Genomic DNA, 55,019 nt, shown 5'->3' with positions numbered 1-55,019 from the left:
CGCCACCCGTGCCGTAGTTCATCTTCGGCGCGTTGGCCTTGAGGTAGGCGACGAACTCCTTGAAGTCCTTGACCGGAAGATCCTTCTTGGCCACGACCAGCATGGGTGTCGAGGCCGAGTTCATGATCGGCTCGAAGTCGGTGCGCGGATCATAAGCGAGCTTCGGATAGAGCCCGACGCTCGCCGCCTGCGTGCCGAGATTGCCCATCAGGATGGTGTAGCCGTCCGGTGCCGCCCTGGAGACCCGGGTGACGCCCAGGGTGCCGCCGGCCCCGGTGACGTTCTCCACCACGAGCTGCTGCCCCACGGTCCGGCTCATGTGCTCGGCCATCAGGCGCGCCACGATGTCGGTCGTGCCGCCGGCCGAGAACGGCACCACCACGGTGATCGGCCGTGACGGATACGCGTCTTGTGCCCGTGCATCCGGCGCGATGACGCCGAGAACCGTAGCGAGTGCGAGCAGAATGCGTTTCATCAGCGTTCCCTTCCCGGAATGGCCCCGATTGGCGAAGCAGGCGCGCCACCGTCACGGCAGGCTCCGCCCGGCAAAACTACACGGCCGGGCTCCGTCCGGCTCGCAGAATCGCGGCCCTTCGCCGAAGTGATGAGGCCGGGTTTCCCAAGAGATCGGCGACCTGGATCGGCGGCCTGGATCGGCGGCCTGGATCGGCGGCCTGCCGGTGCGGGCCTGCGGCGGGGGAGGGCGATGATCCGCCCCGGTTCGTCGCCGCCCGCCGGAACCGTTCGACCGCGCGGATCATTCCCCGGACCGGAGGAGGAGCGCCCGCCATGACGTCGATGATCCGCCACTCGTGTCTCGTGCTCGGCATGATGGGCGCCGTGCTGCTGGCGCAGGCCGTCGACACCCCGCAGAAGAGCCGCGAACAGGCACCCAACATCCCGGCCCCGGACCAGACCGTGCCCGAGCGCCTGCGCACGCGCGATCCCGGCGCCACCGGCACGACCACGCCCCACACCCACGAGGACGAGCGCACGGCCCCGAGCAATGCGGGGGCGCAGCGGTCGTAGGGCGCGGCGTTGACGCCCGATTCACCCTGAATACGGCCCGCCCGCGCGGAAACAACCTCCGGACCGGGCCGAAACCCTCGGTTAAGCGAGGCCGGCCGACACTTTCGGTGCCCCCCGCACGAGACGGCACCATCCGAATGACTCTGTCAGCGATCGCCGCCGCCGCAGTGATCTGGGCGGCTCTGATGCTCGTCGCGCATCGCCGCAATCGTCTCACGGCCCGCTGCCGCAGGATCCTGCGGCCGCATGCGGAGCGCTACGTCATCGAGAAGCGCTGGCTCGAACGCTGGTCGCGGTCGCCGGGCGAGTTCGAGACGCAGTGGCGCCACCGGCTGCGTCGGCACTACCGCAGCCACGTGCCATGGCGCGACCGCGCCCTCGTCACCCCGGGCGACTTCGAGCGCGCGCTCAACGCCGAATTCGCCGGGCTCCTGAACCGCGAGATCGACTCGTGGACCTTCATCGACCGCGCCAGCGACTCCCCGGCGGCCTTCGCGCGGCTGGTCGCGCGATCCCTCGAACAGCTCGGCTGGACGGTCCGGCTCCCGGCGGAGGACCGGCGGCAGGGCGCCCACCTGATCCTGGAGGACGGCCGGAACCGGGTGGCCGCCCATCTCCACCATGCGGCGACCGAGATCGAATGCCGGGCCGTGCAGGAGGTGGTTGCGGCAGCGCGGCGCGACGCGTGCAACCTCGCCTGCATCGTCACGAACGGGCGCATCGGCGGTGCGGTGCAGACCCTCGCCGCGGCGTTCGAGGTCAGGCTCCTGCACTGCTCGCAGCTCGACCAGATCGGCGGCGTCCCCGCGGCGACCGAGGCGGATCTGCGGCTGGCGGCGTGACGCGCGGGGCCGCAAGCGGTCGCCGCACAACCGATCCTCTTCAACAGACCACCCTCGCTTGCATCGATCTCAGTTAACATACTTGAAATACATCTGCCCAAATTTTTGCCGTCTTCCCGACGCGATACTTGCAATGTTGCGAGTAACTGGCGCCAGCAAGGGAGCCGACGGCGATGGGTGACAGGCGGATTGCTGCAGTCAGAGCGGCCTCGGATGCGCCGGGAACGATCGATATCGGCCACGCGCCGTTGATCTATTTCGAGGATGCCTGCGCGGCCGGGGGGTCCGGCGGCGTCGGACGCATCCTGCTGACCGCCGCGCTCCAGGAGCTCGACGAGACCGGGCAAGTGGTGGTGCGCCGCGCGACCGTGGCGCATCTGCGCGGCAACCTCGACGCGATCGTCTCGCTGCGCGACCTGCTCACCAAGCTGGAACAGGCGATGACCCCGCGCCGTGCGGAGGACCAGATCAACTGATCGGGGCGGCTCAGTAGAGGGGATCGAGGCGCAGGTTCGGGATCGCGAAGGGGCCGACGGCCACCCGCCCGCCGACGAGGCGCACCGGCGGGAGCGGCTTCAGCGTGCCCTCGGATCCCGGGCCCGGCGCGGGCTCGCGCCGCCGGCCGCCGCCGAGGAATTGGCCGACGAGATTGCCGATCAGCGCCGCGCCGTCGCCGCCGATCCGCCCGCCGAGCTGCTCGGTGATCAGCGGCGCGATCACCGCGTCGAGGCCGGCGGTGCGCACGTCGAGGTCGCCCGCAAGCCGGTGGGCCTCGTCGAGGCGGAGGCTGCCCTGCACCTGCAGCCGGCTCTTGCCCTTCTCGGCGTTAAGCCGGGTGAGGTCGACGCTGCCGCCGGCCACCCGCCAGCGCTCCAGCTCCTCGGCCAGCGGCCGCGTGCGCACGCCCGCCGCCCGGTTCACCGTGGCGTCGAGGGCGAGATCGGCCGGCTCCGGGCCGCCGAGCAGGGGATCGAGCAGCGGCAGCGTGGCCTTGGCCACCCGCGCGCTCAGGTCCACCGCCCCGTCCGTGTCGAAACGGCCGGGGGTCGGGCGCGCATGCACCTCCAGATGGCCGGCCGTGAAGGCGATCGGCTGCGGCTCCACGCCCGCGACCTGCCCCTTGAGCCCGTCGACCACCAGGGAGACGCGCTGGAACCCGCCCTGGGTGAGGTGGGCCGAGCCTTCGAGGAGCCGCCACTCGACGTCGCCGACCTTGCCGTCCTGCTCGACGTGGAACGGTCCGGTCGCCTCGACGATCACGTGGCGCGGCTGGTAGACCTGCGCCACCGCCACCACCGGCCCCACCGTGAAGCGCACGTCGGAGCGCGCGAAGCGCAACGCCGTGCAGCGCAGTTCGAGCCGGAACGGATAGCCCCCGACCGAGCGGTCGGCGCAGGTCCAGCTGCGGCCCGCCTGGGCCTCGCGCGCGAACCACCCGTCGATCTCCTCGGCGGCCCGGCCCCGCACCCAGACCCAGCCGGCCGACCACAGCGCCACGACGAGGAGGAGCAGCCCGAAGGGCAGGAACAGGCCGATGCGCCCCCGCCGCACGCGGGCGGGCCTGGGATCCGTCGTCTCCGGCGCCTGCGTCATCGGCCACCTCTCCCGCTGGTCCGGCGGCGCGCGCCGGGTTGCCCTTGAACCGGGGCTTCCCTAGCTGCTACCGGCCGCCGCCTGCAAGGGAAGCCGGAGGAGGGGATGGAGACGCACACGGCGCCCACCGACCTGTGGGTGTTCGGCTACGGGTCGCTGATGTGGCGCCCGGGCTTTCCGGTTGTCGAGCGCCGCCATGCGCGGCTGCGGGGCTACCACCGGGCGCTCTGCGTGCTCTCCCACGTCCATCGCGGCACGCCGGAGCGGCCCGGCCTCGTGCTGGGCCTCGACCGCGGCGGGAGCTGCCGGGGCGTCGCCTTCCGGGTGGCGGGGCCTGAGGCGCCCGCCACGCTGGCCTACCTGCGCGAGCGCGAACAGGTGACGGCGGTCTACGTCGAGCGGGTGCTCGGGGTGAGCCTCGACGACGGGCGGCGGGTGAGCGCCGTGACCTACCTGGTGGACCGCACCCATCCGCAATATGCCGGGCGCCTGCCCGAGCCGGAGCTGCTGCGCCTCGTGCGCCAGGGGCTCGGCCGTTCGGGCGCCAACCCCGACTACGTGCGCAACACCCACCAGCACCTCGTGGCGATGGGCGTGGCCGACCCGCTGCTCGCCCGCATCGCCGCGGCCTGCGCGGTGCCGAGCCCCTGACGCGGCAAGGCCGACGCGGAACCGGCACCGGTGCGGGCGCCGCGACGAAACGGCCCCGCTCGCACATCCTTTTCGCCGCACGCGCGTTGATGCCCACCGGCCGGCAACGGCCCGCACGAGGATCATCGCGTCGATGCAGGCCACCTCCCATCTCGCGCTCATCAACCTCTTCGTCGGCGACATCCAGGGCGGGCTCGGCCCCTTCCTCGGCACATGGCTGGCGCAGGCGGCGCAGTGGAGCCCGAGCCAGGTCGGCCTCGTCACCACCCTGGTCGGCCTCGCCACGCTGGCGCTGAGCGGGCCGCTCGGCGCCCTCGTCGACCGCGTCGGGCGTCCGCGCCTGCTGATCGCGGCGGCCTGCGGGGCGATTCTCGCCGGCACGCTCCTGCTGATGGGGGCCCGCTCCTTCCCGGCGGTCCTGGCCGCGCAGTTCGTCGCCGCGCTCGGCGGCACGCTCGTGGTGCCGGCGGTCACGGCGCTGACCCTCGGGATCGTCGGCAAGCAGGCCTTTCCCCGACAGCAGGGGCGCAACCAGGCCTGGAACCACGTCGGCATCCTGGGCGCCGCCCTGGTGATCGGCTTCGGCACGCCGTATGTCGGGCCGGTCGTGGCCTTCTGGGTCTTGGGTCTGCTCGCCGCGGCCGCGATCGTCGCCGCGCTGATGACCCCAAAGACGAGCTGGAACGCCCGCCGGGCCGTCGGCTGGAAGGAGGACGATCCGGAGGACAGGCCGGAGCGGTCGGCGATCCTCAGGGTGCTGGCCGACCGGCGGCTGCTGCTCCTGTCGGCGGCGCTCGCCCTGTTCAACCTCTCCAACGGCTCGATGCTGAGCCTGCTCGGCCAGAAGCTCGTGGCGGCGGGGCAGGACGGCACCGGATGGACCGCCCGCTACGTGATGGTGGCGCAGCTCGTGATGATCCCGGTGGCGCTGCTCGCCGGCTCGCTGGCCGACCGGCGCGGGCGACGCCAGCTCCTGCTCGTCGCCTGCGCGGTGCTGCCGGTGCGCGCGCTGCTCTCCGCCTTCCTCGACGACCCGGCCTGGCTGATCCTCGCGCAGGTGCTCGACGGCGTGGCCTCCGGCGTGATCGGCGTCGCGGTTCCGGTGGTGGTGGCCGACCTCACCTGGGGGTCCGGGCGGACCCAGACCGCGCTCGGGACGGTGGCGGCGGTCCAGGGCGTCGGCGGCGCGCTCTCGGGCTGGGTCGGCGGTCTCCTCGCCATCCATCTCGGATGGACCTGGGCCTTCGTGGCGCTGGCGCTGCCGGCGGCGGCGGCGCTCGGCCTCGCGCTGTGGCTGGAGGAGACCTGCGCGCCGGGCGGACGCGACGGGGCGGGGGCGCCCTGCAGCGCGGCGGAGCCGCCGGTCCAGGCGCCCGGTCAAAAGGCTGGTCAGGAGCCCGCCTTCTCGCGCTGATCGCTCCCGGAACCACCCCGTTCCCCGTCAAAAGCCGCGGCTGCGGCCCGGCGGGAGCACCGTAACGGCAGCTTCCCGGCCTCAATCGAACGGATGAGGCGTCATCCGCCCCGGAAAGGGCGGCGCCGGTTGACTCAGGCCCTGGCGCCATGCTGTGAGGCCATACCAAGGGCGCATAGGCGCAATCGAGGAAACGCAGGGGTGATGCATCGCGATGGCTCAACCCACCGTCCACGCTGAGCCCCCCCGGCAGGGCGGCTCCCCGCAGGACATCGTCCTGTCGACCGAGGGCCTGACGATGGAGTTCAAGGGCTTCCGGGCCGTGAACGACGTCGCGCTGCGGGTGGCGCGCGGCACCATCCACGCCCTGATCGGGCCGAACGGGGCCGGCAAGACCACCTGCTTCAACCTGCTCACCAAGTTCCTCACGCCCACGGCCGGCACGATCCGCTACAACGGGCGCGACATCACCAAGATGCGGCCGGCCGACGTGGCCCGCCTCGGCCTCGTGCGCTCGTTCCAGATCTCGGCCGTCTTCCCGCACCTGACCGTGAAGGAGAACGTCCGCATCGCCCTGCAGCGGCGCAAGCGCGGCGATTCCTTCGATTTCTGGCGCTCCGAGAAGGTCCTGCGGGCGCTCAACGAGGAGGCGCTGTCGCTGGTCGAGGCGGTGGGCCTCAGTGAGTTCGCCGAGGTGCCGGCGGTGGAACTCTCCTACGGCCGCAAGCGGGCGCTGGAGATCGCCACCACGCTCGCCCTCGATCCCGAGATGCTGCTCCTCGACGAGCCGATGGCCGGCATGGGCCACGAGGACGTCGACCGCACGGCGGCGCTGATCCGGCGCGTCTCGAAGGACCGCACGATCCTGATGGTCGAGCACAACCTGTCGGTGGTGGCCTCGCTGTCGAACCGCATCACGGTGCTGGCCCGCGGGCAGGTGCTGGCGGAGGGCGACTACGCCACCGTCTCGAAGGACCCCCGGGTGGTCGAAGCCTATATCGGAGCCGGTCATGGCTGAGGCGGCGCTCAAGACGACCAACGCGGCCGCGACGGCCCCGCTCCTCTCCGTGCAGGGGCTGGAGGGCTGGTACGGCGAGAGCCACGTGCTGCACGGCGTCACCTTCGACGTGAAGCCGGGCGAGGTGGTCACGCTGCTCGGGCGCAACGGCGCGGGCAAGACCACGACGCTGCGCGCCATCATCGGGATTCTCGGCAAGCGCAAGGGCTCGATCCGCTACGACGGCACCGAGACCATCGCCATGCCCTCGCGCACCATCGCCAAGCTCGGGCTGGGCTACGTGCCGGAGGAGCGCGGCATCTTCTCCAGCCTCTCGGTCTACGAGAACCTGATGCTGCCCCCGCGGGTGAAGCCCGGCGGGCTCACGGTCGAGCAGATCTACACGCTGTTCCCGAACCTCAAGGAGCGCTCGGGCAGCCAGGGCACCAAGCTCTCGGGCGGCGAGCAGCAGATGCTGGCGATCGGCCGCATCCTGCGCACGGGCGCCAAGCTGATCCTGCTCGACGAGCCGACCGAGGGCCTCGCCCCCGTGATCGTGCAGCAGATCGGCCGGACGCTGGCCCGCCTCAAGAGCGAGGGCTACACGATCGTGCTGGTGGAGCAGAACTTCCGCTTCGCCCAGACGGTGGCCGACCGTCACTTCGTGGTGGAGCAGGGCCGGGTGATCGACATGATCCCCAACGCCGACCTCGACGCCAACATCGACAAGCTCCACGCCTATCTCGGGGTGTGATGCGCGCGCAGCTCCTCCTCGCCGCCGTGCTCGCCCTGGCGACGGCGGGGTCGGTCCAGGGTCAGACGCCGGTGAGGATCGGCGTGCTGAACGACCGTTCGGGCGTCTACGCCGACATCTCGGGCGAGGGCTCGGTGGTGGCCGCCCGCATGGCGGTGGAGGACTTCAAGGCCGCCGAGAAGGGCCTGAAGGTCGAGATCGTCTCCGCCGACCACCAGAACAAGCCCGATCTCGGCGCGAGCATCGCCCGCCAGTGGTTCGACCGCGAGGGCGTGGACGCGATCTTCGACGTGCCGACCTCCTCGGTGGCGCTGGCCGTCCACCACGTGGCCCGCGAGCGCAACAAGGTGCTGGTGGATTCGGGGGCCGGCACGGCCGATCTCACCGGCACGCAGTGCTCGCCCAACACCGTACACTGGACCTTCGACACGGTGGCGCTCGCCAACGGCACCGGCGGCGCGATGGTCAAGCGCGGCGGCGACACGTGGTTCTTCATCACCGCCGATTATGCGTTCGGCGAAGCGGTGCAGCGCGACACCACCGCGGTGATCACCGGCCGGGGAGGGCGGGTCGTGGGGGCCGTGAAGGCGCCGTTCCCGGCCTCGGACGTCTCGGCCTTCCTGACCGCCGCGCGGCAGTCCGGCGCCAAGGTGATCGGGCTTGCCAATGCGGGCGGCGACACCATCACGGCGGTGCGGCAGGCCGCCAAGCTCGGCATCACGGAGGGCGGTCAGGCGCTGGCCGGCTTGCTGATCTTCTCCTCCGACATCCACGCGCTCACCCCGAGGGTGGCGCAGGGGCTGGTGCTCACCGAGCCGTTCTACTGGGACCTCAACGACGCCACGCGCGCCTTCTCGGACCGCTTCGCCAAGACCTTCAACGGCAAGAAGCCGACCGCCGCCCAGGCGGGGGTCTATGCGGGCGTCCTGCATTACCTCAAGGCCGTGGCGGCCCTGGGATCGGCCCGCGACGGTGGCCGGGTGGTCGCGGGCATGAAGGAACTGCCCACCGACGATCCGCTGTTCGGCAAGGGCACGATCCGGCCGGACGGGCGCAAGATCCACGACATGTACCTGTTCGAGGTGAAGCGCCCCTCCGAATCGCGGGGCGAGTGGGACCTCTACAAGACGCTGGCGACGATCCCCGGCGACGAGGCGTTCCGGCCGATGGGCGAGGGCGGCTGCCCGCTCGTGGGGCGGGGCAGCGTCGTGCGGCTCGACCGGGCGCAGCCGTGAGCGAGATTTTTCCGGCCCGGCCCGTCCCGGGCCGGGGCCGGCAACGACGGGCGGCGCCTGGTGCGGGCGCAGCCACAGGAGGAGGAATCGAGATGCTGAAGCGACTGTTGCTCGCCGGTGCGGCCGGCGCCCTGATGACCGCCGCCGCCCAGGCGCAGACGCCGGTGAAGATCGGCGTGCTGAACGACCGCTCGGGCGTCTACGCCGACATCTCGGGCGAGGGCTCGGTGGTGGCCGCCCGCATGGCGGTGGAGGACTTCAAGGCCGCCGAGAAGGGCCTGAAGGTCGAGATCGTCTCCGCCGACCACCAGAACAAGCCCGATGTCGGCGCCTCGCTCGCCCGCCAGTGGTACGACCGCGACGGCGTCGACGTGATCCTCGACGTGCCGACCTCCTCGGTGGCGCTGGCGATCAGCCAGGTGACCCGCGAGAAGAACAAGGCGTTCGTGAATTCCGGGGCCGGCACGGCCGATCTCACCGGCGCGCAATGCTCGCCCAACACCGTGCACTGGACCTACGACACGGTGGCGCTCGCCAACGGCACCGGCGGCGCGATGGTCAAGCGCGGCGGCAACACGTGGTTCTTCCTCACCGCCGACTACGCCTTCGGGCAGGCGCTGCAGCGCGACACCACCGCGGTCGTCACCAAGAACGGCGGCAAGGTGGTCGGCTCGGTCAAGACCCCGTTCCCGACCGCCGACTTCTCGTCCTTCCTGCTCCAGGCGCAGGGCTCGGGCGCCAAGGTGATCGGGCTGGCGAATGCCGGCGGCGACACCATCAACGCCATCAAGCAGGCGGCGGAGTTCGGCATCACCGAGGGCGGCCAGGCCATCGCGGGCCTCCTCGTGTTCTCTTCGGACGTGCACTCCCTCACCCCGAAGGTGGCGCAGGGGCTGGTGCTCACCGAGCCGTTCTACTGGGACCTCAACGACGCCACGCGCGCCTTCTCGGACCGCTTCGCCAAGACCTTCAACGGCAAGAAGCCGACCGCCGTGCAGGCCGGCGTCTACGGCGGCGTGATCCACTACCTCAAGGCCGTCGAGGCGCTGAAGTCGGCCAAGGACGGCGGGCAGGTCATCGCCAAGATGAAGGAACTGCCCACCGACGATCCGCTGTTCGGCAAGGGCACGATCCGGCCGGACGGGCGCAAGATCCACGACATGTACCTGTTCGAGGTCAAGAAGCCGGGCGAGTCGAAGGACCCCTGGGACCTCTACAAGACGCTGGCGACGATCCCCGGCAACGAGGCGTTCCGCCCGATGAGCGAGGGCGGCTGCCCGCTCGTCGGCAAGAGCTGAGGCCGGTCCGGGCGCAGGCGAGCCTTCCGCCGCGCCGATCCGGGACGGCGCAGGGGTCCGGTGCCGCGGCACCGGAGCCCTGCTATGATACCGCCGGGACGCCTGCCCCGGCCTTCCCCCCGCACGAGTCGCTGACCAGCCATGACCATGATCTTCGGCGTTCCCATGCAGGCGCTGTTCGGGCAACTCCTGCTCGGACTCATCAACGGCTCGTTCTACGCGATCCTGTCGCTCGGCCTCGCGATCATCTTCGGCCTCCTGAACATCATCAACTTCACGCACGGCGCCCAGTACATGATGGGCGCGTTCGTGGCCTGGATGCTGCTCAACTACGCCGGCATCGGCTACTGGTGGGCCTTGCTGCTGGCCCCGCTGGCGGTCGGCCTGTTCGGCGTGATCATGGAGCGGCTGCTGATCGCCCGGCTCTACAAGCTCGACCACCTCTACGGCCTGCTCCTCACCTTCGGCCTGGCGCTCATCATCCAGGGCTTGTTCCGCAACGAGTACGGCGTCTCGGGCCTGCCCTACGCGATCCCGTCCGAACTCTCGGGCGGCCAGCGCCTGCCCTTCATGTTCCTGCCGAACTACCGCGGCTGGGTCGTGGTCGCCTCGCTGGTCGTCTGCCTGGCCACCTGGCTGGTGATCGAGAAGACCAAGCTCGGCGCGTATCTGCGCGCCGCCACCGAGAACCCGACCCTGGTCCAGGCCTTCGGCGTGAACGTGCCGCTGCTCCTGACCCTCACCTACGGCTTCGGCGTGGCGCTCGCCGCCTTCGCGGGCGTGCTCGCCGCGCCCGTCTACTCGGTGAACCCCAACATGGGCGCCGACATCATCATCGTGGTCTTCGCCGTGGTGGTGATCGGCGGGATGGGCTCGATCCTGGGCTCCATCATCACCGGCTTCACCCTCGGCCTGATCGAGGGCCTGACCAAGGTGTTCTACCCGGAAGCGTCCTCGACCGTGATCTTCGTCATCATGGTGCTGGTGCTCCTGGTGAAGCCCGCCGGCCTGTTCGGACGCACCGCCTGATGTCCGCCCTTCCGCTCTCCGTCCCCGCGAGGACCGCCTGAGATGGCCCATTCCGCCGCCACGGCGTCCGACGACGCCTCCCCGATCGCCGCCGCCCTGCCCGAGGGCAAGGACGCCAAGGCGTTCCACCGCATGGTCTTCATCGGCATCGCGGTCGCCCTCGCGGTGCTGCCGCTGATCCTCTACCCAGTCTTCCTGATGAAGGTGTTGTGCTTCGCGCTGTTCGCGCTCGCCTTCAACCTTCTGCTCGGCTATGGCGGCCTGCTCAGCTTCGGCCACGCCGCCTATTTCGGCATGGCGAGCTACATCTCGGCCTACGGCGCCAAGCACTGGGGCCTCACCCCGGAACTGGCCATCCTCGCCGGCACGCTCACCGCGGCCCTGCTCGGCCTCGTCTTCGGGGCGCTCGCCATCCGGCGCCAGGGCATCTACTTCTCGATGATCACCCTGGCGCTGGCCCAGATGGTGTTCTTCTTCTCGCTGCAGGCGAAGTTCACCGGCGGCGAGGACGGCATCCAGGCGGTGCCGCGCGGCCACCTGTTCGGGGTGATCAGCCTCGCGGACGACCGGGTGCTCTACGCGCTCGTGGCGCTGATCTTCTTCGCCGGCCTGCTGCTGATCTACCGCATCATCCACTCGCCGTTCGGCCAGGTGCTCAAGGCGATCCGGGACAACGAGCCGCGGGCGATCTCGCTCGGCTACCGGGCCAACCAGTACAAGCTCGCGGTGTTCGTGCTCTCGACCACGCTCGCGGGCGTGGCCGGCGCCACCAAGGCGATCGTGTTCCAGCTCGCCTCGCTCACCGACGTGCACTGGTCGATGTCGGGGGAGGTGGTGCTGATGACGCTGGTGGGCGGCATGGGCACGGTGTTTGGGCCGATCCTCGGCTCCTTCGTGATCATCGCGATGGAGAACTACCTCGCGCAGTTCGGCGCCTGGGTGACGATCATCCAGGGCGTGGTGTTCGTCGTCTGCGTGCTGCTGTTCCGCGAGGGCATCGTCGGGCTGTTCGCCCGCCTGCTGAAGAAGCCGCTCTGACGCGGGCTGCGACAGGCGCCGCCCTCCTGCGGGGGGAGGCGCCTGCCTCCGGGGAGTGAGGCCGCTCCCCCGGAAGAACCGGCCGGCGCGCCGCCCGCCTGCGCGAGACTGCCGCCTCGCAGGCACGCGCCCCGCCCTGCGGGCCGGGTGCATGCCTGCGCGCCCTCGCCGCCGCCGCAATCCTGTGCTGTGAGAGCGCGACCGCACTCCGACACAAGCAGGCACCCGCATCGATGCTTCGTCGCCTCTACGAGTGGATCCTCGCGCTCGCCGCGCGGCCCACGGCTCCCTACGCGCTCGGCGCGGTCTCCTTCACGGAGAGTTCGTTCTTCCCGATCCCGCCCGACGTGATGCTGGTGCCGATGGTGGTGAGCCGGCCCGAGCGGGCGTGGCACTACGCCCTCGTGGCAACGCTGACCTCGGTGGCGGGAGGCCTGCTCGGCTACGCCATCGGCGCGCTGCTCTACGATTCCGTCGGGGTCTGGCTGTTCAACCTCTACGGCCTCTCGGCCAAGGCCGAGGCCTTCCGCGACTCCTACGCCCGGTATGGGCATTGGGTGATCCTGCTGAAGGGCCTCACCCCAATCCCCTACAAGCTCGTCACCATCACGTCGGGCTTCGCGGGCTACGACCTCCTGTGGTTCACGCTCCTGTCGCTGGTCACGCGCGGCGCACGCTTCTACGTTCTGGCCGGCCTCGTGAGCCGCTACGGCGTCGGCATCCGCACCGTGCTCGACCGACACCTGAACGCGGTCGCCGGGGGCTTGGTGGCGGTGGTGGTGCTCGGCTTCGTCGGGTTCCGCTACCTGTTCTGAGGCGTTCCATGACCGCGCTCACGGCGCCGCGTCCGGCGGCGCTCCTCGTGCTCCTCGGCGCCGCCGCCACGGTGGGCGGGGCGCTGATCTTCCAGCACGTCCTCGGCTACGTGCCGTGCAAGCTCTGCCTGGAGCAGCGCCAGCCCTACTACCTCGCGCTGCCGCTCGCCGCGATGGCGGCGCTGCTGCCCGGTCGCCTCGCCCGCTGGGTGCTGGCCGGGCTGGCGCTCCTCTTCCTCGCGAGCGCCGGCCTCGGGGCCTACCACGCGGGTGCGGAATGGGGCTTCTGGCCGGGTCCCAGCGATTGCGGCGGCGGCGCGGGCCCCGGCCCCGCCAGCGTCGACGACTTCCTCAAGACCCTGGAGACCACCCGGGTGGTGAGTTGCACCGAGGCGGCGTGGCGCTTCCTCGGCGTCTCGCTGGCGGGCTGGAACGTGCTGATCTCGCTGGCGCTCGCGGGGCTCGCAGGCACCGCCGCCGCCCGGGCTCGGCGCGCCTGAGCAGCCTTCACGATCATGGCCGCCGCGCGCGTCAGCGCGGAGCGAGCCCGAACAGGACGCGCGCCTCGGTCGGGGTCGCGGGGGCGCAGTCGAGGAGCGAGAGCAGCGTCGCGGCCTTCTCCACCAGCGCCGCGTTGCTCGGGGCGAGTTGCCCGCGCGACAGGTAGAGGTTGTCCTCCAGCCCCACCCGCACGTGGCCGCCGGCCGTGGCGGCCAGCGCCACCATGGGAAACTCCGCCCGCGCGATGCCGAAGGCCGACCACACCGCGTCCGGCGGCAGCCGGTCGCGCATCTGCAGCATGGTCTCGGGCGTGGCCGGCGCTCCCCACGGGATGCCGAGGCAGAGCTGGAACAGCGGCGGGCGGGCGAGGTGCCCCTCCGCGATCAGGTGCTTGGCGAGTTCGATCTGGCCGAGGTCGAACACCTCGATCTCCGGCCGCGTGCCGGCCTCGGCGATCCGGGCCGCCATGGCGCGCAGGTGGGCGGGCGTGTTGAGGAAGGTGTGCTCGCCGAAATTCATCGTCGCGACGTCGAGCGTGCAGATCTCCGGCCGCAGGGCCGTCACGTGCCGCGTGCGAGCCTCCGGGGAGGCGAGGCTGGTGCCGGGTCCGGCCTGGGCCGGATCGGGCTCGCCTGGCACGTAGCGCCCGCCCGCGCCGGTGGTGAGGTTGAGGATCACGTCGCCGTCACGCTCGCGGATCCGCTCCACCACCTCGCGGTAGAGCGCGAGATCCATGCTGGGCTTGGCGGTCTGGGGGTCGCGCACGTGGATGTGCACCACCGCCGCCCCGGCCTGCGCCGCCTCGATCGCCGATTGCGCGATGGCCTGGGGGCTCACCGGCACCGCCGGGTTCTTCGACGGCGTGTCGAACGAGCCGGTCAGCGCGCAGGTGATGACGGTCTTGCGGGACATGCGGTGCTCCTCGTGGGTCCGTCAGGGAAGCGCCCGGAGGCGCCTCAGTCGTGGCCGCCATCCACCACGATCGTCTCGCCGGTGATGTAGGCGGCCCCGGCGGCGAGGAAGAGCATCGTCTCGGCGATGTCCTCGGGCTTGGCGAGGCGGGCGAGCAGGGTGCGCGAGAGCGTGGCGGCCTTGCGCGCCTCGGGCCAGCCTTGCGTCCAGGGCGTCTCCACGAGGCCGGGGGCGACGGCGTTGACCCGCACCTCCGGGGCGAGCGCCCGGGCGAGGCTGCGGGTGAGGTTGACGAGCCCGGCCTTGCCGGCCGAGTAGGCGATGCTGGAGCCGCGCCGCCCGAGCCCCGCGATCGAGGCGGTGTTCACGATGCAGCCGCGCCGCGCCTTCAGCTGCGCCGCCGCCGCCCGGGCGCAGCGATAGGGGCCGATCAGGTTCGTGCTCAGGATCGTCTGCCAGAAATCCTCGGTCATCGCGTCGAGGTCGGCGAAGTCGATCGGCTGGCTGGAGGCGGGCGTGCCCGCGTTGTTGATCAGCACATCGAGCCCGCCGAGCGCCTCGACCGCCCGCGCCACCATCGCCTCGGCCTCGCCCGGCACCGCCACGTTGCCCGGCACACCGACGACCGAGAGCCCGTCGCCGGTGAGCCGCGCCACCGCCTCCGGACCGCGCGGGTCGTCCGGCAGGTGGTTGAGCGCCACCGCCGCGCCGTTGCGGGCAAACAGCGTCACGGCGGCCAGCCCGATGCCCGATGCGCCGCCCGTCACGAGGACGCAGCGTCCCCGAAGATCCGCACTGATCATACGCGTTTCCGCCCTGCGAAATAATGTTTCGCGCACGATGGCAGGCGACGGCCGGGCTGTCCAGCCCGCGGGGGGCCGCCGCGTCCCTGCTGCCACGCCGCCGCGCTTCCGCCCGTTTGTCGCGGAAATGTCCCGGACACAATCGGGAAACCCTTCTAGGGTCCCGGCTCCCAAGCGTGGCCGCGCCGGTCCGCGCCGAGACGGCAGACATGATCCTGACCCAGCGGCCCGAGGAGGCCGATGCCCTCCGCGCCAACAACCTCGGCCTCCTGCGCCTGCTGTTCGCGGCCCTGGTGGTGGTCGCCCACTCGCCGGAACTGATCGACGGCAACCGCTCCCGCGAGGTGCTCACCCGGGTGTTCGGCACCCTCTCGTTCGGGGAGGTGGCCGTGGACGGGTTCTTCCTCATCAGCGGCTATCTCATCACCCGCAGCTATCTCGGCGCGGCCTCGCCCGGCGAGTATCTCGTCCGGCGCATCCTGCGGATCTATCCGGGCTTCCTCGTCGCCTCCCTGGTCTGCATCGCGGTCGTCGCCCCGCTCGCGGGCGGGGTCCTGACGCCGTCGGCGTGGCTGAAGTCCCTCGGCCGCATGGCGCTCCTCGCGCCGCCCGATGTGCCGGGCGCCTTCGCCGGGCTGCCCTATCCGCAGCTGAACGGCTCGATGTGGACGATCTCGTACGAGTTCGGCTGCTATCTCCTCGTCGTCGTCCTGGGCGTCGCCGGGGCGCTCAAGCGGCCGCGGGTCTACCTCGCGCTGCTCGCCGGCCTCGGCCTCCTCTATGCCCTGCGCGGCCACGTCCCGGTGCTGGGGCTCTCCGACGCGCTGGGGTTCCGGCTCGCGAGCCTCATCCGCTTCGCGGCCGTCTTCTGCTGCGGCGGGGCGTTCTATCTCCTGCGCCACCGCATCGCCTATTCGGCGCGCGGCGCGGCGCTCGCGGCCCTGCTGCTCGTGCCGCTCCTGTTCAGCCCCACCCTCGCCGAGCCGGCCCTCGTGCTGCTGGGCGGCTACCTCGTGTTCTGGTTCGCCTTCGCGGTGCCCCCGGGCGCCGTGAGCCTCGCGACGAACCGGCTCGACCCGTCCTACGGGCTCTATCTCTACGCGTGGCCGATCCAGAACCTGCTCGTCCTGCACGCGCCCGGCCTGTCGCCCTGGTCCGTCACCCTCGTCACGCTCGGCCTCGCGGGGCTCCTCGGCATCGCGAGCTGGCTCGTGGTCGAGGCGCCCGCCCTGCGGCGCGGCCTGCGGACTGCCCGGCCGAGGGTCAGTCCGGCACCCTGATGTCGTCGAGCCCCTCCGGCGCCGCGGGAAAGCGCGGGTTCATCGCCTCCAGCGTGTCGGCGATGGTGCGGGCGACCAGGAGGTTGCGGAACCACTTGCGGTTGGCCGGCACGATGTACCAGGGCGCGGCCTCGGTGCTGCAGCACGTCAGGGCGTCCTGGAAGGCGGCTTGGTAGGTGTCCCAGGCGCGGCGCTCGACGAGGTCGGCCGGATCGAACTTCCAGCGCTTGTTCGGATCGGTGAGCCGGCTCTCCAGCCGCTTCTTCTGCTCGTCGCGGGAGATGTGGAGGAAGAACTTCAGCACGGTGGTGCCGGACAGGGTCAGCAGGCGCTCGAAGTCGTTGATGAGGCCGTAGCGCTGCCGCCAGACCGCCTCCGGCACGAGGCCCTTGACCCGGACGATCAGCACGTCCTCGTAGTGGCTGCGGTTGAACACGCCGATCATGCCGCGCGCCGGGACGTGGTGGTGATAGCGCCAGAGGAAGTCGTGGTCGAGCTCCTCCTGGGAGGGCGTCTTGAAGGACCATACCTGGCAGCCCTGCGGGTTCACGCCCTCGAAGACGTGCCGGATCGTGCCGTCCTTGCCGCCGGTGTCGATCGCCTGGAGCACCACCAGCAGGCTGCGCCTGTGCTCGGCGTAGAGCCGCTCCTGCAGGCCGACGAGGCGCGCCCGCTCCACCGCGAGCGCCGTCTCGGCGGCGGCCTTCCCGTTCGAATCGGGCGGACCGTCGGGATCGACCGCCGCGAGGTCGAAGGGCTCGCCCGGACGGCTGACGACGATGCCCGGGCAGGGGGCGGGCCGGACCAGCGTGTGGGCGGCGAGCGAGCCGGGGCTCGTCGCGGCAAAGCCGCCGGCCTCCGCGGCCCAGCTGGCCGAGGAGGGGCGCGGATGGCCGTCGTGATCCGGCTTGTCAGACTTCGTCTTCTTCGACATCGGGGGAGCGGATCGACCTGGAAGGAGCGAGAATGCCAGCGACAACGGAGCCGTTCGGACGCCGTTCCGTCCCGCCCTGCCGATGACCCGGCCCCCGCTCTATCTCGTCCGCCACGGCGAGACCCACTGGAACGCCGAGGGCCGGCTGCAGGGGCAGCAGGACACGCCGCTCAACGCCACCGGAGTCGCGCAGGCCGGGGAGGCGGGGCGGCGTCTGGCCGCCATCCTGAACGGGGAGGCGGCGCGCGCCGCCTACGTGGCGAGCCCGCTCACCCGCACCCGCCGGACCATGGAGGGCCTGCGCGCCGCGCTCGGCCTCGATCCCGGCGCCTACGCGCTGGAGCCGCGCCTACGGGAGATCGGCTTCGGCGCCTGGGAGGGGATGACCTGGCGCGAGATCCGGCGGGCCGATCCGGCGCGCGCCGCCGCCCGCGACCGCGACCGCTGGGGCTATTGCCCGCCCGGCGCGGGCGCCGAGAGCTACGCGATGCTGGTCGAGCGGGTGCGGCCCGTGCTCGACGCGCTGGGCGGACCCACCGTGATGGTGGCGCATGGCGGCGTCGCCCGCGCGATCCTGGTGGCGCTCGGCCGCGCGACGCCGGCCGAGGCGCCGCATCTGGAGATCCGGCAGGGCCGGGTGCTGGTGCTCGACGCGGCCGGGCACCGCTGGGTCTGATTGCGCCCCGCGCTGGCTTCGGCCCCCGGTCACGCCCGCCGTCCCGGACACGGGACGGGTTCCGGGCAGCCCTCGCCTGCCGTTGAGGAGCGCCAATCATCGGCACCGAGTGCAGCCTCGGCAAAGACGACGGTGGCCATCATCGCGGTATATCCGCAGCAATAGCCCGATCATCCGTGCGGAGATCGTCTTCCGGTGACCGTCGGACAAGAGGATCCGACGGACTCGCCTTGACATGGATCGATCGCGAAATCCCGATCCAAGACCGCGGCCGTGATGCGACGCCGGGGCGACATCTTCGATCGTGTCGAGCCGGCGGGAGAAACAGAACCCACGCACATACTCCATATGGGTGATTTCGACCTGCGTATTCTCCGCCACCGTAGTGACCGCAAACTTCGGGATTTTCCCGAAAAAATACTGCTCACAAGGGCACTCTACGATCGGGGGCGAAGCAATGGTTCCGATGCTGGTCGCACTGACCAAGATAATGGTCTGGCTTTGTGCCGGAGAGATACTATCACGCCTCAATATCATTCCGGTGCCCGGTCCGGTGATCGGCCTGGTCTTCCTCTATTGCCAGATCACCTATGAGGGCAGCCTGTCGGACGAGCTGGGCTCCGTCGCCGACAGACTTCTGCAGTTCCTCGGCATGCTGTTCGTCCCGGCCGGCGTCGGCGTGGTCGGTCATCTCGATCGCATGAGCGCCGAAGCCCTGCCCATCGCAGCGGCGATCATCGGCGGGACGGCGATGACGATCGTCGCGACGGCGTTCGCGGCCGACCGGATCGGCGCGCACGCCGCCGCGCGTCACACGAACCCGCGAGCGGAGGCGCAAGATGCTGCAGCTTGATCCCACGGCGTGGCAATCCATCGTCCAGCACCCGGCGATGGCGATCGGCCTGACCGTCACCGCCTTCTTCCTGGCGATCCGCCTTCAACGCCTCGCACGGGGAAGCGTCCTGCTCAACCCGACCCTCGTGGCGATCGTGATCACGGCGACCGGCCTGCAGGCCTTCGGCGTCGGTTACGACACCTACATGCGGGGGGCCGGCTTCATGCATTTCCTGCTCGGTCCGGCCGTGGTCGTCCTGGCGATCCCGCTCTACCGCCAGACGCCGCTGATCCTCTCCTCCAAGCGCCTGCTGGGCGCGAGCCTCGCGGTCGGGCTTCCGGTCGGCATCGTCTCGGCGGTCGGGATCGCCTGGGCGCTCGGCGCGACCACGGAAACGATCCTGACCCTGGCTCCGAAGGGCGCGACCAGCGGGATATCGATCGGCGTGTCGGAGAAGATCGGGGGCATTCCGGTCCTCACCGCGGTGCTGGTGATCTGCACCGGCGTATCGGGCGCGATCGTCGGTCCTCCGATCATGCGGGTTCTCGGCGTGACCGACCATCGCGTCTTCGGTGTCACCATGGGCATCTCGGCCCACGGACAGGGCATCGCCGAGTCGTTCAAGCTGAGCGAAGTCGCCGGAGCCTTCGCGGGCCTCGGGATGGCGCTCAACGGCGTTCTGACCGCGATGGTCATCCCGATCAGCCTCACGCTGCTGCGCTAATGCGGGTTCGGCGAAAGAGAGCGCGCGACGACAGGGGACCTGGAGCTGCAGCCGATCGCAGCGCGAACGGGTGCAGCTCCGGGCGGCCGATATCGGTCGCGCCACTGAAGATCTCGCAGCATCCCTCGATAAAACCACCTTTCTTCAATCCACTTTTTCACAACAACTGGCTCAATCCAACAGAACAATCCAACTCGGCTTCTCGATGAAGCCGGAAGGGGAGAGGACCCATGCCTGTGTTCGCCGCCAACCTGAGCTTCATGTTCACGGAATGGAGCTTCATCGACCGCTTCTCGGCTGCCGCGGACGCTGGCTTCGAGGCCGTGGAATTCCTCTTTCCGTACGAGTGCTCGCCGGAGAGCATCGGCAAGGCCGTCCAGGACAACGACCTGGAAGTGGTCTTCTTCAACCTGCCGGCCGGCAACTGGGACCGGGGCGACCGCGGCCTCGCCGCGCTCCCCGAGCGCCGCGAGGAGTTTCGCCGGGGTCTGCGGGATGTGATCCCGTACGTCGAGGCGACGGGGACGCGACGGTTGCACATGATGAGCGGTCGGGCGTCCCTCCTCAGCACGGAGGCCCGCGACGCCTATCGGAGCGCCCTGTCCGAGACGCTGCAGCACGTCGAGGCCCGGGGCCTGACCATCCTGATCGAACCGATCAATCAGCGCGACATGCCGGGCTACTTCCTGAGCGACTACGACTTCGCCCTGCACACCATCACGGAGGCGGGCAGCGATCGGGTCCGGATGACGTACGACTTCTATCACCGGCAGGTCATCGCGGGCGACCTCCTGCCGGGCTTCGACAGGCTGTTCCCGGTGATCGGGCACATCCAGATCGCGAGCGCACCCGGCCGCCACGAGCCGGGCTGCGAGGAACTCAACAGCGACTACATTTTCCAGCGCATCGACCAGTCGGGCTATGCCGGCCATGTCGGCTGCGAGTACCGCCCGCGCCACGGGACCCTGGAAGGCCTCGCCTGGATCAAGCCCTACATGACCGGGCGTCCTCCGCAGCTTCGTCATCCCGCGCACGTGGCGCACCCGATCGCGCCTGCCCTTCCGCTCGTCTGAGCGGGTGCTGTTCCGCAGCGCTCCTGCGCCGACTTGGAGGCCGGTTCAGCGCAGGAGCGCGCGGATGCGGGAGCCTGCAGCCGTCAGGCGGCCGGCCCGAGCCCGTCGGTCACGACGCAGGCGAAGGTGAGCACGTCCACCGCAGCCGCCCCGCCGCGCAGCAGCGCCCGCGCGGCGGCGTTGGCGGTGGCGCCCGTGGTGGTCACGTCGTCGACGAGGAGCACCCGCCGGCCCAGGAGCCGCGCCCGCGCGGCCGGCGGCACCCGCAGCACACCCTGGAGGTTCTCGGCCCGGGCGGGCCGGCTGAGGCCGACCTGCGGCCGGGTGCGCCGCACGCGGGCGAGCAGCCCGGGCTCCACCGGCACGCCGCTGGCGCGCGCCGCGTGGCGGGCGAGCAGCGCGGCCTGGTTGAAGCGCCGCTGCCACAACCGCCAGCGCCAGAGCGGCACCGGCACCACCACGTCGGCCTCGGCCAGGAGGTCGCGGCCGGCCCGCGCCATCATCCGGCCCATCGGCCCGGCGAGATCCAGCCGGTCCTCGTATTTCAGCCGATGGACGAGGCGCCGGGCGGTGTCGTCGTAGCGCGCCGCCGCCCGCGCCCGCGCGAACACCGGCGGGTCCGCCAGCGCGGCCGGGGAGAGGAGGCCGGGCACGCCGAGATCGACCGCGAAGGGGGTGCCCAGCCGCTCGCAATAGGGTCGCTCGATGAAGCGCATGCCGCTCCAGCAGGCGGGGCAGAGGGCGTGCGGCGTGCCGGTGGCGCCCTCGCAGGCGATGCAGGTGGGGGGATAGATCAGGCCGACGACAGCGCGGGCCGCGAGCCGGGGGGCACCGGCGAGCCGGCGCAGGAGGCGGGCCGTGCCGGGCTCAGCCAGAATGGCAGTCTCGTCCACGCAGCCTCTCCCAGCGTCAACCGGTCCAGCCTAGCGCGGGCGCCGCGCTGCGCAACCGGCTCCGGCGGCGACGCGGCCGTCCGGGTCCGGCGCACTGGCGCGACGGGGGTGCCCGCGCCATCTAGCGGGCGATGTCCATGCCGTCCCTCTTCGATGCCGGCCTGATCCGGCGGCACCTCGCGCGGGCGCACCGCCTCGGCTTCGCGGATTTCCTGGTCGCGCGGGCGCTCGACGACCTCGGCGAGCGGATGGGCACGGTGCTGCGCCGCTTTCCCCTGGCGCTCGATTGCGGCACGCCCGTCTCCACCGCCGCCGCGTGGCTGGCGGCGAGCGGCCGGGCGGACGCGGTCGTGCGGCTCGCGCCGCTGCCCGAGGCGCCGCAGGGCGGTGTCGCGCTCGCGGTCGGGGATCCCGAGGCGCTGCCCTTCGGCGAGGGCCGTTTCGACCTCGCGGTGTCCCTGATGGCGCTCCAGCACGCCAACGACCTGCCGGGCGCGCTGATCCAGATCCGGCGGGCGCTGAAGCCGGACGGGCTGTTCGTCGGCTGCCTGCTCGGCGGGCGCACGCTCACCGAGCTGCGGCAGGTCTTCGCCGAGGCCGAGAGCGAGGTCGAGGGCGGGGTGAGCCCGCGCGTGGCGCCCTTCGCGGAGGTGCGCGACCTCGGCGGCCTGCTCCAGCGCGCCGGGTTCGCCCTGCCGGTCACCGACAGCGAGACCGTGCCGGTGCGCTACGCCGACCCGTTCGGGCTGATGCGCGACCTGCGCGCGATGGGCCTCACCAACGCCCTGCGCGAGCGGCGCGGGACCCTGCGCCGTACCACCCTGATGCGGGCTGCCGCGCTCTATGCGGAGCGCTTCTCCGATCCGGACGGGCGGGTGCGCGCCACCTTCGAGATGATCTGGCTCTCGGGCTGGGTGCCGCACGAGAGCCAGCAGAAGCCCCTCCGGCCCGGCAGCGCCAGGATGCGCCTCGCCGACGCGCTGGGCACCACCGAGCACAGGAGTTCGTCATGAGGGAACCCGGCCCCGACCATCCGATCACCATCACGCCGAACCCGCACCGCATCCGCGTGCTGCTCGGCGGGGTCATCGTCGCCGAGACCACCCGGGCGCTGACCCTGCGGGAGGCCGGGCTGCCGCCCGTGCAGTACATCCCGCGCGAGGACGCCGCCTGGGACCTGTACGAGCGCACGAGCCACGCCACGCACTGCCCCTACAAGGGGGATGCGAGCTACTACTCGCTCACCGCGGGGGGCGTGGAGCGGGCGAACGCCGTGTGGAGCTACGAGGCGCCCTATCCGCCGGTGGCCGCGATCAAGGACCGCATCGCCTTCTACCCGAACAAGGTCGACGCGATCGAGGAGTTCACGGTCTGATGCGCGGCGGAGCCTCGGCTCCGCACGCGTGAGCCGAGCCCGGATCCGCCATGCCGAAGGCATCGCGCATGAGCCGGAGGATGCGGGCCGCCGCTCAGGGGCCGAGGAGATCGACCAGCGCCGGCAGCAGCGGCAGGTCGGCGGGCGGCATCGGGTAGGTCGCGAGGTCGCGCGGGCGCACCCATTTCAGCGCCTGTCCCTCGCGGGGCTGCACGAAGCCCTCCCAGCGCCGGCAGACGTAGAGCGGCATCAGGAGATGGAAGCTCTCGTAGGCATGGCTCGCGAAGGTGAGGGGGGCGAGGCAGGCCTCCTTCACCCGGATGCCGAGTTCCTCGGCGAGTTCGCGGATCAGCGTCTCCTCGGGCCGCTCGCCCGGCTCGATCTTGCCGCCGGGAAACTCCCACAGGCCGGCGAGCGTCTTGCCGGGGGGACGCTGCGCCAGCAGCACCCGCCCGTCCGCATCCACGAGCGCGACGGCGACGACGAGAAGGAGCTTGAGCGGGACGGGATCGGCCATGCGCGGCGGTTAGCGCGGCGCGGCGCGTTTGGAAAGCGGCGAGCCGCCCGCGCGTCATTGGCCGACGTGGTCACCGGTTCGGCGAATGAGGCACCAGCGAAAGCCTTGAGCGGAATCGCCCGGTGCCCTTCCGCTCAAGGCGCGCCCGCGATGCGCCACGTCGCCTCGACGGCCGCCTCCACCGTCACGGTGCCGGCCTCGAGCGGCACGCTCGGCGCGCGCGCCTTCGCGGCGAGGGTGCGGCTGGCATAGACCGCCCCTTCGGTCCGGGCCGGCGAGACGATCCGCTCCACCGCGCCCAGCCGCACGCCCGCCGCCTCGGCGAGGCCCCGGGCTTGGCGGATCGCGTCCCGCACGGCCGCCGCGCGGGCCTCGTCCTCGGTCCTGGCCGGATCGAGCAGCCCGAAGCTGACGCCCCCGATGCGGTCGGCGCCGCCGTCGAGACTGCGGCGCATCAGCTCGCCGAGCCGCGCCAGAGCCTTCAGGCGGATGTGGACGACGTTGAGGGCCCGATAGCCGTCGGGCGCCTCCTGGCCCCGCGCGTCGCGCACCGGGCGCGTCACCGGCTGCAGCACCACCGCCGTGGTCGAGACCTCGGCATCGAACTCCTTGGCGAAGGCGATCACCTTCTGGGCCGCCGCCGAGTTCTGGTCGAGGGCCGCGGCCGCGGTCGGCCCGCGGCTCTCCACCGCGATCTCCACCGTCGCGTAGTCCGGCACGGCCTCGACGCTGGCGCGCCCGACAACCGTGATGCGCCCCTCCTCGGCGGCCGCGGGCGCGGCGAGCACCGGCGCGGCGAGCGCCCAGGCCAGCAGGGCGAGGGTTGGCGCGGCCGGGCGCCTCACGAGCGGTAATCCCCGTTGATCTCGACATAGGCCTTGGTGAGGTCGCAGGTCCACACCCGCGCCCGGCCCGTGCCGAGGCCGAGATCGACCCGGATCGTCACCTCCGGCCGCTGCATCACGGCGCTCGCCGCCGCCTCGTCGTAGGCCGGATCGCGCGCGCCCGCGACCGCGACCCGCACGTCGCCGAACCAGATCGCGAGCCGGTCGCGGTCCGCCGGCTCGCCGGCCTTGCCCACCGCCATCACCACGCGGCCCCAATTGGCGTCCTCGCCCGCCACCGCGGTCTTCACGAGCGGCGAGTTGGCGATCGACAGGGCGATGCGGTGCGCCGAGGCGTCGTCCACGGCGCCCTCGGCCTCCACGGTCACGAACTTGCGCGCGCCCTCGCCGTCGCGGGCGACGAGCTGCGCCAATTCGATCAGCAGGTCGTCGAGGGCGGCGGCGAAGGCCGCGAGGCGCGGATTGGCCGGGTCCGCGACCGGCGCGTTGCCGGCCTTGGCGGTGGCGAACAGCATCAGCGTGTCCGAGGTGGAGGTGTCGCCGTCGATCGTCACGCAGTTGAAGCTCTGCCGCGTGCCGCGGGCGAGCAGGTGCTGCAGCACCGGCGCGTCGAGCACCGCGTCCGTGAACACGAAGGAGAGCATGGTCGCCATGTCGGGAGCGATCATGCCCGCGCCCTTGGCGATGCCGTTGAGGGTCACCTCCGTGTCGCCGATCCGCGCGCGGCGCGTGGCGAGCTTCGGGAAGGTGTCGGTCGTCATGATCGCGCGGGCGGCCTCGGTCCAGTGCGAGGCCCCGGATCCGGCCCGGCCCGCGCAGTCCTCCAGCACGCCCTCGAACTTGCCGGCATCGAGCGGCTCGCCGATCACGCCCGTGGAGGCGACGAACACCTCCTCGGGGGCGCAGCCGGCCGCCCGCGCGGCGATGGCGGCGGTGCGCGCCACCGCCTCGCGGCCCTTCAGGCCCGTGAAGGCGTTGGCGTTGCCGGAATTGACCACGAGCGCCCGCGCCGCGCCGCCGCCCAGCTGCTCCCGGCACCAATCCACCGCGGCCGAGGGGCATTTCGAGCGCGTGAACACGCCCGCGGCGCGCGTGCCGGGCTCCATCAGCAGGAACAGGACGTCGGTCCGGCCCTTGTAGCGGATGCCCGCCTGGGCGGTCGCCAGCCGGACGCCCGCGATGGGCGGCAGGTCGGGATAGGTCTGCAGCGCGAGCGGGGAGACGGGGTGGGACATGCCGGGCTCCGGTGTTCCGCCGACGTCCTCGCCGCCGGCGCGGCGGTGTTGCCCCGCCGGGCACCGCGGCGTCAACCGCGCCAGGGGCGGCGCGACATGCCAGGATGCGAGGCCCGCCGGGAGGGGCGGCCGAGGAGCCCGGAGATGGCCCGGATGATCGCCGCCCCCACCCTGGCGCACCCCGCGGGGCGCTACGCCGCCTTCCTGGCGGCCTATCTCTACCAGGGTCTCGTCGCCGGCTTCTCGCTCACGGCGCTCGCCAACCACTATGCCGGGGTCGGGCTCTCGGCCGCGGAGGTCGGCGGGCACTTCGCCCTCGCGGGCCTGCCCTGGGCGGTGCAGCCGCTGCTCTGGGGTCCGCTCCTCGACCGGGCGCGCGCCTCCCGTCTCGGCCGGCGCCGGGTGTGGCTGATCGCCGGGCTGCTCGGGGCGCAGGCCGCGCTCGCGCTGCTGCTGCTCGTCCCGGACGAGCGGTCGCTCGGCCTCGTGGGGGCGGTGTTCTGCCTGCACAGCGCCTTCGCGGCCCTGATGGACACCGCCGCCGACCGCCTGATCCTCGACCACGTGCCCAAATCCGAACTCGGCCGCACCAGCGCCTGCACCCGGGCCGGGTTCGTGCTCGGCACCGCGGCCGGCACGCTGCTGTTCTCGTGGTCGCTCGCGAGCCTCGGCTTTGCGGCGAGCGTCCGGATCCTGCTCGCTGCGAGCGGGCTCGCGGGCCTGCTCGCGGTGACGGTGCGCGAGGCGCCGGGCGACGCGCTGATCTGGCCGGCCCGCGCCCGCGCCGCCGCCGGACCGGACCGGCGCAGGCCGCTCGGGCGCTTCCTGCGCCGCCTCCTCGCCTCGATGCGGCGGCCCCAGGCCCTGCGTCTCCTCGCGCTCTGCTTCGCCATCGATTTCGGTCTGGCGCTGTTCGAGGTCCGTCTGGGGGTCGCCCTGGTGCAGGAGTTCGGCTGGGACTCGGGCGCCCTGTCGCGGGCGCAGGCCGGTCTCGGCCTGCTGGCCGGCACGCTCGGCGCCCTCGCGGTCGGGATCTGGGCCGACCGGGCGGGTCCGGCGCGGGCCTTGCGCGGGCTGCTCCTCGCCTGCTGCGCCGCCTTCGGCGGGATCGCCCTGCTGATCGCCACCGGGCGGGCCGGCGAGGCGGGAGCCTTGATCCTCGCCCTGGCGAGCCTGCCCCCGGCGCTCCTCGTCGTCGCGCTGGTGCCCGCCGTGATGGGCGCGAGCCGCGGCAGCGGCAGCGCCGCGACCCAGTTCGAGCTCTACATGGCGGTGCTCAATCTCGGCAGCGTCGCGGGAGCGGCCGCCGCGGGCGCGGCCGGGCCGCTCCTCGGGCTCGCCGGGACGGCGGCCCTGGCCGCCGCGGTGTTCGCGGCCGGCACGCTGCTCGCCGCCCGACCGCACCTGATCCTGCGGCCGCCGGCGCGCCGGCCCGGAAACATCGCGTGATCATGGAAAACTGCGTTTCTCCCGTGACGGAATGCGCTGTTCAGCGGAGGAAAAATCCGCATCTAGAGTTGAAAAAGCACACCTAGAGAGGCAATCTCCGATCGGCGTGACGCTGCGTCCGCGCCCGGTTCCGGAGGTCGGTTTGGCTCATCCGCAAGTGCTGCGCGACATGGCCCTGTTCGTCGAGGTGGCGAAGCGCAAGAGCTTCAGCCAAGCCGCGGCGGCCCTCGACGTGCCGATCTCGTCCCTCTCCCGGCGCATAACCCAGTTCGAAGCGACGATCGGCCTGCGCCTCCTCGACCGGACCACGCGCAAGCTGGTGCTCACCCCGTATGGCGAGGCCTACTACGAACAGGCGCTCCGCCTCGTCGAGGAGGCGCAGCGCAGCTTCGACGAGCTGATCGCCCAGGCACGGGGACCGAGCGGGCTCCTGCGCATCGCCGCCCCGCCGGACGGCTGGGCGTTCGACCACCTGCCCGCCGTGGTGGCGGGCTTCATGAGCGAGCACGAGCACGTCCGGGTCCATCTCGACCTGCGGCCCGCGGTGGCCGACCTCGCGGCGGAGGGCTACGACCTCGCGCTGGTCACCGACGAGCCGCGCGAAGCCTCGATGATCGCGCGCCGCGTCGGGCGCCTCGCCACGGGCGTGTTCGGCGCGCCGGACGGCCTCGCCTGCACCGGGATGCCGACCCTGCCGGAGGATCTCGCGCGGCACGCCGCCGTGGTGGCGGGCCAGACCTCGGTCCAGGCCTCATGGCGGCTGTCGCGCGCGGGCGAGACGCGCACCGTCACGGTGAGCGGGGCGGTGTCCTGCAACAGCCCGCCGCTCGCGCGGCGCTTCGCCCTCGACGGGCGCGGCCTCGCCCTCCTGCCGCTCCTCGACGCCGAGGCCGACCTGAGGGCCGGCGCCCTGGTGCGCGTCCTGCCCGACTGGAGCGGCCCGCCGCTCCCGGTCTCGATCGTCACGACCTCGCGCCTGATGCCCGCCAAGGCCCGCGCCTTCATCGAGTTCGCCGCGCGCCAGCTCGGCGCCAGCCTGATGCCCGGGACGCCTGAAGCGCCGGACGCCTCCCCGGTCTACGCCCTGAGGGCCTAAGGCGCGGCGCAGCCCTCATCGTCCGCATCCCTGTTGCGGCCACCCCACAGGGTGGCGCCGATCGCGCGCGCCTGACGGCGGCCGCGCGGCGGGGTCAGCAGTCCCGCGACCCGCTTCCCGGTGGACGCGGGCGGAGCCGGCGCGGTAAGCCACATGCGGGGCGGGACCGGCCTGCCGCCGCTCCGCCACGAACCGGCCCCGTTCCCGTCCACCTTGCGCGCCACCGCCGTGCTCCAGGACCCCGCCCTTCGCATCCCGCCGCGCCCTGCCGGCGGCCCGACGGCCCGGAACCGCGCCGCCGTTCGCGGCGTCGTTCCCCGCCCGTGGAGCAGACGATGAGTCAGACCGCCCGCCCGATCCAGACTCCGCCGGCCGTCCTGCGCGGGCCGGTGCGGCCGGACCTCCTGCGGGACGAGGTGCTGGCCGAGATCTTCCGCGACACGGTGCGGCGGCGGCCCGACCACCCGGCCCTGATCGACGGGGCGGACGCCGCACGCGCAAGCCTCTCCTACGCGGAGGTCGATGCGCGCTCGGACGCGATCGCGAGCGGGCTGGCCGCCCGCGGCATCGGGCCGGGCGACGTGGTCGGCCTGTGGATGGCACGCGCGCCGGATCTGCTCATCGCGCAGATCGGCATCACCAAGGCGGGCGCGGCGTGGCTGCCCTTCGACGCCGAGGCGCCGGCCGACCGGGTCGCCATCTGCCTGGAGGATGCGGGCGCCAAGGCGCTGGTGGTCTCGCCGGCGCTGCAGGCCCGTGCGCCGGCAGGCCGGCCGGCGCTGACGCCGGCCGAGGTGGCGGGCGAGGCGCGCGGCCCGGCCCCCGACCTGCGCGCCGCCGGCCTCACGCCCGACCACGCCGCCTACCTGATCTACACCTCGGGCTCGACCGGCATGCCCAAGGGCATCGTCATCAGCCACCGCAACATCTGCCATTTCCTGCGCTCGGCCAACGACCTCTACGGCGTCGTGCCGGAGGACGTGGTGTTCCAGGGCGCCTCCGTGGCCTTCGATCTCTCGATGGAGGAGATCTGGGTTCCCTACCTCGTGGGCGCGACGCTGTTCGTGGCGAGCCCGACGATGATGGGCGACGCCGAGGCGCTGCCCGGCCTCCTCACGGAGGCCGGGATCACCGTGCTCGACACGGTGCCGACGCTCCTCGCGCTGATGACCCGGGACGTGCCCTCCCTGCGGCTGATCCTGCTCGGCGGCGAGGCGCTGCCCGAGCCGCTGGTGGCGCGCTGGGCGACGCCGGGGCGGCGCCTGTTCAACACCTACGGCCCGACCGAGGCGACGGTGGTCGCCACCGCGGCCGAGATCCGTCCCGGCGAGCCGGTGACGATCGGCGGGCCGATTCCCAACTACACCGCCTACATCGCCGACGAGACGCTGGCGCTGGTGGGGCCGGGCGTCCAGGGCGAACTCCTGATCGGCGGCCCGGGCGTGGCCGCGGGCTACCTCGCCCGGCCCGACCTGACGGCGGAGAAGTTCATCCGCAATCCCTTCGGCGGCGACGGCCAGGACCCGGTGCTCTACCGCTCCGGCGACGCGGTCTCGCTCGATCCGCAGAGGCGCATCCACTTCCACGGCCGCATCGACGATCAGGTCAAGATCCGCGGCTTCCGGGTCGAACTCGGCGAGATCGAGACGCGCATCCGGGCGCAGGCGGGCATCGGGCAGGCCGCCGTGGTGCTGCGCCAGGACGACGGCGTCGACCGGCTGGTGGCCTTCCTGGTGCCGGAGCGCGGCGCCGTGATCGAGACGCCGCGCCTGCGCGCGCAGCTCGGTCAGGAGATGCCGCCCTACATGGTGCCGGGGCATTTCGAGCTGGTCGCCGGCCTGCCGGTGCTCGCCGCCTCCGGCAAGGTCGACCGCAAGGCCCTGCGCGCCCTGCCGCTGACGCAGCCCGCCTCCACGGGCGAGCAGGAGGAGCCGCGCAACGAGACCGAGGCGGCGCTGCTCGCCGCCGCCAAGCGCGCCTTCGGCGATCAGGCGATCCCCTTCGAGGCCGATTTCTTCACCGATCTCGGCGGCCACTCGCTTCTGGCCGCCCGGTTCGTGTCGGGCGTGCGCGCGGTGCCGGCGCTGGCCTCGATCACGCTGCAGGACGTCTACGCCCACCGCACCCTGCGGGCGATGGCCGACAGCCTGATCGCGCGCACCGGCGGCGTCGGCGCCGAGACCGCCCAGCACGACCTCTCCTTCGCCCCCCCGCCGCTGGCGCGCCGCTTCCTGTGCGGCCTCGCGCAGGGGCTGGTGCTGCCCTTCATCATCGCGCTCTCGACGGCGCAATGGCTCGGCATCTTCGTCACCTACCTGCTGATCACGGGCGGCGAGCTCGGCTTCTTCGGCGAGATGGCGGTCCTGCTGCTCGTCTATGTCGGGCTCAACGCCGTCACGGCGCTGATCGCCATCGCCACGAAGTGGCTGGTGCTCGGGCGCACGCAGCCCGGGCGCTATCCGCTCTGGGGCGTCTACTACTTTCGCTGGTGGCTGACCCAGCGCCTCACCCCCCTCGTCCACGTGAAGTGGCTCCAGGGCTCGCCGATGATCCGCCTCTACCTGCGGCTCCTCGGGGCCAAGGTCGGCCGCGACGCCATCGTGTCGGACATCGACATCGGCGCGCCGGACCTGCTGAGCATCGGCAGTGGCGCGTCGCTCGGCGGGCGCTGCGTCATCGCCAACGCGGAGGTGGTGGGCCACGAACTGGTGATCGGCCGGGTGGCGATCGGGGACGGGGTCTCGATCGGCACGTCCTGCGTCATCGGGCACGGCGCCCGGATCGGCGACCATGCCGAGATCGCCGACCTGACCACGATTCCGGCCGGCACCCAGGTGGGCGAGGCGGAGGTCTGGGACGGCTCGCCCGGCTGCAAGGTCGGCACGGTCGACGTCGCGGCGCTCCCCGAGGCGCCGTCCGTCTCGAGGCCGCGCAAGGCCGCCTTTCTCCTCGCCTACGCGCTCCTGCTCGCGGCGGTGCCGGCCATCGGCCTGCTGCCGATCTTCCCGGCCTTCTACATCTTCGACCAGATCAGCGACCGGCTCGGCGAGCTCACCGACATCGACTACCACTACTACCTGCCGCTCCTCACCTGGCCGACCGCCATGCTGATGACGGCCGGAACGGTCTTCCTGATCGCGGCGATCCGCTGGGTGGTGCTGCCGCGCCTGCGCGCGGGCCGCTACCCGCTGCACAGCGGCGTCTACCTGCGCAAATGGGCGGTGGCGCTGGCCGCCGAGGTGATGCTGGAGACGCTCTCCTCGCTCTTCGCCACGGTCTACATGCGGGCGTGGTACCGGCTGATGGGCGCCGGGATGGGGCAGGGGGCCGAGATCTCCACCAACCTCGCGGGCCGCTACGACCTCGCCAGCGTGGGGGCGCGCAACTTCATCGCTGACGAGGTCGTGTACGGCGAGGAGGAGGTGCGCCACGGCTACATGACGCTGGAACCGGTCAGCACCGGCGCCCGGGTGTTCGTCGGCAACGACGCGGTGGTGCCGCCGGGCGCCACCATCCCGGACGACGTGCTGATCGGCATCAAGTCGAAGCCTCCGGCCAACGACCGCATGGCCCCGGGCGACACGTGGTTCGGCTCGCCGCCGATCAAGCTGCCGACGCGGCAGCGGGTCGCCGTCGGCCAGCGCCAGACCTTCGAGCCCGGGATCTGGCCCCGCATTGGGCGCGGCGTGTTCGAGGCCTTCACCTCGTCCTTCTCGCCGATGCTGTTCATCACCTTCGCGATCATCGCGATCGATTTCGTGTTCTATCCCGCGATCCTGGCGGGCGACTGGACCGGGCTGGCCTTCGGGTTCCTGGCCGTCAGCCTCGTGATCGCGGTGCTGCAGACGCTCGTCGTCGTGGCGGTCAAGTGGCTGCTGATGGGCGCCTACCGGCCCGGCATGCACCCGATGTGGTCGTGGTGGGCGATGCGCACCGAGGCGGTGGCGGTGATGTACTGGGGCCTCGCCGGCAAGGTGCTGCTGGAGCACCTGATGGGCACGCCCTTCCTGCCCTGGGTGCTGCGCCTGTTCGGCACCCGGACCGGCCAGGGCGTGTGCCTGCTCTCGACCGACATCACCGAGTTCGACTGCGTGACGATCGGCGACTTCTCGGTGGTCAACCGCATGTCGGCCCTGCAGACCCACCTCTACGAGGACCGGGTGATGAAGGTCGGCCGGGTCGAGGTCGGCACCGGCGTCACGGTCGGGGCCTTCGCCACGGTGCTGTACGACACGGAGGTCGGCGACTACGCGCGCCTGCGCCCGCTCACCGTGATCATGAAGGGCGAGTCGATCCCCGCGAACTCGGAATGGGAGGGCTCGCCCGCGGTGCCGGTGGTGCACGCGGCCTGATCCGGCGCGGGTGCGGCCTGGACGCCCGGCGGGATATCCTTTGAGAACAGTCAGGATATCCGAACCGATCGCCAAGGCGCTCGACGTCAAGGACCCGCAGGTCAACGCGCTCGCCGAACAGCTGATGGCGCTCAAGCGCACGAGCAAGACCGAGGCGGCGCTTGACCGTGAGCCAGGGTTCGGCACCGCCGGACACCACGTCCCGATCGCTCGCCGAGACGATCTCGGCCAGCAGACAGGCCCGGTCCACGAAGCGCTGGCCCGGCGCGAAGTTGGCGTCGATCACCGCGACGTCCGGCTGGCCGATCTCGAGTCCGGGCCGCTGGTTGGCGAGCCGGCCCGGATCGTGCGCGGACAACGCAGCGTTCAGAAGGCGTTCCGGATTCCCGGCGATCCGGTTGTGGGCCGGGGCCGGGGCGCCCTCATCACCGGACGTCCTGCGATCAGCTCCCACCGCCCGCCATCCGGGCGCGTGGCCTGGAAGGCCCGGAAGGCGCGCGCGGAGATCGGCCGCGCGTGGCCCGTTCCGGCGGCGACTGGCGCCATCCGGTGTCCCTCCTGCGCGGAGAGGCGCAGGATGGCCCCTACGCGGCCGCCTCGTCCTTCTTGCCGAGGCGCTTGTCGAGGTAGGTCTCCACCGTCTGGGTCAGTTCGTCGATCTTGCCGTCGAAGAAGTGGTTGGCGCCCTCGACGACCTGGTGCTCGATGATCACGCCCTTCTGGGTCTTCACCTTCTCGATCACCGGCATCACCTCGCGGGCCGGCGCCACCCGGTCCTCCGAGCCGTGCACGAACAGGCCCGAGGAGGGGCAGGGGGCGAGGAAGCTGAAATCGTAGCGGTTGGCCATCGCGGCGATGGAGATGAAGCCCTCCACCTCCGGCCGGCGCATCAGGAGCTGCATCCCGATCCACGAGCCGAAGGACACGCCCGCGATCCAGCAGGCCCGCGCCTCCGGGTTGACCGCCTGCACCCAGTCGAGGGCGGCGGCCGCGTCCGAGAGTTCGCCCGCGCCGTGGTCGAAGGAGCCCTGGCTGCGGCCGACGCCGCGAAAGTTGAAGCGCAGGGCCGCAAAGCCGCGATTCGCGAACGTGTAGAACAGGTTGTAGACGATCTGGTTGTTCATCGTGCCGCCGAATTGCGGGTGCGGATGCAGCACGATGGCGATCGGGGCGCCTCTCTGCTTGGGCGCCTGATAGCGTCCCTCCAGGCGGCCAGCCGGACCGGCGAAGATGACCTCGGGCATTCACGAACCTCTTGGGCTTGGCCTCGCGGCTGAGGGACGCAGGGCGCCTGCGTCCGGTCAGGGCGCCAGCCTTGACTCGGGGACGCGCTCGCCTACAAGCACCCTTAGAATGGTTCTAACCGATTAGAACAATTCCAAACAGAGTGGCCGGGACGAACGCAGGCCACTCGCCTGCCGCCCGGCGGCGTGCGGAAAGCGTGTTGGGCTGGCGCCTTAGCACGCCCACCCGGGGGCAAGGCAAAGGAAATCGGCGGATGGAGACAGGACCGCGCACCTATCTCGACCACAACGCCACCGCGCCGGTGCGGCCGGAGGTGGCGGAGGCGGTCGCGCGCGCGCTCCTCGACCTGCCGGGCAACGCCTCCTCGATCCACCGCGAGGGCCAGGCCGCCCGGGCGGCCGTGGAGACGGCGCGCGCGCGCATCGCCGCCCTGGCGGGCACGGCGCCCGGCAGCGTGGTGTTCACGAGCGGCGGCACCGAGGCGGCCAACGCCGCCCTGTCCGGGGGCCTGCGGCGGCGCGACGGGCCTGCGCCGACGCGCCTCATCGTCGGCGCCACCGAGCACCCCTGCGTGCTCGCCGGCCATCGTTTCGCGCCCGAGGCGACCGACCTGATCCCGGTCGACCGCCGCGGCGTGATCGATCTCGCCTGGCTGGAGGCGCGCCTCGGCGCGCTCGCGGGCGAGGGCGTGCTGCTCTCGGTCCAGGCGGCCAACAACGAGACCGGCGTGGTCCAGCCCCTCGACGCGGTGGTGGCGCTCGCCCGCCGCCACGGCGGGGCGCTCGTCCACAGCGACGCGGTCCAGGCGGCCGGGCGCCTGCCCCTGGAGGCGGCGACCTCCGGCCTCGATGCGCTGAGCCTGTCGGCGCACAAGTTCGCCGGGCCGAAGGGCGTCGGTGCGCTGGTGCTCGCGCCCGGGCTCACCCTCGATCCGGTGTTCCACCGCGGCGGCGGGCAGGAGGCGCGCCTGCGCGGCGGCACCGAGAACGTGGCCGGCCTCGTGGGGGCGGGCGTCGCGGCCGAGATCGCCGGGCGGGCGCAGGCGGAGGAGGCCCGGCGCCTCGCGGGCCTGCGCGACGCGCTGGAGGCCGGGATCCGCGCCCGGGCACCGGACGCGGTGGTGTTCGGGGAGGGGGCGGAGCGCCTGCCCAACACGGCCTGCTTCGCGGTGCCGGGGCTGGAGGCGGCGACCGCGCTGATCGCGCTCGATCTCGACGGGGTCGCGGTCTCGTCGGGCTCGGCCTGCGCCTCCGGCAAGGTCGGCCGCTCGACGGTGCTCGCCGCCATGGGCGTGCCGGCGGCGCTCGCCGCCGGGGCGTTGCGCGTGAGTTTGGGATGGAACAGCCGGCCATCGGACGTGGATCGCTTCCTGGCGGTCTTCGATCGGCTGATTTCGTCCCTATATAAGCGCCGGGAGAGGGCCGCGTGAGCGCGCGCCCCGCACCGGCCGTGTCATCAACCCGCGGCCCTTGAAGCCGTCAGCGGTAGGAGACGGGTATGCCTGCAGTGCAGGAGACGATCGATCGCGTTCGTGCCATCGACGTGGATCAGTACAAGTACGGGTTCGAGACCACGATCGAGATGGAGAAGTCCGAGAGGGGCCTCTCCGAGGACGTGATCCGCTTCATCTCGGCCAAGAAGGACGAGCCGGAATGGATGCTGGAATGGCGCCTTGACGCCTATCGCCGCTGGCTGACGATGAAGGAGCCGGAGTGGGCGCGGGTCTCGTACGACAAGATCGACTACGACAACCTCTACTACTACGCGGCCCCGAAGCGGAAGGCGGCGCAGTCGCTCGACGAGATCGATCCCGAGATCCTCAAGACCTACGAGAAGCTCGGCATCCCGCTGCGCGAGGTGGAGGCGCTGGAAGGCATCGCGCCGCAGAACCGCGTGGCGGTGGACGCGGTGTTCGACTCGGTCTCGGTGGCCACCACCTTCAAGGCCGAACTCGCCAAGGCCGGCGTCATCTTCATGCCGATCTCCGAGGCGCTGCGCGAGCATCCCGAGCTGGTGCGCAAGTACCTCGGCTCGGTCGTGCCGGTGACCGACAACTTCTTCGCGACCCTGAACTCGGCCGTGTTCTCGGACGGGTCGTTCGTCTACATCCCGCCGGGCGTGCGCTGCCCGATGGAGCTGTCGACCTATTTCCGCATCAACGAGCGTGACACGGGCCAGTTCGAGCGCACCCTGATCATCGCCGACAAGGGCTCTTACGTCTCCTACCTCGAAGGCTGCACCGCGCCCCGCCGCGACGACAACCAGCTTCACGCCGCGGTGGTCGAGCTCGTCGCGCTGGACGATGCCGAGATCAAGTACTCGACGGTGCAGAACTGGTATCCGGGCGACGCGCAGGGCCGCGGCGGCATCTACAACTTCGTGACCAAGCGCGGCGATTGCCGCGGCACCAACTCGAAGATCTCGTGGACGCAGGTCGAGACCGGCTCGGCCATCACCTGGAAGTACCCGTCCTGCATCCTGCGCGGCGACGGCTCGCAGGGCGAGTTCTACTCGATCGCGGTGTCGAACGGCATGCAGCAGGTCGATTCCGGCACCAAGATGATCCATCTCGGCAAGAACACCACGAGCCGGATCATCTCGAAGGGCATCTCGGCCGGCCGGTCGCAGAACACCTACCGGGGCCTCGTCTCGGCGCACCGGAAGGCGACGAACGCCCGCAACTTCACCAACTGCGATTCCCTGCTGATCGGCGATCAGTGCGGCGCGCACACCGTGCCCTACATCGAGTCGAAGAACGCGACCGCGGTGTTCGAGCACGAGGCCACCACCTCCAAGATCTCCGAGGAGCAGCTGTTCTATTGCCAGCAGCGGGGACTGGGCGAGGAGGAGGCGCGGGCGCTGATCGTCAACGGCTTCGTGCGCGACGTGCTGCAGCAGCTGCCGATGGAGTTCGCGGTCGAGGCCCAGAAGCTGATCTCGATCAGCCTGGAAGGCTCGGTGGGCTGAGGCAGCCCGGCGCAGCGGGCCCTGCTCCCGCCGCCATCCGCAACAGCGCGACCCGCGGCGGACCTGCCCGGGACGGCCTGCGCCCCGCGCCGGCCGTCGACCGACGGCCAGCTCCGTCCCGCGGTGTCGGCTCAACCACTTCGAAGGACTCTGGAATCCGATGCTCGAAATCAAGAACCTCGTCGTGCAGATCGAGGACAAGCGCATTCTCAACGGCCTCGACCTCACCGTGAACGATGGCGAGGTAGCGGCCATCATGGGTCCGAACGGCTCGGGCAAGTCGACCCTGTCCTACGTGATCGCCGGCAAGGCAGATTACGAGGTGCTCGACGGCGAGGTGCTGCTCGACGGCGAGAACATCCTGGAGATGGCGCCCGACGAGCGCGCGGCGGCGGGCCTGTTCCTGGCCTTCCAGTACCCGCTGGAGATCCCGGGCGTCGCCACCATGACGTTCCTGAAGGCGGCGCTGAACGCGCAGCGCAAGGCGCGCGGCGAGGAGGAGCTGTCGACCCCCGACTTCATGCGCCGCGTCTACGGCGCGGCCGAGCAGCTCGAGATCGACCGCGACATGCTCAAGCGCGCGCTGAACGTCGGGTTCTCCGGCGGCGAGAAGAAGCGCATGGAGATCCTGCAGATGGCGCTGCTGCAGCCGCGCTTCTGCGTCCTCGACGAGACCGATTCCGGCCTCGACATCGACGCGCTGCGCATCGTCTCGGAGGGCGTGAACGCGCTGCGCGCCGAGAACCGCAGCTTCCTCGTCATCACCCACTACCAGCGCCTGCTCAACCACATCGTGCCCGACACCGTGCACGTCATGTCGCAGGGCCGGGTGGTGAAGTCCGGCGGCAAGGAGCTGGCGCTCGAACTCGAAGCCAGCGGCTACGCCGAGTACCGCGCGACCGAGGCGGCGTGACCATGGCGGACATCACCACGCTGCGCACGGCGGCCGAGACCGGCCTGTCGAAGCTGTTCGAGGTCCGGCGGCTGAAGCTGCCGGGCTCGGCCATCGCCCGCGAGGAGGCGTTCCGCTTCTTCGAGGCCGCCGGCCTGCCGCATCGCCGGGTCGAGGCGTTCAAGTACACCGACCTGCGCGCGGCCCTGCGCGAGGCCGCTCCGCCGGCCGAGGCGCCCTCCGCCGAGGCGGCGCGCGAGGCGGTCAAGACCGCGAAGGGGTTTGCCGAGGCCGAGGCCGCGCGGCTGACCTTCGTCAACGGCCACCTCGTCCCGGCGCTCTCGGATCTCGGCGCGCTGCCGGCCGGGGTCGCGGTGACGCCGCTCACCGAGGCGCTGACCGACGGCGACCCGCTCACCCAGCGCTTCGCCCCGGTGGCGCAGGCCAACGAGAACCCGATCTACCAGCTCAACACCGCCTTCATGGCGGACGGCGCGCTGATCCGGGTCGCCGCGGGCGCCAAGGTCGAGCGGCCGCTGCACCTGCGCTTCGTCGCCACCGGCACGGAGGCGTTCTCCACCGCAACCCGCACCCTGGTGGTGCTGGAGGAGGGGGCGGAGTTCACCCTGTTCGAGAGCCACGAGGGTCCGGGCGGCGTCGCCTACCAGCCGAACGACGCCCTCGACGCCATCGTCGCGGACGGGGCGGTTCTGCGCCACACCCGGCTCAACGCCGAGGGCGCGCAGGCCGTGGCGCTCTCGACCATCTCGGTGCGGCTCGGCGCGAAGTCGCACATCGAGACCGTCAACGTGGCGGCCGGCGCGGTGTTCTCCCGCCACCAGATCTACCTGCTGTTCGCGGGCGACGACGCCACGGCGGCGGTGAACGGCGCGACGATGCTGGGCGACGGGCAGCTCGCGGATTCGACGCTGCTCGCCGACCACGCGGCGGTCGGCGGGGTGAGCCGCGAGCAGTTCAAGACCGTGATCGACGGCGACGCCACCGGCGTGTTCCAGGGCAAGATCATCGTCCAGCAGGTCGCCCAGAAGACCGACGGCAAGATGAAGTCCGACTGCCTCCTCCTCTCCGACGAGGGGCAGATGATGAACAAGCCGGAGCTGGAGATCTTCGCGGACGACGTGGCCTGCGGCCACGGCGCGACCTGCGGGGCGATCGACGACGACCTGCTGTTCTACCTCATGGCCCGCGGCCTGCCGCGGCCGGAGGCCGAGGGCCTGCTGGTCCAGGCCTTCCTCGGCGAGGCGCTGGAAGCGATCACCCACGAGGACGCCCGCGAGGCGATGATCGGCGTCGTGGAGACCTGGCTCGCCGGCCGCCGGTGAGCCCCGGACGGGGCCGGCACCGGGCCGGCCCCGCCGCCCAGACGAACAAAGAGATGGCGATGAACGCACCCGTCCTGCAGCCCTACGACGTCGCGGCGATCCGGACGCAGTTCCCGATCCTGTCGCAGACCGTCTACGGCAAGCCGCTCGTCTACCTCGACAACGCCGCCTCCGCGCAGAAACCGCGGGCGGTGATCGACGCCATGACGAACGCGATGGAGACGGCCTACGCCAACGTGCATCGCGGCCTGCACTTCATGGCGAATGCCGCCACGGAGGGCTTCGAGGGCGCCCGCGAGACCACGCGCCAGTTCCTCAACGCCCGCTCCACCGACGAGATCATCTTCACCCGCAACGCCACCGAAGCCTACAACCTCGTCGCGTCCTCGATGGGCTGGGCCGGGCTGATCGGGGAGGGGGACGAGATCATCCTCTCTATCATGGAGCACCACTCCAACATCGTGCCCTGGCACTTCCTGCGCGAGCGCCGCGGCGCGGTGATCAAGTGGGCGCCGGTGGACGACGAGGGCAACTTCCTCGTCGAGGAGTACGAAAAGCTGTTCACGCCGCGCACCCGCATGGTGGCGATCACCCATATGTCGAACGTGCTCGGCACGGTGACGCCGGCCCGCGAGATCGTGCGCATCGCCCATGCGCACGGCGTGCCGGTGCTCCTCGACGGGGCGCAGAGCGCGGTGCACCAGCCGATCGACGTGCAGGCGCTCGACTGCGACTTCTTCGTCTTCACCGGCCACAAGGTCTACGGGCCGACCGGCATCGGCGTGCTCTACGGCAAGAAGGAATGGCTGGAGCGGCTGCCCCCCTACCAGGGCGGCGGCGAGATGATCCAGACGGTGACGCAGGACGCGATCACCTACAACGAGCCCCCGCACCGCTTCGAGGCCGGCACGCCCGCGATCATCGAGGCGGTGGGCCTGGGCGCCGCGCTCGAATTCATGATGGAACTCGGCCGCGAGCGCATCGCCGCCCACGAGGCGGCGCTCTCAGCCTACGCCCACCAGCGCCTGTCCGAGATGAACAGCGTCCGGATCATCGGGCGGGCGCGCGACAAGGGGGCGGTGATCTCCTTCGAGATGAAGGGCGCGCACGCCCACGACATCGCCACCGTGATCGACCGCCAGGGCGTGGCGGTGCGGGCCGGAACCCATTGCGCGATGCCGCTGCTCGCGCGCTTCGGCACGACCTCGACCTGTCGCGCCTCGTTCGGATTGTATAATACGCAGGCCGAGGTCGATGCGCTGGTGGCGGCGCTCGCCAAGGCCGAGATGATGTTCGCGTAGGACCCGCCAATGACCGAACCCGCGCCCGAGACCGGCTCCGCTCTCCCGCCCGAGGAGATCGACCGGCTGACCGACGGCATCGTGGCCGCCCTCAAGAGCGTCTACGATCCCGAGATCCCGGCCGACATCTACGAACTCGGCCTGATCTACAAGGTCGACATCGCCGACGATCGGCACGTGGCGATCGACATGACCCTGACGGCCCCGGGCTGCCCGGTGGCGGGCGAGATGCCGGGCTGGGTCGAGAACGCCGTCTCGGCCGTGCCCGGCGTGCAGGGCTGCAAGGTGACGATGGTGTTCGACCCGCCGTGGGACCAGAGCCGGATGTCCGACGAGGCCCGCGTCGCCCTCGACATGTGGTGAGCGGCGCCCGCGCCGCACCGGCCGCCCTTCAGGACCGCATTTCCGGCTCCGCTTCCGCCGCAAGCCTATTCCCTGTCGCGGATCACCCGGCTAAAAGGCCGCCGCATCGCACGGCCGCTCCAGCGCCCGGAGCGTAACCATCCACCTCCACCAACTCGAGACAGGGGGGAGCCGCCATGCGGGTCTATTACGATCGCGACGCCGACATCAATCTCATCAAGGGCAAGAAGGTCGTCATCGTCGGCTACGGCAGCCAGGGCCACGCCCATGCGCTGAACCTGCGCGATTCGGGCGTCAAGGACGTGGTCATCGCCCTGCGCAAGGGCTCGGCCAGCGCCAAGAAGGCGGAGGCCGAGGGCTTCAAGGTCATGGAGGTGGCCGAGGCCGCCGCCCAGGCCGACGTCGTCATGATGCTCACCCCCGACGAATTGCAGGGCGACATCTACCGCGAGTCGCTGCACGGCAACATGAAGCAGGGCGCCGCGCTGCTGTTCGCCCACGGCCTCAACGTGCACTTCAACCTGATCGAGCCGCGGCCCGACCTCGACGTGCTGATGGTCGCCCCGAAGGGGCCGGGCCACACGGTGCGCTCCGAGTACCTGCGCGGCGGCGGCGTGCCGACCCTGATCGCCATCGCGCAGGACGCCTCCGGCAACGCGCACGACCTCGGCCTCTCCTACGCCTCGGCCAATGGCGGCGGCCGCGCCGGCATCATCGAGACCACCTTCAAGGAGGAATGCGAGACTGACCTGTTCGGCGAGCAGGTCGTGCTCTGCGGCGGTCTCGTCGAGCTGATCAAGGCGGGCTTCGAGACGCTGGTCGAGGCCGGCTACGCCCCCGAGATGGCCTATTTCGAGTGCCTGCACGAGGTGAAGCTGATCGTCGACCTCATCTACGAGGGCGGCATCGCCAACATGAACTACTCGATCTCGAACACCGCCGAGTACGGCGAGTACGTGACGGGTCCCCGCATCATCACGCCCGAGACCAAGGCCGAGATGAAGCGCGTGCTCACCGACATCCAGTCGGGCACCTTCACGCGCAACTGGATGCTGGAGAACCGGGTCAACCAGACCTCGTTCAAGGCCACCCGCGCCCGCAACGCCGCCCACCCGATCGAGGAGGTCGGCGAGCGCCTGCGCGGCATGATGCCCTGGATCAAGGAGAAGGCCCTGGTCGACAAGACCAAGAACTGATCGGCCGCGCGGCCCGAACCGCCGCCGTTCGTCGAGCCGGCCCCGCGGAGGCGGGGCCGGCTTTTTTCGTCCCCGGGTCCGCGACGATCGTGCGGCGGGAGAATGACCCGACCGGACTTCCGGCCGATTGCGCCCGGGACGCCGTCCGGCGACGATCCGGCCGGCCGCCCCCGGCGGCCCAACGGGACGAGGAGGAACCATGGGCTCGCTCTACTCCGCGGCGCACCGCGCCCTGCAGGAGGAGTTCGGAACGACGCGGCTCGCCGACTGGCTCGACACCGACTTCGTCCACGCCGGGATCCGCGACGAGGAGCGCGCCTTCATTGAGGCGCGGGACATGTTCTTCCTCTCGACCGTCGATCCGGACGGCAACCCGACGGTGTCCTACAAGGGCGGCGCGCCGGGCTTCGTGCGGGTTCCGGATGCCGGGACCCTGGTCTTCCCGGGCTACGACGGCAACGGCATGTTCTACTCGGTGGGCAACATCGCGGGGCAGGGCCGGGTCGGCCTGCTGTTCATCGACTTCGAGACGCCGCACCGGCTGCGCGTGCAGGGCACCGCGCGGCTGGAGCGCGAGGGTCCCCTGCTCGCCGCCTTCCCGGAGGCGAAGTACCTCGTCCGGGTCGCGGTGACGAAGGTCTGGGTGAACTGCCCGCGCTACGTCCACACCTACCGCAAGGAGCGATCCTCCCGATACGTGCCGCAGGCGGGCCGCGAGACGCCGCTGGCGCTGTGGAAGCGCATCGACCTCCTGCAGGACGTCCTGCCGGAGGACGACGCCGCGCGGGCGCAGGCCGAGGGCATGATCGACCTGCCGGCCTACGAGGCGCGGGTGGCCCGCGGCGAGGGCTGATACCGGCGGTCCTGACCAGGGACCGCCGGGTTCTCGATTTCCCGCCAGATCGTTGATCTGGCATCGGAGACTCGAGATGGCTCGACGGCCCCGTCGATCCCGGGCCTGCCCGGGATCGCGATCGATGCGTCGGCATCCTGGGCCGTTGGCAGGGGCGGTCAGCAGCCGAGCCGATCGGCGAGGTCGCGCAGGTCGCGCGCCGCCACGTCGACCGGGCAGGCGGGGGCCGCCTCGCCGGTGCCGGGGCCGCTCTCGTCGGGGCGGGCGATGTGGGCGGTGGCGAGCCCGCAGCCGGCCGCGGCCACGAGGTCGAAGCTGTGGGCGGCCACCATCATCACCTCGCCGGGCTCCAGCCGCAGCGCCTCGACGGTCCGCAGGTACACGGCGGGCTTGGGCTTGTAGTCGCGGGCGAACTCGGCGCCGAGCACCGCGTCCCAGGGCAGGCCGTTGCGCCGCGCATGCGCGATGGCGAGCCGCACATGCGCGTTCGAGCAGGGGGCGAGCAGGAAGCGCGGGCGCAGCCGGGCGAGCCCTTCGGCCACGTCGGGCCACGCGTCGAGGCGATGCCACGCGCCCACCAGCTCCTGCTTCGCCTCCGGCGAGACGCCGTCGATGCGGTACGAGGCGAGCACCGCCTCCAGGCTCTCGGCGTGGAGCACGTCGAGATCCGCATAGGCCCGTGCGCCGGCGCGGATCGGCTCCATGCCGGGCTGGTAGCGGTCGCGCCACGCGCGGGCGAAGGTCCCGCCGTCGAGGTCCGGCCGCAGCGTCCCGAGCAGACGCTCGGCCTCCCGGGCGACGCCGCCGTGCCAGTCGAGCAGGGTGCCGAAGACGTCGAAGATCAGGGCTTGGATCGGCACGGGCGCCTCCCTCCGGCTTCGCAGACCCTGCTGCGTCGATGCCTGGCCGGCATCCCGATCGGACCCCACGGGTGCCGCCTCGCCGGACGGCCGGATCCCGATGACCGTCCTCGAAGCGGACAGATGGTACAGGGCTTCGCGGAAGGGAAGCCACCGTCACCGGCGCGCCTGGACGGCAAGCGGCGGAACTAGCGCCGCCGCACGAAGCCCACGATGTCCTTGACCGCCGCGAGGTTGGGCGCCGCGATGGCCTCGGCGCGGGCGGCGCCGTCCGCCAGCACCGCATCAATATGGCCCGGATCGGCCACGAGCCGCTTCATCTCGGCGCCGACCGGCCCCAGCGCCTCGACCGCGAGATCCACCAGCGCCCCCTTGAAGGCGGAGAACTGCGCGCCGCCGTAATCGCGCAGCACCTCCTCGCGGGTGACATCGCGCAACGAGGCGAAGATGCCCACGAGGTTGTCCGCCTCGGGCCGTCCGGCGAGGCCCGCCACCTCGGAGGGGAGGGGCTCGGCATCGGTCTTGGCCTTGCGCACCTTCTGGGCGATGGCGTCGGCGTCGTCCGTCAGGTTGATGCGCGAATAGTCGGACGGATCCGACTTCGACATCTTCTTGGTGCCGTCGCGCAGCGACATCACCCGCGCGGCCGGGCCGCCGATCAGCGGCTCGGTGAGCGGGAAGAACGCCTCGCCGTGGCCGTGCGCGGCGATCGAGCCGGCGAAGTCGTTGTTGAACTTCTGGGCGATGTCGCGGGTGAGTTCGAGATGCTGCTTCTGGTCCTCGCCCACCGGCACATGGGTCGCCCGGTAGGCCAGGATGTCGGCGGCCATCAGCACCGGATAGTCGTAGAGCCCGATGCTGGCGTTCTCGCGATCCTTGCCGGCCTTCTCCTTGAACTGCGTCATGCGGTTGAGCCAGCCGAGCCGGGCCACGCAGTTGAAGATCCAGGCCAGTTCGGCGTGCTGGGGCACCTGGCTCTGGTTGAAGACGATCGAGCGGGCGGGATCGATGCCGGCCGCCAGGAACGCCGCCGTCACCTCGCGGATCTGGGCGGTGAGTTCGGCCGGGTCCTGCCAGACCGTGATCGCGTGGAGGTCGACCACGCAGTACAGGCAGGTCTCGTAGGCCGGCTGCAGCGCGACGAAGCGCCTGATCGCCCCGAGATAGTTGCCGAGGTGGAGGTTTCCGGTCGGCTGGACGCCGGAGAAGACGAGTTCCTGGAACGCGGGCATCGTCGTCGGGTGACCTTAGCGAGAAGAGTGGAGGGCGGCCCGCGGGCGCGGCGTTCTGAACCCAACCTCTCCGGCCGGTCAAGTCGGCTGCGGCGCGGCACAACCCCGCCCCTCGGCCGGGAAGGTCCTGCCGGGATACCTCAGGACGCGGTGAGGGCGGCGGGCCGGGCCGCGGCGGCAGCGTCACGGCCCCGGCGGGCGAGGCCCGTCGGGCAGAGGTCGAGGAGCGGGCAGCGCCCGCAGGCCGGCGCACGGTGGAAGCAGCAGCGCTGGCCGTGCAGCATCAGGACCTCGTGATTGTCGTAGAGGGCCTGCGCGCTCCAACCGGGGGGCAGCTGGGCGCGCAGGATCGCGTGGGAGGGGCCGACCTCCACCCGCGGGCCGATCAGGCCGGTGCGCTGCGCGACGCGGTGGTGGTGGCTGTCCACGGGCAGGGCCGGCATCCGCAGGGTGCTGAACGAGAGGACGGCCGCGCTCGTCTTCGGGCCGATGCCCGGAATGGCTTCGAGCCATGCCCGCGCGGCCGGCACGTCGAGCCCGCCCAGGAAGTCGAGGCTCAGCGCGCCGTGCCGCTCGCGCACCGCCCGCAGGATCGCCTGGAGCCGCGGCGCCTTCAGCTCCGGCCACGTCACCCCGGCGATCGTGGCCTCGACCTCGGGCGTGGGCGCGTCGATGAGCGCCGCCCAGTCCGGGTAGCGGGCGCGCAGGGCCTTGAAGGCCCGGCCCGATTCCGCGTTGCGGGTGCGGTGGGAGAGGAGCGAGGAGACGAGTTCGCTCAGCGGATCGAGGCTGTGGAAGTACGGGATCGGGCAGCCGTACAGGGCGCAGAGCCGGCGATGGATGGCGAGCGCCTTGGCGGAGAGATCGTCGGCAGCGGGGTCCATGAGGGCGGGAATCGCGCAATCCCGCGCCCGGTTCCCGCCGGCGGCGGCAGCCGGGCGGCTCGCGCCGGGCGGCTGCCGCCGCTCAGACGCCCTCGGCCTTGCGCTCGTGGCGCAGGAGCAGCGGGGTCTGCGCCAGCGCGAAGGCGATGGTGAGCGGCATGATGCCGAACACCTTGAACCCGACCCAGAAATCCGTGGTCTGGGTGCGCCAGACGATCTCGTTCAGCCCCGCCAGCACGAAGAAGAATACGCCCCAGCGAAAGCTCAGCTTGCGCCAGCCCTCCTCGTCGAGATCGAACACGCTGTCGAGGACGAGGGAGAGGAGCGGCTTGCCAAAGGCGAGCCCGCCGAGCAGCACTGCGCCGAACAGGCTGTTCACGATGGTGGGCTTGAGCTTGATGAACAGCTCGTCCTGCAGCGCGAGGGTGAGCCCCCCGAACACCACCACGACGACACCCGAGACCAGCGGCATGATCGGCAGGCGCCGCACCAGCCCGTAATGGATGGCGAGCGCCGTGAGGGTCGCGGCGATGAACAGCCCGGTCGCCGCGAAGAGGCGGTGGTCGGGCGCGATGCCGAACCGGTCCGCGTAGGCGTTGCCGAGGAAGAACAGGCCGAGCGGCCCGAGTTCGAGCGCGAGCTTCACCAGCGGCGGCAAGTGGGTCTTGGGCGGGACGTCTTCGGTCTTCATGGGGCAGGGGCCTGATCTGGAACCGGCGGCGCAAGGCATCGCGCACCGGCCGCCCGACCATTAGACCGTCGCGGCTTCGCCCGCACCCCGTCCCGAGGCCGCACGATGTCCATCGCGATCGACCATCCCGAAGCCGAGGCGCTCCTTGCCGAAATCGAGGCCCGGACCGGGCGCGATCCGGGCGACCTGCTGCTCGACCTGCTGCGCCGCGAGCGCGACCGCTTGGCCCGGGACCGTACGGTCGAGCCCAGGATCGCCGCCGATGCCTTCGCCCGCTTCGGCAAGGGGCGGCATCCGGCCGGGCTGAACTTCGGCGATGGTTTCGCCGACGCGCTCGCCCGGACGCTCGGCGCGCCGCTCCTGTACAAGGGCGGCGACTTCGCCCGGACCGACATCGCGCCCGCCCTGGTGTGAGGATCGGCCCCGGGCGGGCCCGGGGCCGCGACCCTACAGGGCGACGAAATCCTGCGCGCTGATCCCCGCCATGTCGGCCACGTCGAGATCGGCGATGGCCACCGCGCCGCCGGAGCCGGAGCCGTCCGCATCGTAGTAGACGTAGCCGTTCCAGCTCGAGACGATGATCCGGTCGTCGACATCGAGCCCGGTCGGCGCGGCGGTGTCGACGATCTTGAACTGGCTGGCATCGAGCACGCCGAGGTCAAGCGAGGTGAAGATGCTGCGGTCGAGCCGGAAGCGATCCTCCGCGGCATTGAAGTCGGTGATGCGGTCGATGCCCGCATGGGCGAGGCTCGAGTCGAACAGGAAGGTGTCGACGCCGCTGCCGCCCGTGAGGGTGTCGTCGCCGGCGCCTCCGGCCAGCACGTCGTTGCCGCCTCGCCCGTCGAGGAGGTCGTTGCCGTAGCCGCCCGAGAGCCCGTTGCCGTTGTCGTCGCCGCGGATCGTGTCCCCGTAATCGCCGCCCGAGACGTCCTCGATCGAGATCAGGGTGTCGGTGCCCTGGCCGTCGAACCGCTCCGGCGCGTTGACCTCCTTCACGCGGTACTCCTGCCGGGCGGTGCCCTGGACGAGATCGACGATGACGCGGCCCGCATAGCCCGAATAGTCGACGTGGTCGTCGCCGTCGCCGCCGTTCATGGTGTCGACACCGGCGATGTCGGTGAAGGTGTCGGCGCCGACCCCGCCGGCCATCGAGTCGTTGCCGTAGCCGCCGTCGAGGACGTCCCGGCCGCCCCAGCCGCTCAGCGTATCGTCGCCGTTGCCGCCGAAGAGCGTGTCCTGGCCGTTGCCGCCGTGGATCTTGTCCTTGCCGTCGCCGCCGTAGATGACGTCGTCGTCCTCGCCCCCCATGAGGGTGTCGTCCTTGAAGAACCAGTTCCGGTCGCCGTAGATCGTGGCCATGCTGCCCTCCTGCATCGGGGCGCCGCGATGGCGGCCGCCCTGACGCAAGGGTCGCCGCCCCGGCCCGGCCGGTCCGTGACCCGGATCACACGGGCGGGCCTTCAGCCCTCCCGGTCGAGGCCGGCGATCGCCCGGGCGAAGTCCCGGGCCGCGAAGGGTTCGAGGTCGTCCACGCCCTCGCCGACGCCGATGAAGTGGACGGGCAGGCCGAACTTGGCGGCGAGCGCCACCAGGATGCCGCCGCGCGCGGTGCCGTCGAGCTTCGTCATCACCAGGCCGGTGACGCCCGCGGTCTTCTGGAACAGCTCGACCTGGCTCACCGCGTTCTGGCCGACCGTGGCGTCGAGGACGAGGAGCACCGCGTGCGGCGCCTCCGGGTCGAGCTTGGCGATCACCCGGACGATCTTTTCCAGTTCCGCCATCAGCCCGGCCTTGTTCTGGAGCCGCCCGGCGGTGTCGATCATCAGCACGTCGGTGCCGGCCTCGCGCGCCGCCTGCAGCGCGTCGAAGGCGAGGCCCGCCGCGTCGGCGCCCTGCGGCCGCGCCATCACCGGGGCTCCGGTGCGCTCGCCCCAGACCTTGAGCTGCTCGATGGCGGCGGCCCGGAAGGTGTCGCCGGCCGCCAGCATCACGCTCAGCCCCTGCGCCCGGAACTTCTGCGCGAGCTTGCCGATCGTCGTCGTCTTGCCGGCCCCGTTGACGCCCACCATCAGGATCACGAAGGGCTTGTGCCCCCCCTCGACCGCGAGGGGCCGCGCCACCGGATCGAGCGCCCGCTCCACCTCGGCGGCGAGGATCGCCCGCACCTCGTCGGGGGCGATGCCCTTCTCGTAGCGGCCCTTGCCCACCGCCTCCGAGATCCGCATGGCGGTCTCGACGCCGAAATCCGCCTGGATCAGGGCGTCCTCCAGCTCCTCCAGCGTCGTCGCGTCGAGCTTGCGCTTGGTGAAGAGGCCGGTGACGCGCTCCGAGAGAGCCGAGGAGGTGCGCCGCAGCCCCCCGGTGAGCCGGCTCCACCAGCCGCGCTTCTCGCCCGGCTCCGGCGCGAGTTCGGACGCGGGCGCCAGGGCGAGGGACTGATCCGCCGCGTCATCCGCGTCGTCCGGCTCCTCGACGGCGCCATCGGGTGCCTCCGGGGTCGCCGGCGCCTGCCCGGCGGTGCCGCCCGGCGGGCGTTCGGGGTCGCCGTCGATCGGCTGCAGGTCGGCGCCTGCGAGTTCGGGGGCGAGGTCGCGGGCCGGCTCGGTGTCGGGCGAGGCCTCGGTGACGGTCGGGCTCGCGGCCGGATTCTCCTCGGCCGCGGCGGCGTAATCCGGCTCGCCCTCCGAGGGCGTGACGGTCGGCGGGGTCTCCTCGGCCTCCTTCGTCTCGCCCTTTCGTCCGAACAGGCGGCCGAACCACCCCGGCTTGGTGTTGTCGCTCATCCGCACTTGCTCCAGAGGTCGGAGGCGCCGGGAGGGTCCCGGCCTCCGAGGCCAGCTTCGAGGACGACCGGGGCCGCCATGATCGTCGAAGACATAGTCTCGCGGGTGCTCTACCGCGATGCCCTGGTGCTCGTCATCGACAAGCCGGCCGGGCTGCCAGTGCATCCGGGGCCGCGGGGCGGCGAGACCCTGGTCCAGCACCTCGACGCGCTGCGCTTCGGCCTGCCGCGCCGCCCGGAGGCCGCCCACCGCCTCGACCGAGACACCTCGGGCTGCCTCGCGCTCGGCCGCCACGCCAAGGCGCTGGCGCGGCTCGGCCGGCTCTTCGCCGGGAGCGCGGTGGACAAGACCTACTGGGCGCTGGTCGAGGGCGGTCCCGCGGAGGAGGCCGGGAGCATCGACCTGCCCCTGGCCCGGCGCTCGGACGATCCGCGCAGCTGGTGGATGAAGGCCGATCCGGCGGGCGACCCGGCGCTGACCCGCTGGCGGGTGCTCGGCCGCGGGCCCGGCACGGCGTGGCTCGTCCTCGAACCGGTCACCGGGCGCACGCACCAGCTGCGCGTGCACTGCGCCGCGATGGGCTGGCCGATCCGCGGCGACGCGATCTACGGGGGCGCCCCACGCCACGGCGGCCCGGGCCTTCAGCTCCACGCCCGGGCCCTGAGCCTGCCGCTCTATCCGAAGAAGCCGCCGGTCACCGCCGAGGCCCCGGTGCCGCCGCACATGCGGGCGGGGCTGGCGGCGTGCGGGTACCGGGCGCCGGACGAGCCCGGCGCCTGAGCGGCGGCGTCATACCAACGGCCCAAGATGCGGACGCATCGATCTCGATCCCGGGCAAGCCCGGGATCGACGGGGCCGTTGAGGCATCCCGAGTGTTCGACGCCAGATCAAGGATCTGACGAACAATCGAGAACCGAACCGGCGGTCATTGGACATGACCGTCGGGGTCAGCCCTTCGCCCGCTCGCGGTTGCCGTACTGCGCCAGTTCGAGGCGGGCGATCGAGCGGTTGTGCACCTCGTCCGGGCCGTCGGCGAGGCGCAGCGTCCGGATGCGGGCATACGCGTAGGCGAGGCCCGCATCGCTGCTGACGCCCGCGCCACCGAAGGCCTGGATCGCATCGTCGATCACCTTCAGGGCGATCCGGGGGGCGGCGACCTTGATCATCGCGATCTCGAGCTTCGCGCCCTTGTTGCCGACCCGGTCCATCATGTCGGCGGCCTTCAGGCAGAGGAGGCGGGTCATCTCGATGTCGATGCGGGCCTCCGCGATGCGCTGCTCCCAGACCGAGTGGTCGGCGATGCGCTTACCGAAGGCGACGCGCTCCAGGAGGCGGCGGCACATCTTGGCGAGCGCCTCCTCGGCGACGCCGATGGTGCGCATGCAATGGTGGATGCGGCCCGGGCCGAGGCGCCCCTGCGCGATCTCGAAGCCGCGGCCCTCGCCGAGGATCAGGTTCTCGGCCGGCACGCGCACGTCGTCGAGGATCACCTCGGCGTGGCCGTGGGGCGCGTCGTCGTAGCCGAAGACCGGCAGCATCCGCACCACCGTCACGCCGGGCGTGTCGAGGGGCACGAGGATCTGCGATTGCTGCTGGTGCAGGGGCGCGTCGGTGTCGGTCTTGCCCATCACGATCGCCACGGCGCAGCGCGGGTCGCCGACGCCCGAGGACCACCACTTGCGGCCGTTGAGCACGTAATGGTCGCCGTCGCGGCGGATGCAGGTCTCGATGTTGGTGGCGTCCGAGGAGGCGACGTCCGGCTCGGTCATCAGGAAGGCCGAGCGGATCTCGCCGGCCATCAGCGGCGCGAGCCAGCGCGCCTTCTGGGCCGGGGAGCCGTAGCGGTGCAGCACCTCCATGTTGCCCGTGTCGGGCGCCGAGCAGTTGAACACCTCGGAGGCCCAGGAGATGCGGCCCATCTCCTCGGCGCAGAGCGCGTAGTCGAGGTTGGTCAGCCCCGCGCCGCGGAACGCCCCGTCGTCGTGCTGGGGCGAGGGCGGCAGGAACAGGTTCCAGAGCCCGGCCTCGCGCGCGAGGGGCTTCAGGCGCTCGATCACCGGCACGGGCTGCCAGCGGTCCGTCCCGAAGGCCTCCATCTCGGCCTTGTAGGTCGGCACGGCCGGGCGGACGTGCTCGGTCATGAATGCGGCCACCCGGTCCCGCCAGTGCCGCTGCCGCTCGGAGAGGGTGAAATCCATGGCTGCCTCCTCCCGTGCCCGCGGGTCGCCTGCGCCCCGGTGCCGGATCGGGCGCGACCCTAGCGCCAACCGCGGGCGAGCAAAACCGTGTTTTCGAAAGCGGGCGGGCTGCACGCGCCATGTCCGCCGGCCGAACCGTACCGGTCTTTCTACGCGGGCGGTGCGAACAGGCCGAGGAAGAGCGGGCGCGCGTAGAGGTCGGCGGCGGTGTCCGGCGTCACGCCCGGCACCCAGGCCGGGAGTTCGGCCGCCGCGTTGATCATGCTGCTGACGAGCTGGGCCGCGATGCCGGCATCGTGGGCGCGCACCGAGCCGTCCGCCATCCCGTCCACGAGGCAGAAGGTGAAGCGCTCGGCCAGCCGGTTCATGGTGCGGCGCGTCTCGGTGCGCAGCCCCTCGGGCAGGGCGCTGAAGGCGGTGACGCGCAGGAGCGGCCCCGCCGGGCCGAGCTGCGCGCGCACCAGCGTCGCCGAGGCGGTGCAGATGCGCTCCCAGCCGGTCCCGCCCGCCGCGTCGGCGGCGTCCTGCACGGCCCGGATCTGCGCGAAGCTGCGCGCGAAGCAGTTGGCGACGAGATCGTCCTTGTTGTCGTTGTGGTGGTAGAACGAGCCCTTGGTGACCTTGAGGAGCCCCGAGATCTTCTCCACCGAGGCGCCGCGGTAGCCCTGCTGGTTGATGAGGATCGTGGCCGCCCGCAGGAAGGCCTCGGGGGAGACCTCGCTCTCGGGCTCGCGCGGCGGCAGCGACGGCCCGGGCTCCGGCAGGAGGCCGGGCGCCCAGGGGGCCGCCTGCCCGGCGAGCCCGCCGACGAGCAGGTCGGTGACGCGGGCGGCCACGCGGCCGTAATCCCGCGGCTCGTAGCGGCCGATCCAGAGCCGGACGGAGTGCACGACCGAGAGCAGCAGGTGCGTGCGCGCGTTGCGCTCGGCCCGGTCGAGGCGCTCGCCGTCGAACAGGCCGCGCAGGCGGCGGAACAGGTCGGCATAGGCGGCGAAGACCGCCTCGGCCTGCGGCTCGGGCAGAGCGCGCACGTCGTGCAGGACCGCGGTGTCCGGCTCGGCCCCGGCCGCCACGGCGGCGCGCCGGGCGCAGTAGAGGTCGAGGAACCGGGCGAGCCGCGCCGCCGGGTCGGGCGCGGCCTCGGCCTGCGCCACGAGACCGTCGAGCACCGCGATCGTGCGCAGGAAGCAGGCGGCGGCGAGATCCTCCTTGCGCCGGTAGTAGTAGGTGACGCTGTTGGTCATCAGCCCGACGCCGCGGGCGACATCCGCCAGGGTGGCGCCCTTCACCCCCGCCTCGTTGAACAGGGTCGCGGCGGCGTGCAGGATGGCGTCCCGCTTCTGGGCGTAGCGCCGCGTCTGGCGCGGCGCCTCCACGGGCACCGGCTTCATCGCGATCTCGGCCGCATTCTCGCCGGACGTGTCGAGAGGGTGGGACATGCTCGCGATTGAGCACGCCCCCGACGAGCGTGACAAGCCGCGCTCATGGCGGAGGAACCGCTTCCTCACCGTAATGCTCCCGATACCACGCCACGAAGGCCGGAATCCCGGCCTCGATCGGCGTGGCCGGGACGTAGCCGGTGAGGTCGCGCAGCAGGTCGGCGCTCGCCACCGTACGGACGAGGTCGCCCGGCGGCAGGGGCTTGAGCCGGCGGTCCGCCTTGCGGCCGAGCGCGGCTTCCAGCACGTCGAGCATCGCGCTCACGCTCACCGGGCGGCCCGCCCCGATATTGACGAGCCGGTAGGGCGCCACGGGGCTCAGCGTGTCGGCCTCCGAGACCGGCGCGCCCAGCGCGGGCGGCAGCGCCGTCAGCCGCCAGATCGCCTCGATCAGGTCGTCGACATAGGTGAAGTCCCGCTCCGCCCGCCCGTGGTCGTAGACCTCCACCGGCTCGCCCGCGAGGATCCGGCGGGTGAAGAGGTAGAGCGCCATGTCGGGCCGGCCCCAGGGCCCGTAGACGGTGAAGAACCGGAAGGCCGTGGTCGGCACGCCCCACACATGCGCGTAGGCATGCGCCATCGCCTCCCCGGCGATCTTGGAGGCGGCGTAGATGGTGAGCGGGGTCGCGGTGGCGTCGGTCTCGCGGAACGGCATCGCGCGGTTGCCGCCATAGGCCGAGGAGGTGGAGGCGAACAGGAAGTGGCGCACGGGATGGCGGCGCACGCCCTCCAGCACCTCGTAGGTGCCCACCATGTTGGAAGCCACGTAGGCGCCGGGATTCTCCAGGCTGTAGCGTACGCCGGCCTGGGCCGCGAGATGGAGGACGATGTCGGGCTCGGCCTGCGCCATCGCCGCCGAGAAGGCGCCCGGCTCCTCCAGCATGAAGCGCCGCGGCGTGAAGCCCGGCAGGGCGCAGAGCCGCGCCAGCCGGGCCTCCTTGAGGGCGACGTCGTAATAATCCGTCATCCCGTCGATGCCGGTGACGGTGTGGCCGGCGGCGAGCAGGCGCCGGGCGAGATGGAAGCCGACGAAGCCGGCCGTACCCGTCACGAGAAAGCGCATGGGCGGAACTCCGACTGAGCGGCGAGGGCGCTCGGACCCCGCGAGGACCGGGCGTAGACCGCTTTCGGCGGGAGCGGAAGCCGAGGCAGTGCGGCCTGCCATCCCGTCAGGAATGCGGCATGCGACGCCCCGCCCTGCGTCGGGCACCCTCGGGTGGAGGGTCGAAGCCCTTGCAATCCCACACGCTCCTCCCCAGATTGGTCGAATCGCGCCGTCCCTGCGACCCGTGCCCGCCGTACGGGCCACATGGGCGGCGTACCGTGTTTCCCATCTCGAACCGGCCTGCCGTCCTCCATCGATGAGGACCGAGTGGAGGCCCGTGAGCCAGTCCCCAATGAACCAGCTCGTGCGCATGTCGCATCTCTTTCCCGCCGACACCGTCAAAGAGCCGTCGCCGGAGCATCGCATCCCGTTCGCGCAGTCCGGCGCCTTCGTGTGCAAGTTCATCATCGGCGAGCCGAACGACCGTGCGGTCTGCTGCGGCGCGCCGGTGCAGGACGGCAAGAGCTGGTGCGCCTTCCACCGGCGGATCGTGTTCGAGCCGGCCCGGCCCGGCCGCCTGCGCTGAGGCGCCGCGCCTGCGCCGAGGCGCCGGGCGCCCTTCTCCCTCGTCTGCGTCCATGACCCGCTCGGGCAGGGCTCCGGCCTTGCCCGGGTGCGTTCGCGCGCGTGCGGCCGGCGGCCTGCATCGCCGCCGGCCGCACGCGCGGACTTGATCGCGGCCCGCAGACCCTCTAAGCGGGCCGCGCCTTCCGCCCGGCCCGGACATCGCGTGGGCGGGCTTGCCGCAGGTGAGGGATATGGCGAAGGAAAAGTTTTCGCGGACGAAGCCGCACTGCAACATCGGGACGATCGGGCACGTTGACCACGGCAAGACGTCGCTGACGGCGGCGATCACGAAGGTTCTGGCGGAGACGGGCGGGGCCACGTTCACGGCCTACGACCAGATCGACAAGGCGCCGGAGGAGAAGGCGCGCGGGATCACGATCTCGACCGCGCACGTCGAGTACGAGACCCAGAACCGGCACTACGCCCACGTCGACTGCCCCGGCCACGCCGACTACGTCAAGAACATGATCACGGGGGCCGCCCAGATGGACGGGGCGATCCTGGTGGTCTCGGCGGCCGACGGCCCGATGCCGCAGACCCGCGAGCACATCCTGCTCGCCCGCCAGGTCGGCGTGCCGGCGCTCGTGGTGTTCATGAACAAGGTCGACATGGTCGACGATCCGGAGCTCCTAGACCTCGTCGAGCTCGAGGTGCGCGAGCTGCTCTCGAAGTACGACTTCCCGGGCGACGACATCCCGATCACCAAGGGCTCGGCCCTGTGCGCGCTGGAGAACCGCGAGCCGAAGATCGGGCACGACGCGATCCTCGAGCTGATGGGGCACGTGGACGCCTACATCCCGCAGCCGGAGCGGCCGATCGACCTGCCGTTCCTGATGCCGATCGAGGACGTGTTCTCGATCTCGGGGCGCGGCACGGTGGTGACCGGGCGCGTGGAGCGCGGGATC

General features: G+C 71.7%; 54 protein-coding genes (1 of these 54 running past the window's edge). 35 read left to right on the top strand and 19 right to left on the bottom strand.

Annotated features, from left to right (window positions below):
* A protein-coding gene (locus MFF61_RS05680) for a tripartite tricarboxylate transporter substrate-binding protein (protein WP_238234105.1) crosses the window boundary here: on the bottom strand, positions 1-475 show its start. 503 nt of this gene lie to the left of the window's left edge; only the first 475 of its 978 coding nucleotides appear in the window; it begins with the start codon at positions 473-475; the stop codon falls past the left edge of the window.
* Positions 476-789: 314 nt separating this feature from the next.
* On the opposite strand from MFF61_RS05680, the gene MFF61_RS05675 reads away from it, so the two are divergent.
* The 3 genes from MFF61_RS05675 (at position 790) to MFF61_RS05665 (ending at position 2,347) form a co-directional block, all read left to right on the top strand.
* Positions 790-1,029 (top strand): hypothetical protein, encoded by a 240-nt coding sequence (locus MFF61_RS05675; RefSeq protein ID WP_238234104.1) that lies wholly within the window; start codon positions 790-792, stop codon positions 1,027-1,029.
* 137 nt (positions 1,030-1,166) lie between these two features.
* Positions 1,167-1,871, top strand: coding sequence for a restriction endonuclease (locus tag MFF61_RS05670; RefSeq protein WP_238234103.1), 705 nt, complete (start codon positions 1,167-1,169; stop codon positions 1,869-1,871).
* A gap of 173 nt (positions 1,872-2,044) precedes the next feature.
* Positions 2,045-2,347 carry a hypothetical protein gene (locus MFF61_RS05665; RefSeq protein ID WP_238234102.1) on the top strand — a complete coding sequence of 101 codons (303 nt, stop codon included), beginning with the start codon at positions 2,045-2,047 and terminating at the stop codon, positions 2,345-2,347.
* A 10-nt stretch (positions 2,348-2,357) separates the two neighbouring features.
* Here the strand turns inward: MFF61_RS05665 and MFF61_RS05660 are convergent, their stop codons facing one another.
* Positions 2,358-3,464 (bottom strand): DUF2125 domain-containing protein, encoded by a 1,107-nt coding sequence (locus MFF61_RS05660; protein WP_238234101.1) that lies wholly within the window; start codon positions 3,462-3,464, stop codon positions 2,358-2,360.
* Positions 3,465-3,569: 105 nt separating this feature from the next.
* Here MFF61_RS05660 and MFF61_RS05655 point away from each other — a divergent pair, with 105 nt between their 5' ends.
* The 10 genes from MFF61_RS05655 (at position 3,570) to MFF61_RS05610 (ending at position 13,195) form a co-directional block, all read left to right on the top strand.
* Positions 3,570-4,115 carry a gamma-glutamylcyclotransferase gene (locus tag MFF61_RS05655; RefSeq protein ID WP_238234100.1) on the top strand — a complete coding sequence of 182 codons (546 nt, stop codon included), beginning with the start codon at positions 3,570-3,572 and terminating at the stop codon, positions 4,113-4,115.
* A 133-nt stretch (positions 4,116-4,248) separates the two neighbouring features.
* A complete protein-coding gene (locus tag MFF61_RS05650) occupies positions 4,249-5,529 on the top strand; it encodes an MFS transporter (protein ID WP_238234099.1) in 1,281 nt (426 codons plus the stop codon).
* 214 nt (positions 5,530-5,743) lie between these two features.
* Complete coding sequence (locus MFF61_RS05645) at positions 5,744-6,547, top strand: ABC transporter ATP-binding protein (protein WP_238234098.1); 804 nt, start codon at positions 5,744-5,746, stop codon at positions 6,545-6,547.
* On the top strand, positions 6,540-7,280 hold the full coding sequence (locus MFF61_RS05640; protein WP_238234097.1) for an ABC transporter ATP-binding protein: 741 nt from the start codon (positions 6,540-6,542) through the stop codon (positions 7,278-7,280). Before MFF61_RS05645 ends, MFF61_RS05640 begins: the two co-directional genes overlap by 8 nt.
* The gene (locus MFF61_RS05635) at positions 7,280-8,515 is read left to right on the top strand and encodes an ABC transporter substrate-binding protein (RefSeq protein ID WP_238234096.1); all 1,236 of its coding nucleotides are present in this window, start codon (positions 7,280-7,282) and stop codon (positions 8,513-8,515) included. The genes MFF61_RS05640 and MFF61_RS05635 overlap by 1 nt, the downstream gene beginning before the upstream one ends.
* A gap of 92 nt (positions 8,516-8,607) precedes the next feature.
* Positions 8,608-9,813 carry an ABC transporter substrate-binding protein gene (locus MFF61_RS05630; RefSeq protein WP_238234095.1) on the top strand — a complete coding sequence of 402 codons (1,206 nt, stop codon included), beginning with the start codon at positions 8,608-8,610 and terminating at the stop codon, positions 9,811-9,813.
* Between the two features lie 141 nt (positions 9,814-9,954).
* On the top strand, positions 9,955-10,842 hold the full coding sequence (locus MFF61_RS05625; protein WP_238234094.1) for a branched-chain amino acid ABC transporter permease: 888 nt from the start codon (positions 9,955-9,957) through the stop codon (positions 10,840-10,842).
* A gap of 42 nt (positions 10,843-10,884) precedes the next feature.
* Positions 10,885-11,880, top strand: coding sequence for a branched-chain amino acid ABC transporter permease (locus MFF61_RS05620; RefSeq protein ID WP_238234093.1), 996 nt, complete (start codon positions 10,885-10,887; stop codon positions 11,878-11,880).
* Positions 11,881-12,113: 233 nt separating this feature from the next.
* On the top strand, positions 12,114-12,695 hold the full coding sequence (locus tag MFF61_RS05615; protein WP_238234092.1) for a YqaA family protein: 582 nt from the start codon (positions 12,114-12,116) through the stop codon (positions 12,693-12,695).
* A gap of 8 nt (positions 12,696-12,703) precedes the next feature.
* A complete protein-coding gene (locus tag MFF61_RS05610; RefSeq protein ID WP_238234091.1) occupies positions 12,704-13,195 on the top strand; it encodes a disulfide bond formation protein B in 492 nt (163 codons plus the stop codon).
* 31 nt (positions 13,196-13,226) lie between these two features.
* Here the strand turns inward: MFF61_RS05610 and MFF61_RS05605 are convergent, their stop codons facing one another.
* Complete coding sequence (locus MFF61_RS05605; protein ID WP_238234090.1) at positions 13,227-14,108, bottom strand: beta-keto acid cleavage family enzyme; 882 nt, start codon at positions 14,106-14,108, stop codon at positions 13,227-13,229.
* Between the two features lie 44 nt (positions 14,109-14,152).
* The gene (locus tag MFF61_RS05600) at positions 14,153-14,911 is read right to left on the bottom strand and encodes an SDR family NAD(P)-dependent oxidoreductase (protein ID WP_238234089.1); all 759 of its coding nucleotides are present in this window, start codon (positions 14,909-14,911) and stop codon (positions 14,153-14,155) included.
* A 209-nt stretch (positions 14,912-15,120) separates the two neighbouring features.
* Between MFF61_RS05600 and MFF61_RS05595 the strand changes: the two genes are divergently transcribed.
* On the top strand, positions 15,121-16,191 hold the full coding sequence (locus tag MFF61_RS05595) for an acyltransferase family protein (protein WP_238234088.1): 1,071 nt from the start codon (positions 15,121-15,123) through the stop codon (positions 16,189-16,191).
* Here the strand turns inward: MFF61_RS05595 and MFF61_RS05590 are convergent.
* The gene (locus MFF61_RS05590; RefSeq protein ID WP_238234087.1) at positions 16,175-17,125 is read right to left on the bottom strand and encodes a polyphosphate kinase 2 family protein; all 951 of its coding nucleotides are present in this window, start codon (positions 17,123-17,125) and stop codon (positions 16,175-16,177) included. The genes MFF61_RS05595 and MFF61_RS05590 overlap by 17 nt on opposite strands.
* Positions 17,126-17,207: 82 nt before the next feature.
* On the opposite strand from MFF61_RS05590, the gene MFF61_RS05585 reads away from it, so the two are divergent.
* The 4 genes from MFF61_RS05585 to MFF61_RS05570 all read left to right on the top strand — a co-directional run bounded on the left by MFF61_RS05585 (position 17,208) and on the right by MFF61_RS05570 (position 20,433).
* Positions 17,208-17,801: a histidine phosphatase family protein gene (locus MFF61_RS05585; protein ID WP_238234086.1), complete on the top strand. Its 594-nt coding sequence runs from the start codon at positions 17,208-17,210 to the stop codon at positions 17,799-17,801.
* 466 nt (positions 17,802-18,267) lie between these two features.
* Complete coding sequence (locus MFF61_RS05580; RefSeq protein WP_238234085.1) at positions 18,268-18,654, top strand: CidA/LrgA family protein; 387 nt, start codon at positions 18,268-18,270, stop codon at positions 18,652-18,654.
* Positions 18,641-19,360: an LrgB family protein gene (locus MFF61_RS05575; protein WP_238234084.1), complete on the top strand. Its 720-nt coding sequence runs from the start codon at positions 18,641-18,643 to the stop codon at positions 19,358-19,360. The genes MFF61_RS05580 and MFF61_RS05575 overlap by 14 nt, the downstream gene beginning before the upstream one ends.
* A 230-nt stretch (positions 19,361-19,590) precedes the next feature.
* Positions 19,591-20,433: a hydroxypyruvate isomerase family protein gene (locus tag MFF61_RS05570; protein WP_238234083.1), complete on the top strand. Its 843-nt coding sequence runs from the start codon at positions 19,591-19,593 to the stop codon at positions 20,431-20,433.
* An 83-nt stretch (positions 20,434-20,516) separates the two neighbouring features.
* Here MFF61_RS05570 and MFF61_RS05565 read toward each other — a convergent pair whose 3' ends face one another.
* Positions 20,517-21,308, bottom strand: coding sequence for a ComF family protein (locus MFF61_RS05565; RefSeq protein ID WP_373324613.1), 792 nt, complete (start codon positions 21,306-21,308; stop codon positions 20,517-20,519).
* Positions 21,309-21,457: 149 nt separating this feature from the next.
* Between MFF61_RS05565 and MFF61_RS05560 the strand changes: the two genes are divergently transcribed.
* Together MFF61_RS05560 and MFF61_RS05555 are read left to right on the top strand one after the other, a co-directional pair.
* Positions 21,458-22,339, top strand: a complete 882-nt coding sequence (locus tag MFF61_RS05560) for a methyltransferase domain-containing protein (RefSeq protein WP_238234082.1) — start codon at positions 21,458-21,460, stop codon at positions 22,337-22,339.
* On the top strand, positions 22,336-22,701 hold the full coding sequence (locus MFF61_RS05555) for a DUF427 domain-containing protein (protein ID WP_238234081.1): 366 nt from the start codon (positions 22,336-22,338) through the stop codon (positions 22,699-22,701). Before MFF61_RS05560 ends, MFF61_RS05555 begins: the two co-directional genes overlap by 4 nt.
* Positions 22,702-22,795: 94 nt before the next feature.
* Here the strand turns inward: MFF61_RS05555 and MFF61_RS05550 are convergent, their stop codons facing one another.
* From MFF61_RS05550 to argJ, 3 genes are all read right to left on the bottom strand, one after another.
* Positions 22,796-23,218, bottom strand: a complete 423-nt coding sequence (locus MFF61_RS05550; RefSeq protein WP_238234080.1) for a (deoxy)nucleoside triphosphate pyrophosphohydrolase — start codon at positions 23,216-23,218, stop codon at positions 22,796-22,798.
* Between the two features lie 134 nt (positions 23,219-23,352).
* On the bottom strand, positions 23,353-24,063 hold the full coding sequence (locus MFF61_RS05545; protein ID WP_238234079.1) for an SIMPL domain-containing protein: 711 nt from the start codon (positions 24,061-24,063) through the stop codon (positions 23,353-23,355).
* Positions 24,060-25,298 (bottom strand): bifunctional glutamate N-acetyltransferase/amino-acid acetyltransferase ArgJ, encoded by a 1,239-nt coding sequence (argJ, locus tag MFF61_RS05540; protein ID WP_238234078.1) that lies wholly within the window; start codon positions 25,296-25,298, stop codon positions 24,060-24,062. The genes MFF61_RS05545 and argJ overlap by 4 nt, the downstream gene beginning before the upstream one ends.
* A 144-nt stretch (positions 25,299-25,442) precedes the next feature.
* Between argJ and MFF61_RS05535 the strand changes: the two genes are divergently transcribed.
* From MFF61_RS05535 to MFF61_RS05525, 3 genes are all read left to right on the top strand, one after another.
* A complete protein-coding gene (locus tag MFF61_RS05535) occupies positions 25,443-26,747 on the top strand; it encodes an MFS transporter (protein ID WP_238234077.1) in 1,305 nt (434 codons plus the stop codon).
* Positions 26,748-26,889: 142 nt separating this feature from the next.
* Complete coding sequence (locus MFF61_RS05530) at positions 26,890-27,843, top strand: LysR family transcriptional regulator (protein WP_238234076.1); 954 nt, start codon at positions 26,890-26,892, stop codon at positions 27,841-27,843.
* 335 nt (positions 27,844-28,178) lie between these two features.
* Positions 28,179-32,195: a Pls/PosA family non-ribosomal peptide synthetase gene (locus MFF61_RS05525; RefSeq protein WP_238234075.1), complete on the top strand. Its 4,017-nt coding sequence runs from the start codon at positions 28,179-28,181 to the stop codon at positions 32,193-32,195.
* A gap of 584 nt (positions 32,196-32,779) precedes the next feature.
* Here MFF61_RS05525 and MFF61_RS05520 read toward each other — a convergent pair.
* Positions 32,780-33,439 (bottom strand): alpha/beta hydrolase, encoded by a 660-nt coding sequence (locus MFF61_RS05520; protein WP_238234074.1) that lies wholly within the window; start codon positions 33,437-33,439, stop codon positions 32,780-32,782.
* Between the two features lie 254 nt (positions 33,440-33,693).
* Here MFF61_RS05520 and MFF61_RS05515 point away from each other — a divergent pair, with 254 nt between their 5' ends.
* The 8 genes from MFF61_RS05515 (at position 33,694) to MFF61_RS05480 (ending at position 42,355) form a co-directional block, all read left to right on the top strand.
* Positions 33,694-34,869 (top strand): cysteine desulfurase family protein, encoded by a 1,176-nt coding sequence (locus MFF61_RS05515; RefSeq protein ID WP_238234073.1) that lies wholly within the window; start codon positions 33,694-33,696, stop codon positions 34,867-34,869.
* Between the two features lie 68 nt (positions 34,870-34,937).
* The gene (gene sufB, locus MFF61_RS05510) at positions 34,938-36,407 is read left to right on the top strand and encodes a Fe-S cluster assembly protein SufB (RefSeq protein WP_238234072.1); all 1,470 of its coding nucleotides are present in this window, start codon (positions 34,938-34,940) and stop codon (positions 36,405-36,407) included.
* Between the two features lie 160 nt (positions 36,408-36,567).
* Positions 36,568-37,320: a Fe-S cluster assembly ATPase SufC gene (gene sufC / locus MFF61_RS05505; protein WP_238234071.1), complete on the top strand. Its 753-nt coding sequence runs from the start codon at positions 36,568-36,570 to the stop codon at positions 37,318-37,320.
* A gap of 2 nt (positions 37,321-37,322) precedes the next feature.
* Complete coding sequence (gene sufD, locus MFF61_RS05500; protein WP_238234070.1) at positions 37,323-38,642, top strand: Fe-S cluster assembly protein SufD; 1,320 nt, start codon at positions 37,323-37,325, stop codon at positions 38,640-38,642.
* Positions 38,643-38,701: 59 nt separating this feature from the next.
* Entirely contained in the window at positions 38,702-39,943 is a 1,242-nt protein-coding gene (locus MFF61_RS05495) for a cysteine desulfurase (protein WP_238234069.1), read from the top strand.
* A 9-nt stretch (positions 39,944-39,952) separates the two neighbouring features.
* Positions 39,953-40,306: an SUF system Fe-S cluster assembly protein gene (locus tag MFF61_RS05490; RefSeq protein WP_238234068.1), complete on the top strand. Its 354-nt coding sequence runs from the start codon at positions 39,953-39,955 to the stop codon at positions 40,304-40,306.
* A 176-nt stretch (positions 40,307-40,482) separates the two neighbouring features.
* Positions 40,483-41,502 (top strand): ketol-acid reductoisomerase, encoded by a 1,020-nt coding sequence (gene ilvC / locus MFF61_RS05485; protein WP_238234067.1) that lies wholly within the window; start codon positions 40,483-40,485, stop codon positions 41,500-41,502.
* A 199-nt stretch (positions 41,503-41,701) separates the two neighbouring features.
* On the top strand, positions 41,702-42,355 hold the full coding sequence (locus tag MFF61_RS05480) for a pyridoxamine 5'-phosphate oxidase family protein (protein ID WP_238234066.1): 654 nt from the start codon (positions 41,702-41,704) through the stop codon (positions 42,353-42,355).
* Between the two features lie 158 nt (positions 42,356-42,513).
* On the opposite strand, the gene MFF61_RS05475 is transcribed toward MFF61_RS05480, so the two are convergent.
* The 4 genes from MFF61_RS05475 to MFF61_RS05460 all read right to left on the bottom strand — a co-directional run bounded on the left by MFF61_RS05475 (position 42,514) and on the right by MFF61_RS05460 (position 46,022).
* Positions 42,514-43,215, bottom strand: coding sequence for a haloacid dehalogenase type II (locus MFF61_RS05475; RefSeq protein WP_238234065.1), 702 nt, complete (start codon positions 43,213-43,215; stop codon positions 42,514-42,516).
* A gap of 188 nt (positions 43,216-43,403) precedes the next feature.
* Complete coding sequence (gene trpS / locus MFF61_RS05470) at positions 43,404-44,447, bottom strand: tryptophan--tRNA ligase (protein ID WP_238234064.1); 1,044 nt, start codon at positions 44,445-44,447, stop codon at positions 43,404-43,406.
* Positions 44,448-44,587: 140 nt separating this feature from the next.
* A complete protein-coding gene (locus MFF61_RS05465; protein WP_238234063.1) occupies positions 44,588-45,331 on the bottom strand; it encodes an endonuclease III domain-containing protein in 744 nt (247 codons plus the stop codon).
* Between the two features lie 82 nt (positions 45,332-45,413).
* Positions 45,414-46,022 (bottom strand): septation protein A, encoded by a 609-nt coding sequence (locus tag MFF61_RS05460; protein WP_238234062.1) that lies wholly within the window; start codon positions 46,020-46,022, stop codon positions 45,414-45,416.
* 105 nt (positions 46,023-46,127) lie between these two features.
* On the opposite strand from MFF61_RS05460, the gene MFF61_RS05455 reads away from it, so the two are divergent.
* Positions 46,128-46,436 carry a type II toxin-antitoxin system VapC family toxin gene (locus MFF61_RS05455; RefSeq protein ID WP_238234061.1) on the top strand — a complete coding sequence of 103 codons (309 nt, stop codon included), beginning with the start codon at positions 46,128-46,130 and terminating at the stop codon, positions 46,434-46,436.
* A 33-nt stretch (positions 46,437-46,469) separates the two neighbouring features.
* Here the strand turns inward: MFF61_RS05455 and MFF61_RS05450 are convergent, their stop codons facing one another.
* Positions 46,470-47,381, bottom strand: coding sequence for a calcium-binding protein (locus tag MFF61_RS05450; RefSeq protein WP_238234060.1), 912 nt, complete (start codon positions 47,379-47,381; stop codon positions 46,470-46,472).
* 101 nt (positions 47,382-47,482) lie between these two features.
* A complete protein-coding gene (ftsY, locus tag MFF61_RS05445; RefSeq protein WP_238234059.1) occupies positions 47,483-48,805 on the bottom strand; it encodes a signal recognition particle-docking protein FtsY in 1,323 nt (440 codons plus the stop codon).
* Positions 48,806-48,883: 78 nt separating this feature from the next.
* Between ftsY and MFF61_RS05440 the strand changes: the two genes are divergently transcribed.
* Entirely contained in the window at positions 48,884-49,585 is a 702-nt protein-coding gene (locus tag MFF61_RS05440; protein WP_238234058.1) for an RluA family pseudouridine synthase, read from the top strand.
* A 167-nt stretch (positions 49,586-49,752) separates the two neighbouring features.
* Here the strand turns inward: MFF61_RS05440 and MFF61_RS05435 are convergent, their stop codons facing one another.
* The 3 genes from MFF61_RS05435 to MFF61_RS05425 form a co-directional block, all read right to left on the bottom strand.
* Entirely contained in the window at positions 49,753-51,003 is a 1,251-nt protein-coding gene (locus tag MFF61_RS05435; RefSeq protein WP_238234057.1) for an acyl-CoA dehydrogenase family protein, read from the bottom strand.
* 149 nt (positions 51,004-51,152) lie between these two features.
* Entirely contained in the window at positions 51,153-52,442 is a 1,290-nt protein-coding gene (locus MFF61_RS05430; RefSeq protein WP_238234056.1) for a TetR/AcrR family transcriptional regulator, read from the bottom strand.
* Positions 52,443-52,485: 43 nt separating this feature from the next.
* A complete protein-coding gene (locus MFF61_RS05425; RefSeq protein ID WP_238234055.1) occupies positions 52,486-53,505 on the bottom strand; it encodes an NAD-dependent epimerase/dehydratase family protein in 1,020 nt (339 codons plus the stop codon).
* Positions 53,506-53,839: 334 nt separating this feature from the next.
* Between MFF61_RS05425 and MFF61_RS05420 the strand changes: the two genes are divergently transcribed.
* Together MFF61_RS05420 and MFF61_RS05415 are read left to right on the top strand one after the other, a co-directional pair.
* A complete protein-coding gene (locus tag MFF61_RS05420; protein WP_238234133.1) occupies positions 53,840-54,073 on the top strand; it encodes a hypothetical protein in 234 nt (77 codons plus the stop codon).
* 232 nt (positions 54,074-54,305) lie between these two features.
* Positions 54,306-55,019: elongation factor Tu (locus MFF61_RS05415; RefSeq protein ID WP_238234054.1), on the top strand; the 714-nt coding region annotated here is incomplete at its 3' end.

Source organism: Methylobacterium isbiliense (assembly GCF_022179325.1).
GTDB classification, from domain to species: Bacteria; Pseudomonadota; Alphaproteobacteria; order Rhizobiales; family Beijerinckiaceae; genus Methylobacterium; species Methylobacterium isbiliense.
Note: the sequence above shows the minus strand (reverse complement) of the source record. Positions and strands in the feature narration are given on the sequence as shown.

Bases quoted from the DNA above. Each gene is read 5' to 3' on its own strand.
- MFF61_RS05675 (WP_238234104.1), top strand. From the start codon at position 790: ATGACGTCGATGATCCGCCACTCGTGTCTCGTGCTCGGCATGATGGGC.
- MFF61_RS05670 (WP_238234103.1), top strand. From the start codon at position 1,167: ATGACTCTGTCAGCGATCGCCGCCGCCGCAGTGATCTGGGCGGCTCTG.
- MFF61_RS05665 (WP_238234102.1), top strand. From the start codon at position 2,045: ATGGGTGACAGGCGGATTGCTGCAGTCAGAGCGGCCTCGGATGCGCCG.
- MFF61_RS05660 (WP_238234101.1), bottom strand. From the start codon at position 3,464: ATGACGCAGGCGCCGGAGACGACGGATCCCAGGCCCGCCCGCGTGCGG.
- MFF61_RS05655 (WP_238234100.1), top strand. From the start codon at position 3,570: ATGGAGACGCACACGGCGCCCACCGACCTGTGGGTGTTCGGCTACGGG.
- MFF61_RS05650 (WP_238234099.1), top strand. From the start codon at position 4,249: ATGCAGGCCACCTCCCATCTCGCGCTCATCAACCTCTTCGTCGGCGAC.
- MFF61_RS05645 (WP_238234098.1), top strand. From the start codon at position 5,744: ATGGCTCAACCCACCGTCCACGCTGAGCCCCCCCGGCAGGGCGGCTCC.
- MFF61_RS05640 (WP_238234097.1), top strand. From the start codon at position 6,540: ATGGCTGAGGCGGCGCTCAAGACGACCAACGCGGCCGCGACGGCCCCG.
- MFF61_RS05635 (WP_238234096.1), top strand. From the start codon at position 7,280: ATGCGCGCGCAGCTCCTCCTCGCCGCCGTGCTCGCCCTGGCGACGGCG.
- MFF61_RS05630 (WP_238234095.1), top strand. From the start codon at position 8,608: ATGCTGAAGCGACTGTTGCTCGCCGGTGCGGCCGGCGCCCTGATGACC.
- MFF61_RS05625 (WP_238234094.1), top strand. From the start codon at position 9,955: ATGACCATGATCTTCGGCGTTCCCATGCAGGCGCTGTTCGGGCAACTC.
- MFF61_RS05620 (WP_238234093.1), top strand. From the start codon at position 10,885: ATGGCCCATTCCGCCGCCACGGCGTCCGACGACGCCTCCCCGATCGCC.
- MFF61_RS05615 (WP_238234092.1), top strand. From the start codon at position 12,114: ATGCTTCGTCGCCTCTACGAGTGGATCCTCGCGCTCGCCGCGCGGCCC.
- MFF61_RS05610 (WP_238234091.1), top strand. From the start codon at position 12,704: ATGACCGCGCTCACGGCGCCGCGTCCGGCGGCGCTCCTCGTGCTCCTC.
- MFF61_RS05605 (WP_238234090.1), bottom strand. From the start codon at position 14,108: ATGTCCCGCAAGACCGTCATCACCTGCGCGCTGACCGGCTCGTTCGAC.
- MFF61_RS05600 (WP_238234089.1), bottom strand. From the start codon at position 14,911: ATGATCAGTGCGGATCTTCGGGGACGCTGCGTCCTCGTGACGGGCGGC.
- MFF61_RS05595 (WP_238234088.1), top strand. From the start codon at position 15,121: ATGATCCTGACCCAGCGGCCCGAGGAGGCCGATGCCCTCCGCGCCAAC.
- MFF61_RS05590 (WP_238234087.1), bottom strand. From the start codon at position 17,125: ATGTCGAAGAAGACGAAGTCTGACAAGCCGGATCACGACGGCCATCCG.
- MFF61_RS05585 (WP_238234086.1), top strand. From the start codon at position 17,208: ATGACCCGGCCCCCGCTCTATCTCGTCCGCCACGGCGAGACCCACTGG.
- MFF61_RS05580 (WP_238234085.1), top strand. From the start codon at position 18,268: ATGCTGGTCGCACTGACCAAGATAATGGTCTGGCTTTGTGCCGGAGAG.
- MFF61_RS05575 (WP_238234084.1), top strand. From the start codon at position 18,641: ATGCTGCAGCTTGATCCCACGGCGTGGCAATCCATCGTCCAGCACCCG.
- MFF61_RS05570 (WP_238234083.1), top strand. From the start codon at position 19,591: ATGCCTGTGTTCGCCGCCAACCTGAGCTTCATGTTCACGGAATGGAGC.
- MFF61_RS05560 (WP_238234082.1), top strand. From the start codon at position 21,458: ATGTCCATGCCGTCCCTCTTCGATGCCGGCCTGATCCGGCGGCACCTC.
- MFF61_RS05555 (WP_238234081.1), top strand. From the start codon at position 22,336: ATGAGGGAACCCGGCCCCGACCATCCGATCACCATCACGCCGAACCCG.
- MFF61_RS05550 (WP_238234080.1), bottom strand. From the start codon at position 23,218: ATGGCCGATCCCGTCCCGCTCAAGCTCCTTCTCGTCGTCGCCGTCGCG.
- argJ (WP_238234078.1), bottom strand. From the start codon at position 25,298: ATGTCCCACCCCGTCTCCCCGCTCGCGCTGCAGACCTATCCCGACCTG.
- MFF61_RS05535 (WP_238234077.1), top strand. From the start codon at position 25,443: ATGGCCCGGATGATCGCCGCCCCCACCCTGGCGCACCCCGCGGGGCGC.
- MFF61_RS05525 (WP_238234075.1), top strand. From the start codon at position 28,179: ATGAGTCAGACCGCCCGCCCGATCCAGACTCCGCCGGCCGTCCTGCGC.
- MFF61_RS05520 (WP_238234074.1), bottom strand. From the start codon at position 33,439: ATGCCCGAGGTCATCTTCGCCGGTCCGGCTGGCCGCCTGGAGGGACGC.
- MFF61_RS05515 (WP_238234073.1), top strand. From the start codon at position 33,694: ATGGAGACAGGACCGCGCACCTATCTCGACCACAACGCCACCGCGCCG.
- sufB (WP_238234072.1), top strand. From the start codon at position 34,938: ATGCCTGCAGTGCAGGAGACGATCGATCGCGTTCGTGCCATCGACGTG.
- sufC (WP_238234071.1), top strand. From the start codon at position 36,568: ATGCTCGAAATCAAGAACCTCGTCGTGCAGATCGAGGACAAGCGCATT.
- sufD (WP_238234070.1), top strand. From the start codon at position 37,323: ATGGCGGACATCACCACGCTGCGCACGGCGGCCGAGACCGGCCTGTCG.
- MFF61_RS05495 (WP_238234069.1), top strand. From the start codon at position 38,702: ATGAACGCACCCGTCCTGCAGCCCTACGACGTCGCGGCGATCCGGACG.
- MFF61_RS05490 (WP_238234068.1), top strand. From the start codon at position 39,953: ATGACCGAACCCGCGCCCGAGACCGGCTCCGCTCTCCCGCCCGAGGAG.
- ilvC (WP_238234067.1), top strand. From the start codon at position 40,483: ATGCGGGTCTATTACGATCGCGACGCCGACATCAATCTCATCAAGGGC.
- MFF61_RS05480 (WP_238234066.1), top strand. From the start codon at position 41,702: ATGGGCTCGCTCTACTCCGCGGCGCACCGCGCCCTGCAGGAGGAGTTC.
- trpS (WP_238234064.1), bottom strand. From the start codon at position 44,447: ATGCCCGCGTTCCAGGAACTCGTCTTCTCCGGCGTCCAGCCGACCGGA.
- MFF61_RS05465 (WP_238234063.1), bottom strand. From the start codon at position 45,331: ATGGACCCCGCTGCCGACGATCTCTCCGCCAAGGCGCTCGCCATCCAT.
- MFF61_RS05460 (WP_238234062.1), bottom strand. From the start codon at position 46,022: ATGAAGACCGAAGACGTCCCGCCCAAGACCCACTTGCCGCCGCTGGTG.
- MFF61_RS05455 (WP_238234061.1), top strand. From the start codon at position 46,128: ATGTCCATCGCGATCGACCATCCCGAAGCCGAGGCGCTCCTTGCCGAA.
- MFF61_RS05450 (WP_238234060.1), bottom strand. From the start codon at position 47,381: ATGGCCACGATCTACGGCGACCGGAACTGGTTCTTCAAGGACGACACC.
- ftsY (WP_238234059.1), bottom strand. From the start codon at position 48,805: ATGAGCGACAACACCAAGCCGGGGTGGTTCGGCCGCCTGTTCGGACGA.
- MFF61_RS05440 (WP_238234058.1), top strand. From the start codon at position 48,884: ATGATCGTCGAAGACATAGTCTCGCGGGTGCTCTACCGCGATGCCCTG.
- MFF61_RS05435 (WP_238234057.1), bottom strand. From the start codon at position 51,003: ATGGATTTCACCCTCTCCGAGCGGCAGCGGCACTGGCGGGACCGGGTG.
- MFF61_RS05430 (WP_238234056.1), bottom strand. From the start codon at position 52,442: ATGTCCCACCCTCTCGACACGTCCGGCGAGAATGCGGCCGAGATCGCG.
- MFF61_RS05425 (WP_238234055.1), bottom strand. From the start codon at position 53,505: ATGCGCTTTCTCGTGACGGGTACGGCCGGCTTCGTCGGCTTCCATCTC.
- MFF61_RS05420 (WP_238234133.1), top strand. From the start codon at position 53,840: ATGAACCAGCTCGTGCGCATGTCGCATCTCTTTCCCGCCGACACCGTC.